Source organism: Coprococcus sp. RTP31081st1_H1_RTP31081_211007 (assembly GCF_040227275.1).
Classification (GTDB): domain Bacteria; phylum Bacillota; class Clostridia; order Lachnospirales; family Lachnospiraceae; genus Coprococcus; species Coprococcus aceti.
Genome location: NZ_JBEHVP010000006.1, coordinates 173015 through 230685, shown reverse-complemented (window position 1 = coordinate 230685; position 57671 = coordinate 173015). Strand labels below are relative to the sequence as shown.

Sequence of the window (57671 nt, the reverse complement as noted above, 5' to 3'; positions counted from 1 at the left end):
ATCAAAAGCCATCAGGTTTTGGTAAACATCATTCGGCGGTATTGGCGTTAAATCTTTCATTGGTGCAAATCGAATATCTTCTCCCATAGAAAAAGTAACAGCGGCTACATCATCAATGGCTTCAAATCTCTGGAATAATTGTTCCATTTTATTTCTATCGTGAAAATCGGATTCCGTTATCACGAATGAGTAAGTAGGTGACCAGCCATATACCTGTGCGTTTACGGAAATCAAATACTCCCGTCCAAGCGTACCAACTAATACCGATCCAAGCATTGCGATAATGCCTACAAGCATTGAAACACTTGTCAGAATACTTCTAAGTGGAGACAGACGAAGGTCTTTAAGTATCATTTTTAGCACAAGTTATCCTCCCTCCATCCATTTCAAAAATCGTATCACAGGTATCTGCAATATCAGGATCGTGCGTAACCAACAGCAGCATAATTCCATTTTCTTTTACGACGCTGTGCAACAGTTCCATAATCTGCGTTCCCGTCTTTTTATCCAACGCTCCCGTAGGCTCATCACATAAAATGGCTTCCGGAGATACTGCAAGCGCCCTTGCGATTGCAACTCTTTGTTGTTCACCGCCGGACAAATTGATTGGGTAATCATTTTCCTTGCTTTCTAAGCCGACACTTTTTAGCAAGCCTGTAATTATCTCGTGACGCTGTTTGGCGGTAAACGACTTTTTGGCATAGAGTAGGGGTAATTCGATATTTTCCCATACCCGCAAGTGCTTAATCAGAGAGTAGTTCTGAAATACAAATCCGATATTATTGGCTCGCAGTATAGACAGATCACGGTCTTTCAAAGCAGAAATAGATATACCATCATAAAGGTACTCGCCCTCATATTCCCGATTTAACAAGCCAATAATGGATATAAGGCTTGTTTTGCCTGAGCCGGACTTTCCGACAATGGCATAACTGCGCCCTCGTTGCAATTCCATATTAGCGTTGGTTACTGTTGTCAGCATATCGCCATTATTCAATTTGACGCTTGCTTTCAAATCCTTTATTTTGATTAAAGTCTTTTCGGAAATTCCTTTCATTTTATCAAATCCCCCTCGGATCAAGGTTTGGCGGAGTAGCAGAAACTACATCGCCCTCCTCTAAGCCGGACAGTATTTCTATATTGGCTCCGTCTGTCACACCCAATGTCACTTTTGTTTCCACTCTTTCTCCATTCGGAGTAATTACAGTAACCAATCCCGTCCCTTGTCTACCCGCTATTACCGACAGCGGCAATATAAGGACATCATTTCTCGTTGTCGCCGTTATGACTACCGTTGCACTTTGCCCCGATTTCACATCGACTGTTTGACTGATCAAGCATTGCAGAATGCCCTCTTGCGGCACGATTCCCGTAAACGCATTTTCATCTGCGGCAGGCGACACCACGGCAATCATATCGGTTGGTCCTACACCATCATATACTTGAAATTTTGCTTTCAACTCTGCATACTCCGGTAAGGTACTCAAAAAATTATCTGCCTCTACATTGAGGGCAAATCCTGTATAATGCACTATCGCTACGGGATAATTACTCGGTACGCTTTCATTGGATGGGGCAATAGAGGTAATTGTACCATCCACCGGAGATTTCAATTCTTTGCCGTTCACAGTTCCAATAATTTGCCCGGCAGTGATTTTTTCTTCTAATTCTACCGCTGTATTAAATATGCCATTTTCGGGTGAGAAAATAATAAACGGTACTGCCGGAACAATAGTCGTTTGCGTTGAAACGGTTGGAGTAATTGTCCCTCGTACAACTGATACCGTTTTTTCTGCGGATGTTGCGCTATCTGTAAGATTGTTTTCGTCTGTCTGCCCAATTGCAGAGCAGGCAGATAGCGTAAATACAAGAAACAAAATAGAACATAGCAGCATTTGTTTTCTTAGCAACTTCATCATTCCTCCTTATGCTGTATCACAAAAAATACGAGCCTCTATCTTGATACTTTTATTGTACCAAAACAGAAGCCCGTATTTTCTTGATTGCTCGTAAGATATTCCTCTTTTTTTCTATGCAAATTCTTACAATTTTCCTACGCCAACGGCAAAGTAATTGAAAACTTGTTTTGATCCTCTTGGCTCTCTGCAACGATTGTACCATTGTGTAGTTCAACAATCTGCTTTGCAATCGCCAAACCTAATCCAGCTCCTCCACTGCTTGTACTTCTCGCTGCGTCAAGCCGATAAAACTGCTCGAAAATCCTGTTTAACTTTTCTTCCGGCAGAGTATCGCCGTGGTTACAAAAAATAATGCTGACCGTATCTTCCTGACATTGTGCGCTGATCGTGATATCCGTATTTTCAAAACTGTAGATAACCGCATTTCTCAAAAGGTTATCAAAAACACGCTGAATTTTGTCTGCGTCACATCGAAGCATTATATCATCATCAACACAAAGATTACATTGCAAATTCTTTGATTTGAGCATAGGCTTAAATTCATATACAAGTTGCTCCAGCAGGCGAGTTAAATTGATTTTCGTGTATTGTAATGTAATATCGTATATATTGAATCGTGTTATCTCGAAAAACTCGTTAATCAGATCCTCTAACCGTTCTGCCTTACCAAGAGTGATTGAAAGGTACTTTTCTCGAAGTTCCTTTGAGATTTGCGACTCATCACGCAGTAAAGTAAGATACCCGATTACAGAAGAAAGCGGTGTTTTCAAATCGTGTGCAAGATACATAATCAGGTCATTTTTTCGCTGCTCATTTTCTTTTGCAAGCCTTGCATTACTTTCAGCCTCTTGTTTTAACTGATTGATGTTAGCGGCGATTTCACTCAACTCCGGGGACATTTCAATGTAACTGACATTCTGATCGAACATTTTTCCTGTCGCAGCCTGTACCTCGTACACATAGGCGACTACTTTTTTCAAAAGTAGGTATGTCATGTATATAATACAGCCACCCCACACGATTACAGCCACTATATAAAGATATACTGTTCTGTAATACAAGTAATAATACAAAACATACTTGCGGAGAATTTCCTCTGCCATAATTCCTAAAAGAAAAGTACCGCCAAAAATAAGCACAGAGCAAATCGCACATTGAATTACATACCCTTTGAACAAGGTAGAGAGCAGATAGTTTTTTTCTTTTTTATTCAATTTCATACCCTACCCCCCAAACAGTTTTAATGAACTTCGGATTTTTTGAAGGTTCATTCAATTTTTCCCGAAGCCGCCCAATGTGCGCCATTACCGTATTGTTACTGTTGCGAAGATACTTTTCTTTCCACACGGCTTCAAATAATTCCTCCGAGGCGACAACTTTACCCTGATGTTCGCACAGATACCACAGAATAGAAAACTCCAACGGAGTCAAGGCTATTTCTTTGCCATACAAGTAGCACTTGTGGCTGACTCTGTTTATCAGTAGACCTCTGATGTCATACTCGTCTTTTTCTTCGGATTGGCTCAAATTAGGACTGTTATAGCTCTGATAACGCCTTAATTGCGTCTTTACTCTTGCCACAACCTCTAAAGGATTAAACGGTTTCGTTATATAATCATCCGCACCAATCGTAAGCCCCATAATCTTGTCGCTATCCTCAATTTTGGCGGTAAGCATAATAATAGGGAAGTAAAACTTTTCCCGAATTTTTTGGCAAAGTCGAAAACCATCAATATCCGGCAGCATAATATCAAGTATCGCTAAATCAATCTGCGACTGTTTGATACATTTCATCGCCTCTAACCCATTATAACATTTATATACTGAATAACCATCGTTACTCAAATACACTTCAAGCAGATCAACGATTTCTTTTTCGTCATCCACAATTAAAATCTTCTTGTTCATTGATCCTACACCTCATTTTCGGGTACGGCTTCCATTATGTCGCCAAAATCACACTCTAAGTATTCGCATATATTCAACAGCACGGGAAGGGTAACATTTTCATTTTTTCCGAGTTTCGCAAATGTACTTTTGCTTGCCCCGACCGCTTCTCGTAATTGACTCTTTTTCATTCCCTTGTCAATCAGAAGTTTCCAAAGTTTGTTGTACCGTACTTTCATTTCCGCACCTCCACCCAAATATAGTTTGTATTATAGCACTTTGAGAGTGAAATCGCAATTATTAAGTCTGTATTTTGAGACTTTTAGTTTTCAAACCGGCACAATATCTTTCTGATATGTAATCCAACCGCCTGCAAAATGCAGGCGGCTTGTGTATTTTAATAGGCAGGTGCGCCGTAGCCAAGAATCTCGTAATAACCGATAGAATACTCATTGACTCGGCAACTGTCGCCGGAGTTGCCCTCGACCGTATAAACCTTGCCGTTTTCGACCTTTTGAACAATACCCGTATGGTCGGATAATCCATCCTGACCACTTTCGTCTGCCCAATCGAAGAAAATAATCATTCCGGGGGCAGGCTCGGCGCTGCCATCCAGCCATTGTCCACGATCCTTAAACCATTGTACTCCGTTGACACAGCCTGCATATTTTGGGATAACTCCAGCGTCGATATAGCCGCACTCGTTGGCACACCAAGATACAAAGCAAGCACACCATTCTACACGGGAGTTAAAACCGTACCACGACCAATACGGCTGACCGCCCACATTGCCAACCAGAGAGAGTGCAACGGTCACGATCTGTCCGTCGCCGCCTGTAATGCCGTAAAGCACCTGTGACCAAAGGTAATTGTTTTCATCTGCAAGCAGTTCAGCGAGGTAGCCTTTCTGTTCTTCGTTAAAACCATATTGCGCCGCCATTTCCTCGGCAGTCTTGTGGCTGACGGTAATATACAGATAGGTTTGTGTGACCGTGCTTTCAGTTTCCACGATATTACCGTGTCCGTCATCGGTTTCGGTAATAACTGTTTCGGTCTTGCTCTCTGTTCGGGAAGATATTTGATTCATCTCCCAAAAGATGTCTTTTAAGAGTTGCTTTTTGCCATCGTCCATTGTGGCAACCTCTTGGGGGTTATCTTGATCCGTATTCGTTTTTACAGAGTAAACGGCAAGCACCTCTTTCCAAACGGCTCTGCTGCCACTCATTTCAAGAACATCATAGGATACCGAGTTCTTTTCCTCTTGCAGCTTGGTATCGTATTCGGTATTGATTTCCTGCACAACGGTCTGCATACTCATTCCAGTGCCGGAATCTTCGTCTGAGAAGAAAATGCCAAATACTGAGCCGAGGATCATACCAATCAGGCAAATCACGATAATAACCAAAACCGCCACCCAGCCGCCTGCGGCGATAGCGGCAATCAAGGCTTTCGTTCCGGCAATAATCGCTTTAATGGCAAGTGCGGTCGCTTTGGCAATCGCCTTTACCGTAACCACGGCGGCTTTTGCCGCAGCCCTTGCCGCTTGTGCTGCTCTCTGTGCAGTTTTAACCGTAATGATTGAATCCACCTAAAAATCCTGGATTGCTATGCCCCCGCTTATGCCCCTTGTCATCATAATGGTTTAAACCGCCAAAGAATCCTGGTCGACTCTCACCTACTTTATGCCCGTTATTGTCATAATGATTCATACCACCAAAAAAGGAAGGCGAACTATGTCCGATTTTCTTTCCATTTGCATCATAGTCGTTCATACCACCAAAGAATCCTGGTCTGCTCTCGCCTACTTTTTTCCGTTTGCATCATAATGGTTTATGGATCCAAAGAATCCTGGTCTGCTATATCCTTTTTTACTCATAATGTCATCCTCCTGACTCTATTAGCCTCTTGTTTGATCTCAGAATAACACACTTTTCTCATTTGGAAGTCGCATAACAGGCGACATTCTTTTATCGCATTTACATTCATTATACCATTTATAATTCTTCCGACAATACGCAATAAAGCCGGAAGCCACGTTATCATCCATGACCTCCGACTCGTTCTGCTTATTCTACACTGTCCTTACACCCAAATCAACTCCTCTCTCCGTTTTATCTTTTCCCTGCTTTTCTTGAATAATCCTCTTATTGATCTCAAGCCGTTCATGAATGGATAATTTCTTATCTTTTCCATCTACCGCCTGCTTCTGCTGTGCCGGTTTTCTATCTGTTTTTCCTACATCCTTAACAACTTCATTCGCTTCGGTACTTGTTACCCTCTCATCTGCTCTTCCTTCATATCTTTCTGCTATCTGCTGTTCTCGTCTCTCCTTCACACCTTTTTCCTCCAGATTGCAAAAACTCTGCAGATACGGAAGCACATGATTCTGCATGTCTGTCAGATCTTCCATATACTTTTGGAACTCTTCACTTCCTTTGCCTTTCTGGTAATTGATCCAATACTCATCTGTAAGCTTCATTTCATTATCATACTTCAACTGACTCACAATACCGCCATGTCCATTTCCAATATCCATTGACTTCTTAAAATGATGCAGCATCTGTTCACCTTTTTCCGCATAATATACAGTCACATATATCTTTGCAATTTTTGTAGGTTCCTCTGTCTTCGGATCACGTTTTGCATACCATTCTTTATCCATTTCTGCTGTTTTTGCATCCAGCTCAGACAGCTTCTGACATCTTGGATTCATGAGATCACTTTCTTCACAATAGTTTACATACACCATTGGTTCCATATCCTTTGGAAGTTCAGGTTCATAGGCTTTCAGTCTTTCAATCAATACTCCTGCACGAACAGACAGATCGCATTCTTCGTCTACAATATCCTTCAGATATGAAATATAGGAATGAATATTTCCACTTCTCAAATCCAGCATTACTTCCTGCACCGTATTTTCTCCCCTCTCCACATTATCTCGATACTCATACGGATCAAAAGCTTCTGCAATCTCATCCAGTGCCTCTGCCAGCTGTTCTGTGGTCATTTTCTCAGGATACATTGCTTCTCGAACATCCCTCATCGGTACATACTTGTAGTCCGGCAATGCTTCATGAATTTTCTCGATCCCTTCCCGTACCAGTGCAAGTTCTCCATAAAATCGAACATCATCCATCAGATCTCCGAATACGGTATTCCCTTTAACGATCGCAAATTCGGCTTCATCATAGTAACTGTCTTCCGGATCACGATAAATAATTCCCATTGAGCATCCCAGATACGCAGTTTTAGGATTCTCCCTATATTTTTCATAGACCGCAGCAATCTGATTAACATCGGTACTTTTTTCATAAGCTCCCATATCATGGAACTCATCACATTCTGTGGCGAAATATTCCAGATGTCCTGCTTATCCATCTTGTAGGCTACTGCTTCCCCGACAACTTCCCCGGTTGCAATACCAATCACAGTTCCGACTCCCGGGGAAACCGCCGTACCAGCCGCTGTTGTGGCAGCTGTCGTTGCAGTTTTGGCAACAACCTTTGAATAATACTTAGTTCTGTTACCATTCTCATCTAACTGCATATCTGCTGTATAGATATCCTCGGCAGCATAAACTTCAAACTTCGCTCCAGCAAGTGTGCCCTCTCTATAGATAAATGTCTTCTCGTCTGAATCAGCAAAGAATCCACCTTCATACGCATCAAGCACCTCACCCTTTTTGATGATTGTAAGCTCACCGAACTCTGGCTGGTCTTCATAGTCAATAGTGATAATTGCCTCATATGTGTCCTGATCAACCTCATAGAAAGTATCTGAATCAACAGCTACTTCTACATAGTTCTCATTAAGAACATAGCCATATGGTGCAGCAATCTCTTCAATGCGATAATTACCAACATTTAACACATCTGGTAAAATCAAATCTCCATCCTCATCAGTGAAGAATGAAGTGTGTATAACCTTTGATGGATATGTTGTTGTCATAGACACATATTCCTTCTTATCAAGGTTATAAATCTTAAACTCTGTGTTAGGAATAAGAACTGTCTTTCCTGTATATGCATCCTTCTTAATGATACGAAGTTTTGCAGAAAACTCACGATCAAGGAAGATTCTCCAAACCTGAGGCTTTGTAGGATTATTCTCTCTTACAGTTACCTCAAATGGCTTGATTGTTTCCATGTTGTGTGGTGTTACAGTCTCAAGTACCACATAAGTTCCATATGGAATTGCAATAGAACATGCATATCCCTTATTGTCGGTAAAGATTGTAGTCTTACCATTTTCTCCGATTACAACTGGTGTTGCCTTATCAAAGTCATAGCTGCCATCTGCTCTTACAGGAAGTGATGACTTAAGATAAGCAGTAAATCCTGCTCCAGAAAGCAATTCTGCTTCTGTTTCCTTTCCATCATCAGATACCTTAATTAACTGGAATGGCTGCTTAAATACCTGCTCTGTTGATTTACCGCTTCTAAGAACCTGTGGAAGCATATCTCCCTCATAATCGCATACGATATCATGTTCCTTCTCATCAAGAAGATATCCCTCAGAAGCCTCGATTTCCTTTACATAGTACTTACCAAGATATAAGTCACTAATCTCACACTTACCATCCTTCTAAGAGCTATCCTTGCCATTGTTTCAAAGCCTTTCGCATTTGCCCTAACATCTAACACATAGTGGATATTGTTCTGCTGATACTTGCCAAAGTTTCTCATTACGATTGCACCACCACCTACAAAGTAGACAGGCATCATATCAAGGTTGTAACCACACTCTGTCTGATATCTATAAACTCTATCAACAAATTCGTGTATCTGCTGGTCCATAATCTCTTTGAACTCTTTAGGAAGATTTGTTTTACCAGTCATCATATATTCCTGAATGTCTGATTCATCAATCTTTCTGTTCTTAAGCTGAACTGCCACTCTATTGATTGCTCTCATGCATTTAATAAGTCCTTCATTCTGAGTATCACACTTACTGTTATCTGGTTTCATCAAATCTTTCATACATGGGAAACAGTAACCATTTCCTCTGTAGTAAGGACATCCCTTACACTTGTCTGGCAGATTATCTTTTTTGATTTCTTTGCCACTTTTCTTTTTCCTCCATAATCGATGATATGTCATGAATTGTTTTTTGCGACCCATCCTTGAAAGAAGCCAAAGAACTTCTTATGCCTTTAATATTTTCTAATTGTTTCGTTTTTTTCTTGACATCCGCCTGAATATTTTTTTCTTGCTCATCAAGCAAAAGTTCGATTACCTTTTTTGACTCATCAGATTCCAATATTTCAGCAATATCTTTTATAGAGATATCCAAATCTCTTAAAAAGCAAATCGTTTCCAATGTGGCAACATCCTCTTCGGAGAACAGTCTTCGTCCCCCTTCCGTCAAATCTGTTGGCACCAAAATACCTCTTTCATCATAGTATTGAATCGTTCTTACTGAAACGTTGCACTTCTTTGCAAGCTCTCCTGTTGTGTATAATGACATATCCTGCCTCCTTTCAAGGTCCATATTAGTACATAACGTAGCGTGACAAGCAATATATCACGCTACGTTATTTTTTGATTTTTTCAAATAATCAAATTTTTATATCAAACCAGACAGCGAGAGAAATTCAAATTTAATAATTAGTTTTTTTCGCAATCAAAACTCCAACAGGAGCTAAACCGCCATCCACCAAATTCACTTTGACGACTGTAAAGCCATAATTCGTAATAAACTCACAAAAATTTTCCTTGTTCCATTCTTTGTATGCTTTAAATCCTGTAATAGACATCAATCGCTTTCGTAAACCACTTGATTTTTTCTCTGCCCATAAGAAGGTTGGTGCGTACAAAATACCATCTTTTTTTAATACTCTACGAATTTCCTGCATTGCTTTTTCAGGCTCTGGCATAATGTGCAGTGCATTTGAAATTACTACACAATCAAAATTTTCATTCTCATATGAAAGTGCCGTTGCATCGGCTACGCAAAAACTAAGTTTTTCTGTTGTACCTCTCTTTTTCGCTTGCTTAATCATATTTTCCGAAAAATCGGTTGCCGTCCAGCTATTAGTACAATCGGACAATGGGAAAGATAGCTGCCCTGTTCCACAAGCTAATTCTAATACATTCATATCAGATTTGAGATAATCTCTAATATATCCGCAGATTGCATTATAAAACTTCTTATCTGACTCCATCAAAGGTGCATATATTTTTGCAAGTCGTTGCCAATAACCCTTGTTTGCCTTGTCTTTCATATCAAAATCTCCATTTTATTCAATAATACAACTTCAAATTTGCTTATTTTAACCAAATCGGACCGACAATAAATATTCCCCAAAAGAGAACTGTAATAATGACTAAGGCTTCAGATACAGACCAGTAAATGATTTTATATTTTTTTACCGTAAGAGGATATATAAAATATATCAGTACAACTAATAGCTGTAAAATGATAAATAGTATTGTTTCCTCAACCGTTGCAGATATGAAAAAGTCAGCAGCGCCCTTTGCTACACCCTTACCTATAAGCCAGATATTGACTGCCAAAAAAGAAACGATTGAAAGAATTAGCTTTACACCAAATCTATTCATGTTATTCCCCTCCAAATTCCGATTTGTAAAACTGTTGCATTGATTATATCAAAGAATCATGCTTGCAGCAATCCACTTAAAACGAGAGGCAGGTTTGTCCTCCTGCCCCTAAAAAAGGAAGGGAAGGTGAAAAATATATAGTCAACTGCTTTTTCCAGCAGCTATGAATCGTTACTTACCATAGAAGTCATGCCTCCTTCTTCCATGAGATTACAGCAAACGTAGTAGTAATGTCTATCAAAAGACTTTTACATATTAGATAAAAGCATGTAAAATTTCTTTTACATAGCTTAATTGCGGTCTATTTAGCTTGTTTCTTGACTACTCAGGAAAAATATTTCTACCCTCGCCCCACCTGTATTTTCAGAATTTGAAAGTTTAATACCTCCACCATATTTTTCAGCCACAGTTTTTGCCAAAAATAGTCCCATCCCATAATGGGCTTCGCCATTTCTACTTGTGTCATCCATAAAAAACTGCTCTGTGCCATGCAATAACGCTTCTTTTGTAAATCCTGATCCGCTATCCTCCACAATGAATGTCAGCCGGCCATCCTGCTCCTTTGCGTCAATATAAATGATTCCATTTTCTTTTGTATGCTCCACTGCATTCTGAATCATATTCATTACGGCCCGGAACATTGGATCATAAGCAATCGTTACCTTTTTATCACTTTGTCCCGCCTTCCAATCTATTTTCTGGTGATAGATTTCTACCAGTCCGAGTGCCTGTTCCTTTATATCTGCGAAAAAATCTTCTAACCTCACCGTTGTATAGGTAACATCACTGCAATTCCATGATTTTGTGACATCTATCAACTGTTTTACATAACTTTGTATCTGTGTTGTGCCGTTCAAAACATAAGTGATATTATTCTTCTGTTCTGTGGTCAGTTCAGTCTCTGAAAGTAGTTCTGCATTTCCCCGTACAATCGTAAGAGGTGTTTTAATATCATGCGCCAAAGCAGACATCTGTTGTTTCTTTTCCTGCTCTGTTTTCCACTGCTTTTCTAAAGATTCTCGCAATGCATCTCGCATATCATCGATTGCCGATAAACAGTCATCAAACTCTTTGATACCGGAACAGGATGTCTCATATTCCAGATTTTGATCCTTTATTTGTCTGATTGCGTCTAATACAGGCTGCATCTGCTTTTTGATTCTTTTTCCAAAACGTATGGACGGAATGATGATAATCGCTACCGCTCCAATCACTGACATAATACTCATCACATTCTGTGGTCCTATAAAATGCTCCCTCAAAAAAGCTGAATGATATTGAGGTGTCAAGCGATATTGCAATACAACATATTCATTTTCCCTTACAATTACTTTATAAAAATATTTCCCGGATGCGTTTCCGTACTTTGCAACATTCCATGCTATCTGTTCGTATTGTTCTGACAGATCTCCACCTATTTTCTCTCCATTCTCTGAAAAGATTACATAATCACAAAGTGCAGGAATCATCTCAGCAGTTACTTTATCCGCACGTAAAATCGTATCATATGCTTCATTAATCTTTTGCTCTGCATAATTCGCCGGATAGATACAGCCCACACTAATCAAAAGGTACAGCAGCAGCCAAGCAACAATCACCAAACCTACTAATGATCCAAGCATGACCAGTACATATCTCATAAAAATCCAGCTGAGTGCATTGCTTCTCTTTACTCTTCCCATTTATATCCAATCCCCCAGACTGTTTTTATCGGTGTATAATCATAATCCGCAAATTTTGCTCTTATATTTTTGATATGCGTGATAACGGTACTGTCATTACTCTCACTGTCAAAACCAAAGACCTCTTCTAAAATCTGTTCTTTCGAGAAAACCTGCCCCCTGTTTTTAGCCAGGAATTCACAAATTTCGTACTCCGCTTTCGTAAGAGGAAGTTCCTTATCATCAACCAATAGTTTCTTTTGAGATATTTGAATACAGACCCTCCCAAAAACCATCCGGACAGAATGTTCCCTGTGCTCTCTTCTAAGATGTGCATGAATCCTTGCCCGAAGTTCCATCACTCCAAATGGCTTTGAAATATAATCATCTGCTCCCAACGAAAGTCCGTTCACCAGACTTTTTTCCTCCGTTTTTGCGGTAAGAAACAAAATCGGACAATCCACAAGTGCCCTGATTCTTTTGCATAATTCGAAGCCATCAATTCCAGGCATCATAATGTCCAGTAAAATCAGGTCATAACGATGTAATTCTTCCATATTAATTTTTAGTGGATTACTTACTTTGGTAACCAGATGTCCATCCTTATTCAAAATGCTTTCTATCATTTCCAAAATTGCCGGTTCATCATCAACTGCCAGTATTTTTGCCATAGTTTCCCTCGATTCTATTCCGATATTCTGTTTCCTTCCCAGTGGTTTACCCACCAAAAATAGTATACCATACTAATCCCTGTAAATATTAAGCAACCTGGTATGAATGACAACCATTCACCTACACTAGTTTCTCCCAATACAGATTGCAGATAAGTATATGGTACTCTACCCGTCCAGCAGACAAATACATATTTCCACACATAATCTCCAAGTCCGGTAAGCATCAATGCACTAATTAGTCCTGATATAATCCCTGCTCCAATGGATACCCCTTTTCCAAACTGAAAAGCCAGAATCAGCTGCCACAGATAAAGTGGAACACTGCTTCCCCACAGCAGCAATGCTGCAAATATACATCCTTTCATGATTTCGATATCGCTTGATGCGATTTTTCCAAATCCAATTCCGAATATGATTGCTGTCAATAGGATAGAGCACAGACACAAAACCAGTAGCATCAACAGTTTCGATAAAAATGCTGCAGGTTTATCCGGTAAAGACAACAGATTTTGAAAATCACCTGCATTTTGTTCCTGTTCCATCACACTTGCTGTAAAAATTCCAATAAGTACCGGAAGTCCTGCTCCTATTGCCTGATAAAATGCAATCACTTTCATATTTTCATTCCATGGTGAAAAAAAGTAATATATTAAAAATATAACGCTGGTTATAATCGGAATCAGTAAGTGTGCCAGAATCACAGATGTTCCTTTCATCTTTCGCAAGTCTGCATTAAGAGATCTTCCAATCATCTTATTTCACCTCTCTTCTCTCAAACCATTTCAAAAACAGAACCGTTACAAAAACAAACCAGATGATTGAGAGACACATTCCCGGAACAATGACTCCCGTATCCAAAAGAGGATTCCCTGCTTCTGCGGCAAGTCCATTTGGTAAAACATGAAGCAACGGGCACATCATTCGCATAGGGATTGCAGAAACAAGTACATACCAGATTCTGGTTTGTGATATTACCACACCGCTGACGGTAATAAATAGGCAGACGAACAGGTTTACAATCATTCCAAATCGTTCACTTAAAAATAAAGCTACCGGAATCTCCCATAACTCAGAAACCGTCAGAAACAATACTGCAATCAACGCTCCTCCAACTGGAACATGTGTCGTTAGAAGAAAGCCTCCAAGCGTTGCTCCTGCAAACACAATCACATTAGAAAACAAAATCATGTACCCAATATAAATAATTTTCCCCAGCAACAATTTTCTTCTGTCTGTGGGAATAGTCATTAAATGATAGTATTTTATCTTTTTCTCCTGCGCCACAGAAAGATAACAAAATAGAGCAATCATCCCCGGCAGCAAAAGTGTATACCACCAGTTCCAAACACTTTCTGCATAAGCATTTGTCATCCCAAAAGTAAATATAAATGCCATGACAAATGTAAGAAGAGGAAATCCCCAGATAAACTTTTTTCGCATGGTTCTTTTGGCTTTTTGATGTTCTGCTTTTATAATATTAACCATGGATTTCACCTGCTTTCTGGTTTTTTCTTACCACATTCATAAACAAGTCTTCAAGATTATCTCCCTGCTTTAATGCTCCTTCGTATCCTAAGATTCCACCTGAAATAATCCCGACTTTATCTGCAAGTAACTGTACCTCTGAGAGAATATGACTGGAGAGAATTACAGTGATTCCCTGTTCCGGAAAAGACCGGATCAGCTCTCGTAATTCCTCGATGCCTATTGGATCTAATCCATTCGTAGGTTCATCCAATATCAAAAGTTCCGGTTCTCCAAGCAATGCCATTGCAATGCCTAGTCTTTGCTTCATCCCCAAAGAAAACTGTCCTGCTTTCTTCTTTCCGGTGTTTGTAAGTGATACAATCTGCAAGACCTCATCAATTCTGTTTTCATCTGTACCAAGCAATAATTGTCTTACCTTCAAATTCTCTCTGGCGGAAAGATTTTCATAAATAGGCGGATTTTCAATTAACGCTCCTATTTTTGATAAATCTTTCCTATCCAAAAGTTTTCCATCAAAGTAAATCTTTCCTGCAGTTGGTTTCATCATACCGGTCAGCATTTTCAATGTGGTAGATTTACCAGCGCCATTCGGTCCAAGCAGTCCATAAATCTGTCCCTTTTCGATATTAAGTGAAACATTATTTACCGCTTTCTGTTTTCTAAAATATTTACATAGATTTTGTGTCTGTAACATCATTTCCATCTTTACTATCCTTCCTTCTATATTTCATTTCTTACTGAAATATAACCTAACAGAAAAAAATAAAGATTTGATGAAGATTTATTCCCGTATGGAATAAACCATCAATTGAATATCATTATCAGAACTCGGCTTTCCACTGAAATCAGCAAAGCTGTTACAAATACGAAGTCCTAATTTACAGAATATACTTTTTTATTTGAACCGAAAGTAATGTCATCAGGTGTAAGCGGTAAGTTCTTCTCCGACCACTCCGAAACAAGCTCCGGGTGTACTTCTGCTAAACTGTTGTTCATAGCCAAACCTCAACCTCCTTGTGCTTAGAGTATATGAAGTTTTGGCTTTATCTTGTAGTTTGCGAATATCCGTATAAATAGAAAAAACCCTTTGAGAAAAGGATTTCTCCTCTCTCAAGGGGCAAGTTGGCAAACTGAAAGTTTCCGTTGCTTATCTTGATTTTTATATAAAGCCTCTTTTTTTTGCTTCTTCAATCAATATAGGTTGAATTAAAGGATATGTCCAATTATCAACTAACTTATCTGAAATCAATATTTTCTCAATCTCACAATGTAATTCCACGAATGAGCTAATGTCTGCAATAAATAACATTCCAAAAGTTTCATCATCAATATTTTCATTTACTCGTGTCTTTCCTTTAACAGAATACACACATATTGGTTCAATTTTAAAATCAATTGCCCCTGTTTCTTCTTGTAATTCTCTTTTGGCTGTTTCAAAAATACTTTCTCCAGGTTCTCTGTGACCGCCTGGCACTTCATAAGTCTCTCTTTCTTTGTGTTTACAGAATACCCACTTGTTGTCTGTTTTTGATATTATTACTGCAAACTTCAAAAGTTCATCTGCGACATTGTCATAAAATTTAACTTCTACCATTCTACCAATACCTCATCAAATTCCGATTTTACTTTCTTCTTAGTGGAACAAGTTATTATCCACAATATATTTTAAATTACATCTATTTAACATCCATGATTTATTCCTTGCCCCATTTTGATATTGAATAACCTGTTCTTTACATTCGTCAGATAAACCCTCATATATTTGTTGTGCTTTATCTTTAATTATTTCCTGACCTAAATTATCTGCCACAAAGTCAAGATACACATTATATTTTTCAAACCCTTCAAAGAAAAGATATCGTATAGCTGCATTATAATCTTCATCAAATCTTTTTACCAAATCCATTGCAGTATCTCGAAATCTTTTTTCTAATATATTCTTCGTTTCAAGCAATTTACTTTCCGTTGATATATCATACCAATACCCATCTTTGGGATTATAACTCATAGATGCTATTACATTGTCAACTGGTAATTTTCCGTATTTTTTATAAATAATCCTCAAATCGGCATTTACTTCAATACTCTGCCCAGATGCATTCCATTTTGACGAGAAAAAGTTTATTTCAAACACAATGTCTTTTACTGTTTTCTTCAAAATACCACTTTTTAAATACTTAAAGCCAGTTACTGTTGACAACTCACATATTAATCTTGTTTTCGTTTCTTCAACACTTAAAATATTTTCCATTTTTTCTCCTAATAACCCATGTGAAACTTCAAAGTTTATTCTCTGTCATTCAACAGTTTATTTACTCTTTCAACTGGAAATCTGTCTTCAATATCAATTATCTTTATTATCAACTATTATAATTCCTACTATCACAAAAATAACACTTATAACAGATAATAGTAACCCTCCGTTACATTTTGCCCGGTAAAATTATTTGGACGAACTTAGGTATTTACTAATTTTTATATTTTACCGTCCAATTACCTTCAACACTTTCTGAGGTTGCATATTGACCGTAATCTAACACTGCTAAATCCCTCATCGATTCATCTATGCTTAAAATTTCACCTAAGGAAACCACTCTCGCATCTTCTTCCTTATGGTTTTCGCCGCATAAAAACTGCCAATACCCGTCCTCATCGTGAGAAACGTATAATATAGGCTTATACCCCTCCAACACATGGTAGCAGGTAATGCAGGCAGTGTCAGGACTATCTTCAAACGGAAATTTTCTATTATCCGCTTTCTTTTCAACTCTTTTAAATTTATCAAGTAATCCCATAATTTAATCCTCTCTACAACTTCAAAGCTTATGATCTGTTCGTCATATAACCAACAACAGAATCTACTCCCATAGTGCATTAATTTTATCTGGAAGTAATTCTATCTCCGTTCCAAGCAAAGCAACATCATCTTCATCTATTGGCACTGGTACATTAAAGTAGTTTCCCTTATTATCAATTCCATAAAGTTCACCACCACCATTTGAGCCAATAATAATGTGACCCGGCAAAATTTCTTCAATTTCATAATCATCATTTATTTCTTGCAATTCTTCCAACGGATATAATATAAGCCAGGTTTCACCAATATCGCCTTCACCACCATTATGTTTTTTCATCAATTCTATGTAATCGTTTGGCAATACCACGTCATTTATTTTCTCTATAATTTCTCCAAAATAAGGCGAATTAAATTCAAACATTCCCCATTTTTCCATATTATTCACCTCGTCGCTAAATTCCGATTTGTAAAACTGTTGCATTGATTATATCAAAGAATCATGCTTGCAGCAATCTCCTTAAAACGAGAGGCAGGTGTGCCTCCTGCCCCTCAAAAGGAAAGGAAGGCGAAAAATATATAGTCAACTGCTGTTTCCAGCAGCTATGAATCGTTACTTACCATAGAAGTCATGGTTTACTTCTGCTTTATAGTAATTACTACATGTTACAGGAGCATTATACAGTGTCGTGAGCATATAGCTTCGTATGTTGCGTACCTTTGTAGTATTGTTGCGAAGGCATTCCAGCACATACTCCATCGTATGAAAATCTATCTTCTCCAATCTGCTCCGAACAACATCATATGGGAAATCATATTTATTGATACGGATTAATGTCTGTTTAACCGCTATGGTCTCAACCATCAGCTCCACCAATTCGTTTATGTCCATCTTCTCTGTAGGATGGTCTGCTTTTTCATTTCTGCAATCTGGTTTGTGATTTTCTCGCTCATTCTATGTACCTCCTGAAAAGTATTCGCTTTCGTTGTGTACATATATCACTCTAAAGCACATAAATTGGAATACCACTACTGGAAAGATACACACCTTTTATTGTGTATCTTTCCAGTGGTTTTCTACTCTTCTCCATCCGTGCAGACAGCCTTTCCCATCGCAAGTTCCGCCACAATCTTGGCATATCGTTCCTGCTCACTTCCTTCGGAACCCGCCATTGCTTTCATATAAAATTCCAAAGCCTCCTCCCGGCTGTCCCATACTTCCTCATCGTTATAGCAGATGACTTTCACGGTATTCAGTTTTCTGCAGGAGTCCTCTCCATAGACAACCCCAAGGCAGCATCCGTTGTCCCAATGCACATGGATTGTACCTGTGTCATCCACCTCTGTAACAGTTCCCTTCGTGCCACTTGGAATATCTCAGTATGGGTCGTTCATGGAAATAAGTTCCACTCTTGAACCCGCCGGGTACTGTTCCTTTACCTTATTTACAACATCTCTTGGTGGGAAAAACATTACTGCTCGCCCCCTTTCTTCGCTCCTGCCTTGAATGCAGCCGAGCCATCCAGTTTTGAAAGAAGGATTTTTCTGTCTGCCTTGAATTCATCACCGATGAACCCAAGCCTTAAAAGGAAACATCTGAATGCGTATTTCTCATTCTTATTTTCCTTTGGCTTTGCGGTCACTCTCTTCTGCTTTTTACTCATCTCGCAAATGGCTGATATGAATTTAGTGTAGGCAAGTGCCTCTTCCGGCTTTACCGCTTCAAACCAAGGGAAGTTTACAACCTCGTCTTTTTCTTCAATGTGAACATTCTCGATTCCCAAGGCTTTCTTTATCAGTTCGCCTTTTGCTTCAAGCAGGCTTATTAAGTTTCCCATGTCCACTTTTTCAAGTGGTATGGAAACCGTAAGTCCAAGGCTCTCGCCCGTTTCTGCCCCTTTATTCGGCTCACTGTCGGGTTCTTCTGCCCCCTTTTCATTGTTGTTCCATTCTGCCGGGCTGACCCCTGTTGCCAAAACACAGGCATCAACAATCGGTGCAATCTCATCAAGGTCATCAAAATCTCCGAATTCCAATTCGCCATTCTTTCCTACCGTAAAGTTCCCAATTTCGTAGGCGCAAGAAGGAACTCCGAGGTATTTTGCCTTACCCCCGATTTCCTTCTCGATTGCCTGAACCATAGCTTTTCGTTTGTCCTTTGTTACATAAAAATGTAGTACCATGTTTTGTACCTCCTTATGATTTTTTTGGTATGTACATATATCACTCTGAAGGCACATAATAGCAAGCTATTTATTTCACATACCTCTTTAAAACATTGTCAAAACACACTTTATTGTAAATATGTAATAATTGTAATATAATAACTGTAAAAAATAAGATCAGGAGGTAATGCATATGCCATCACTTAATAAATTTGAAAAATCAATCGAAAAGATTAGTGAAATATTTAATGAAAAAATTGCCAACAACCCTTACTCAAAAGAATTAAGAATAATATTTAATGTAGGTTTACAGAGTGAGGATTTAGCTTTGTTTCCCAATATTCGTTCTGCATCATCTTGTTCTGATTACATAGAAAAATGGATTAAATGCTATGTAGATGCTACCCAAAACCCACCTAGCAAAAGAAAGGCATCTCCTAAAGGAAGTTGCAATGATCCTGCTTTAGAAAATATCGTATACTATGCTACTGGAGAAGAAAAAAAACAAATAAAACGTATGCTAGTATATCACAATCTTTTTATGAGTGCAGAAAATATTCAGGGTAACTTATTAGAAGAATACATTAACAATAATATACAGAAGTATGGTTGGGTATGGTGTAACGGAACCGTTCTTCAAGCAATTGATTTTTGCTCAGTTGATGGAAGCGTACTTTTACAGATTAAAAATAAAAACAACACCGAAAACAGTTCATCTAGCAAAGTACGTAAGGGAACTACTATAGAAAAGTGGTATCGTCTTGGTTCTCGGAAAAGCAATGGCAAAATATTACCAGCATACAAATGGGATATACTTAATGATATAATTAATTCACATGTTATTACAGATATTAAACCAAATTGTAAAATGACTGAAGACGATTATCAAAATTTTCTAAAACAAATTATCAGGGCTAATTCTGATATCATTTCTGAAGAATAAAACATTTTGTGGCAACCAATCACTATGACGGTTGCCACAACATTGTATTAAATACTATTTTTTTCTACTTTTTTCCATTTCTTTTTTCATGAATTGCATCCATGAAATCTCATCGGTGTTCTTATATCTTGAATACGAGAAACCTGTATTTTCGTACTTTATTCCGTTCATATCATCAATAATAGTTTTTGCAATTGCCTCACCTAATTTTACTGGAACAGCATTACCAATTTGCTTATACTGATCCAAAATACCACCACAAACTTTCCAACTTTCTGGGAACTCTTGAATACTCTTGTATTCTTCAACACTTAATGGTCTGTCCTCTGTTGGATGAGCCAAGTCAGTAGCTGGCATTGTTGGATTAGTAACCAATGTTGGTGATGGTCTGCTATATGATAATCTTCTTAAAAATCCTGTCTTTCCACCACCCAAATAAAATGATTTTCCCAAAGCTTCCTTCTGTAAGTCTAACGGAAGATCTTTCCAATATTGTCCTTCTTTTAATATTCGATAGTATTTTAATCTTTTCTCTGGAAACTCAATAAAATGATGTTCTACATTCATTGGAAGATTATCATCAAACGCATCTCTCAATGTACGCCATGCTTTCAATCCATCAGTTCCTTCTTCATTATGTGTAGGTTGAAGGTAACTGACTTTACCTCCACCTAGTTTTCCAATAATAACTACACGCTCTCTAATTTGTGGAGCCCCAAAATACGCAGCATTATATAAATTAAATGAAACCGTGTAGCCAATTTCTTTCAATTTATCAAGAATAATCATCATTGCGCCCCCTTTAATAGGTTCTTCAATGTCTTTATACTTAAAAGGAGTTGACAATAGGCCTCTAACATTTTCAATAACAACATATGTTGGTTTTATTTCCGAAATAATACTTAAATACTTTAGAAAAACATTTCCTCGTTCATCATCAAATGCCTTTCGATTCCCAGCTGTACTAAATGCCTGACATGGTGGTCCACCAAAAATCACATCAACCTTTCTTCCTTCTGGTATCTTAGCCATTTTCAGAATCTCTTCTGCTGTAAAATCTGTAATATCTCCTATCAGTCCAATTTCAGGTTTATTTTTGGCAATAGTCATTCTGCAAGCCTTATTAAACTCACAAGCTAACAAAGCATCTATCCCACCATTTTTCATTCCAATATCTAATCCCATCGCTCCTGAGAAAAAACTCAATGCGACTATTTCCGGAATATCGTCACTCAACCGCTCATGATCATCCGGTTCAATTACCACGTCATTTTTTTCTATGTATTCATTTAAGTCTTCGATGGATGTCAACCATTGGTTTCCAACTCTTTCAGCATTAAGCATACCATTTTTTATAAGTAGTCTCACAGATTGAACAGTCACTTTTAATTTTTTTGCAACCTCACCTGCAGTAAGCAAATTATTAGTATCAATCATTGGTTTGTGCTATTTTCCTTTTCGAAAATTTTTATAGACCCATTATACTATTTTTCATATCTGTTTTCAAGTTACATATTTGTTTACTTTAGTGAGTGCATATCATATCACTTGTAATATTTTTAAAAGAATGTTTAATCAAATCACCTTCTGGTTTCAAATTATTTTCAAGATATTCAAGTAACAGGGAATCTTCAATATAATAATACATCTGTGGAACAACAAACCCTGGAAGATCATTTCTAAGTTGTTCCAGCGGAATCATATTTGTATTTTGAAAATTTGTAATTTCCATCGCCACCGTATGCATTTTCAAATAATTATCTATCCGTTCAACAGCCGCTTTATCATACGAATATTTTTCCTTCCAAGACTCTATCATGACCTTGTTACTTAATGTCATAATACCGACAATTGCCTTAACAGGTGCACTCACATATAAATAAGCTTTAACCGTTTCATTAGGGAAAACACGTCTATGTTCATATATTTTTTCTCCTGACAATACCCTCTTATAGACATCTGCCTTGAAACTTAATAACATTGTTCTCATCGCATCTTTTCTCTTTCTTCGATTTCACTTCAAAACCATTATGATATCTATTCCGTAGCTACAACCCTACGATTTATCCATAATGTATCTTCAAGCCTACACTCCAATGGAAACATTTACTGTACAGATATGTTCCCGAGTTAAGCATTCTATATAAGACATAAACGAATAACCCAAGTATCAAAAGTACTTGAAAGCCTTATTTTAAGCCATTCTTCCATAGTTTCTATTTCACCCTTGACATCAATACTACACTCTCCACATGCGTACAAATTCAAATTATATCCCCACAAAACTATGGATATCTGGACAATATTTTTACAGTACTAATACCGTTCGTGCAGCCTTTTCCCACAAAATCATGGATGGTACTAATTTTGCACCATACTAATTGTGCAACAGCCTATGGCACAATTACTTTTTTCCATTACTTTAGTATCATTATCTTCTTCCATCTTTTCCGCTTCTAACGATTGATACTCCTGTTTCAATCCTCGTAATAATTCTTCCTCACTCGACAAGTACAGCTTATAATTTGACACAAAAATCTGCGTCTTATCAAGAGGCTAGTGCTACCGCTTATTGAGAATAATTTCTTGCTTATTAACAAATAACCGAGCATTTATATTCCAACTGTCTTGATAACCTCCAACAATAATTAATATAGGTTCTGGACATTTTAGTTTTTGGTCTTGAGATAAAACTATCATTTGATTTTTATCAATATTACTTGGTGCCGACGATGCATTTGGATGATAGTGCCACTCTCCTAAATAATACTGGCCTTGGTTCCATGCCAAGTCTAAAATTCTTTTCAATCCATCTATACCCCTATAAAAAGTACACTTTGAATGTCTAGAATTTTTGGGTGGTGGTGTTATTTGCAAAATGTTGGCTATTGCTTGGTTGGAAGAATAATTTCCAATTAAAATGCCCCCTGTTTCATAAGGATTAGAAATAGCACAATAATAAAGCATTTGTTCATAAGCCTTTGTGTCGAACTTTACAGTATATGATTGATTCTTATCTTGAAAAAGCAAATTATCCATTCTCTCTTTTCTCCACCACCTCATAGCTTTCAAATATCCCATCGCTCTCTTTTTGCTCGTAAATGAGTGAAAGCGTCTTTTGAGATTTTGATATAATGTAATTTTCAATTACCTTCACGGAAGTTGCAGCAGCAATCCAAATATCATCACTTCTTCCAGGAAAAGTCGGATGCCAGCAACCAATTCCATTCCTTGGCAAGTCGTAATCATCATATAAGACTTTTTCTGCCTGTAGGTACGGGGAAATCAAATCATAAAAAGCATTAAAATTAAAAGTGTTACCATTCATCAGTGTAACATATAATCGTTTTGCACCCAATCCAACAGAGACTGAAGCTATAATATGGGTTCTCTTAAAATTAGTTCTTTGAAGAATATCAAGTACATTATTTTCCCCAGTACAATCAACAATAACATCATATCTATCCAAATCAATATTTGTTTTAAAAGAGTCATCATTTGAAAGAGTATCATTTATAACTTTAACATTTGCGTGTGGATTTAGGGAGTTAAGATAATTACATACCGATAATTCTTTAAATTCACCAATATTATTTAGATTTAAGATATGGCGGGATAAGTTCCCGACTTCAAATATATCTGAATCTGCAATAGTAATATTATATACTCCTGCTCTTACAAATATTTCTGCGATTGATGCTCCAATGCAGCCTGCTCCAATGAGCAATATTCTTTTTCTTAGTAACAGGTCGCTCATTTTACCTCGTTGAGATATTTCGTGTTGGTTCCAATTTTCTGAAACAATCCAATCCAATTTTGCATTTTTAGTGAATACCTCACATCTATCACGCATCCACCATCCCTGTTGATTATTTCTGAATCCTTTTGCTGTCCTTTTGCCATATGATACAGTCGGTAAATACAGAGCTTTCCAAGAAATTATCTCGGGGTCTCCACCAAAAATTCGGGGAACAGGGAAACCAATTAAAAGCAAATGCCGTTTTCCGTCCCGAATTTTTGAGACAATATTTTGAAGGATACACATTATATTAATATGTTGTTTTTCACAGGCAACTAACAATTCGCCAAATGTTTCTGGTGCTTGCCACTCATTAACAACTGGGATCTGATTCATAAGTATCCACGGGGCAATAATGGGAGGTGATATAATTGTTTTTGAAAGATATTTTCCCCATTCTGTATAATGCTGGATGTTGTTACTTAGCGATTTAAACACCTTAACATAGTATACAAATGGTTTACTTTTATACACATCTAATTCTGCTATTCCATACCGACATTCGACACTCTCCCATTGCATGAAGGTAACCACATCTTCCGAGAAAGCAAACTGCATTTCTAAAATATTGCTCATAGAAAATTCGGGCAGCTCAAATGGCTCGCTTTCTGTAACTAATTTTCCTTTTGCCGCTAGCTCTAGCCAACAAATTGCTCGTTTTGCATGATACAACAAGCGTTCATCTACACTATATGGTTCCGATTGATAATTAGGTATTGTATTCACCTCAAGGCATAATGCTCCTTTTCTCCACAATCCGTTTCTTTCAATTTTGGAGTTGTTAGCTTGATGATACAATGTAACCGTTATACTGTTTTCGACGTCTGGATATACTTTAATTTTTCCCTTTGGGTATTCGGATCCAACAACGAAAAACCATTGAGATTTCTGAGGGAAATATGGTGTTTCACATTCAATCACAATACTTAAGTGTAAATACCAAACATTTAATTCATTATCAAATTGCCACTCATCCATTATCTCAACTTGAGATAATGAATCTAAAGCCCTTCGAGCCTGATTTAATTTATCAAGAATTTGTTTTGACTCCATCTATGCAAATCTTCCTTCTGGAATGGCTGCCGATTTTTCAGTACGGGTTGTAAATCCCGTTGAAGAATTAGATTTTGATGGCTTTGGAGCTGGTGGAAATTCATTACCAAATAGCTCTCTCCATTTGCAAACACTATCATATAATTCTTCACAATCAAAAGCTTCACGAGCTATTTTAGCAGCATCACAAACCGTATCGTAGAAATCAGAATATTCTTCATCTGTAATTCGTGCAAAAACATCATGTTCAGGAACGCCTCTATCAGCTAAAAAAGGTTTATTAGTGTATTGGGAAACGATATTTTCAAGAGTTAATACAACACCTTCGGCAACACTTTTAATATCATCTGGACAACAATCACCAATAAAATGTTCCAACGGATAACTCTTGGGATGTTTCATATCTGGATATTGTGTTTTGCGCCACCACTTCAATGCCTTAACAACATTTATATAGTGGGTATTGCAATTCTTGTTTTTTTCAACCGTCCATCGAATTTGCTCAAGTGGATGTGTTTTATCCCATTTTTCCGCTTCACGGTCAGGAATTAGCAACGGTTCGGATTTCCATTGAGGTTCGTTATCTGATTTATAAAATATGTTATATGCACTTTTAAGTAAGTCATTATTGAACGATTTTGTAAGTAACTTTTGTTGGAAATCTTCAATTGTATATTCCGAAATAATCGCCTCATCTTGAAGTACTCCTGTTTCGCTTTCACTAGGTGCAGAAGTAGGTACGATATCCAAATCAACATAACTTAAACTTATACCAATTGACCTGCCTTGAATTCTATATTTGTCTTTATAATGTTTTTCTAAAAATGGAACAAATAAATCCAAAGCCTCCTCTGGTGTAAACTCTTCAGAGTCTAATTTCGTTACAACAATTACATCGACATCTGATTTATTGCCGTTTTGGGGTTTTACTGCTGTGGAACGTCGGTAACTTCCCTGTAAGAAAGTACTAATAATAATCTTTGATAATGTTTCATCTTCCTCTAATCTCCTTCTTAATGTCGTATGCCCTGTTTTCAAATCCTTCACTTGATTGTCAGACAAACGAATATTAGATAGAAAATCTTTAAAATATGACGGTACAGTAGACATAAATAATCCTCCATTAATTAGTAAAACTTATTGATTGTGAATATGTACAAGAATTCCTTTGCTCAAAATCATATTCATATAGAATACATTTGCCAAATCCAACTGAATTTTGACCTAAGAAAAACATAAATGCATTTGGAGCAGCAGCAAAAATATGTAGTGTTGCACGCCGTTCCACAGTGCTTCTTCTGCCAATAGCGTTATAAACTGAATTAGCTAAAGCAGTTGCATGTGTTCCATCTTCTATCGAAAAATTTGTAGCACCAACATCGCTTGGCATACAATTAATGATACATCCAATTGATAGATTGTTTTCTTTTATGAATTTTACCACGTCATTGTAAATGTTACGAGTGACATTTAATACTAATGCAGAATCATATTGATTCTCATTAAACTTTTCGTGGGAAATATCCCAATTAGTATAGTTCCTTTTAGATGACAGTTTCACATCCCATAATACAGTGCCATTGGTCGACGATTTTTGTATCGGAAATACGTTGATACCTGATTTACTATCAAGAATTCTTCCTGCTGCAAAGGCTATAGACGCATGTGTATCTAAAAATATTTGATATGCATACTTGTTGCTTGTATTTGTGAGCAAAAATTCCTCCAAATTTCTATAAATATCTTTGTTCCAATCGTATTCACCCTTTATATTGCGACCATCAAACTTATTAATGAATGATAAACAACTCTCTGTGTCTTTTTCCAAGTTTTCTGCTCCACGGGTAAAGCTTTTCACACCAATAGATATTCTTTTAGGGGAATACTTATCGGCAACAAGAAAAATGCGTTTTTCCATTTCTTCATCAAAGTCTTTTCTATCAATACCTTTACCATGTGTTGAAGAAATCATCTGATCATTTACAGTCGCTGAAGCAATAAACCTAATTTGGTCAAACGTCATCATTTGATTGCTATCTGAAATATACTGATGCAACGAATCTCTTACAATTTTTTCTAAAACTTCTATTTCAAACGGCAAAATAAAAAACCGTATTCTCTTATTATCAAGCAAATCTGTATCAAACCCATTTAGCGACGATTTTGCTTCTTTATCAAGCACTTTCCCATAATACTTTTCGATTGACTTTATAAATGTGTTGGCGGACTTATCACATTGCCCGATTAAAAATAATTCATATTCAGGACTTTCTATATCCTTTATAAGGTCATCTAGCCATATTTTGATGTCTGATTTGGTAAAAGTATTTATCGTTGATTTTACTTGTATGCATTTAACAATTTGATTTTGCTGCTCTAATGCTATATCAACCTTATCATTTGATGTTGGAAATTCGACATATATCTTATCCCAGTTACCTTTATCAGTTAAGGCCTCTAATACTGAAGCAAACCCCTGGTATAAAAATCCCCGTGATGCTTCTTTTCCACCCATAATCCTCACCCTTTCCATCATTTATTTGCTTTACTAATCCATGTGATATTCTATAAACAGGCTACCTATTAAATAACCCCAAAATATTTCAAAGCATCTTTGATTGCTTCTACCTTTTCCGCTGTCGGATGTTTCCTCGGCTGTTTCAATTCTTCTACCGCATTAGGAGCATCGTACATTGGCAAGCCTAAATCTCTCTTTACCTCTGCGATATATGCGGTATGTACCTTGAAGCCGTATTTAGCTTCTATGTACTCCTTTATCATTTTGTAGGTCACTCGTTCTTTGGGCTTATATTCTTCGGCTCTTTTAGCGATATTATCAAGCGGAACTTTTCCCTCACCCTCGCCAAACTCAACTTTTACGTTGATATGTCCGTCTGGCTTTTTGTGGGAAAGCAGTACCACCGTCTCCACATGCCCGCTATGGCAAAACTGATCCACGACCGCCACCTTCTTCGCCACATACCCCTTCTCCTGAAGTATTTTCACATCCCTAGCCAGGGTTGCCGGGTCGCAGCTCACGTAGACGATACGTTCCGGCGCCATATGGACCAGAGTATCCAGAAGAACCTGATCACAGCCCTTTCGTGGTGGGTCTACGACCACGACGTCCGCGTGGGAGCCGTCGCCACCTTTCTTATATATATCTGTAACGACTTCCTCTGCCTTGCCGACAAAGAACTCTGCATTTGTGATCCCGTTGATCTCGGCGTTGTGTCTTGCATCATCTATAGCCTGTGGAACGATCTCCACTCCGTATACCTTCTTTGCCTTCTGTGCGAGGAACAAGGATATGGTTCCTATTCCGCAGTACATATCCCACACAGTCTCGTCGCCTGACAGATCCGCATACTCCAAAGCCTTGTTGTACAGGACATTTGTCTGGACAGGATTTACCTGATAGAAAGACAATGGGGATATCTGATATTTGATGTCGCCGATATAGTCCGTGATGTATGACTGTCCCCAGAGGGTTATGCACTTATCACCGAGTATCCGGTTCGTATTCTCCATGTTGACGTTCAGGCAAATGGATGTCATGCCGTCTATCTTAACCAGTTCATCTATCAAAGCCTCGCTGTGCGGAAGCTTGTTGCCATTTGTCACAAGACACACCATGATCTCTTTGGTGGTAAATCCGACTCTGATAAGGATATGTCTGACCAGACCTCTTCCGGTCTCCTCATCGTAGGTTGATATGTGATTGTCCTCAATGAAGCTTCTGACGATAGCAACTATCTTGTCATTTATAGACGCACCGATAGCGCAGCTCTCTGTGTCTATGATATCGTGGCTTCTTCCAGCGTAGAATCCGATGACAACATCGCCGTTCTTGTCCCTTCCGACAGGGAACTGTGCTTTATTCCTGTAGTGGAATGGCTTGTCCATGCCGTAGGCTGGCTTTTCCATGATGGCTTCCACGTTCTCCATCTTGCCGATCCTCTGCAGACAGTTTTTCACCTTGTTCCACTTGTATTCGAGCTGCTGCTCATAGGAAACCTGCTGCATGGTGCATCCGCCGCACCTCTTCGCTTTGTCGCACACCGGCTCCACACGGTATGGAGATGGTGTGATGAGCTTCATCAGTCTTCCATAGGCTATGTTCTTCTTCACCTTGACGATCTTCACCTCCGCCAGATCGCCCACCACGGCATCCTTGACAAATACAGTCATGCCCTGAACATGTCCAATGCCCTCTCCATCATTGCCCATGTCCTCGATGAGTACCTGGTAGTTCTCATTTTTGACAAGTGTGACCTTATCAACATTCGCCATATTCCGGATCGATGTTTTTACGCACGAGCCAACATTCGATTCATCTGTTCCGGATGTTCTAACAACTGAACTTGCACTATTCACTGCCTCCGCAGTTTTTTTTCTCTGCTCACCATTTACTCGCCTATTGTTCTTAGGTCTCCTATTGTTCCTAATATCTGACATATACTATCTCTCTTCCTATTGCCGTTATTAATTATCCGACGTCTTTCGGATGTTGGACTGGAGAGCTCTGTTGAAGCCCAGCCAGCCATTGTTGTCCTTTGCCGCATCCAGCTCCTGGATAAATGTCTGGATCTTGGCGTCTGTGTTGTCCGCCATGGACAGTGCCAGTGCCTCGATGAGTGCAGGCTTCTTTGGTGAGCCGTACTCAAGCTCTCCGTGGTGAGCCAGTATGCAGTGCTCCAGCTCATTTGCCGCCTTTGCAGGGAAATTGTCTATGGTATTGATCTTGTCGCGGATCATCATCGTTCCCATGACTATGTGTCCCAGAAGCTGACCTGCGTCTGTGTAGTCGTTCTCAGGGAACTTGGAGATCTCGTAGACCTTGCCAATGTCGTGGAGAAGTGCCGCTGTGATCAGCAGATCCCTGTTGAGCACCGGATAATATGTGGTGTAGTAGTCACACATCTTGGCAACTGCCAGTGAGTGCTCAAGTAAGCCTCCTATGTATCCGTGATGTATTGACTTGGCCGCTGAATGGTTCTTGAACTCCTTGACAAATGCAGGATCTTCGGCGAAGAATTTCTTCAGAAGCACTTTGTAGTAATCCTTGTCGAGTGACTCTACGAGTGCCATCAGGTCCTTGTACATCTGCTCTATATCTTTCTTGGTGCATGGCATATAATCAGCCTCAACGTACTCTCCCTCGTCTGCAATCCTGATCTTCTTGATGTTGAGCTGAAGCTCATTGTTGAACGATGTCACCTGACCATCAATCTTGATGAAATTCTTTGCCTCAAAGTGCCCTATAGCATTGGTCAGCTCCCAGACTTTTCCGGCTATGCTTCCAGTCTTATCCACAAGCTCCAGGTTGTAATATGTCTTTCCTGATTTTGTAGTTCCTGTCTGCTTGTTCTTGCAGAGATAGACATTCGATATCATGTCGCCTTCGTTGAAATCTGTTATAAATACCATTTTTCTTTTCCTCTTTCTATGTTTAATTATTATTGTATGCTTTAATTTTAATCATATATAAGAATACAATAGGCGGTTGTGAAAATCCAGTATTTACTGAACATTTCCACAACCGCCTATATTACTATATTCCCCCACATCACATCTTATCATACTCATGAAGCTTATCTGAAGCAGCCTTCCCATTCTTCCGTGATTCTTCCCTGTCAAGCTTTCTCACTCCAAACAGCCCCTTGATGACAAATGCTATTCCCACGCAAAGTGTTCCAAGGATCAGTGTGAGCTCAAGTCCTGACATATATCTCAGTGAAACATTCAATGATATTATGATGCATACAAAGAATGCTATACAAAGTCCTGTGAACACAAGTCCTGTTCCCATGTTCGGCTTAACCAAAAGTGCGATAAATGCGATGAGCAGCAGGACAATAAAGATTCCTCCAATATTCACACCACCACCTATACGAAACAGTGAACTTAAAAGTCCCCAGTCGGACACGACGACATTCTTAAGAAACATCACACCGCCTGCTATCATCAATACTATCCCCAACAAAAACTGCAATAACTCTTTCATCCGCTTTTTCTCCTCTTCCTTTTGTAATACGTAACTCTCTTTGTCTTAAGTCATATATCGCTTTATTTTTCCCAGATCAAACTGTATTTTATAATATCAGCTTTGTGTTTCTCCCGCAACCACAGCCGCTGAATTAATCAGGGAAAATGTGCCTATTTCTACACCTGCAATATGTTGACGCTCTATAATTATAAGGGGTATAATCAATTATGTATGTGTAGAATTAGAGACTTTATGTATATTTAATTATGCTTTTCATGCACTTATCATGTTTAGTACCTATCCGATTCAAAATCTACATATTATATACATAAAATATAGAACACGACATTAAAAACAAATAAGGAACACAGAAAATGAATCTAAGAACATTAAGAGTTATAGAATACAACAAAATAGTTGAGATGCTGACAACATTTGCCTCATCACCCATGGCGAAGAGGAAGTGTCAGCGCATAAAGCCCCGCAAGGATCTCGCAATGATCGAGGCTCTTCAGCAGGAGACAAGGGATGCCTTAAGGCGTCTGAACACCCAGGGCAATCTGTCATTTGCAGGACTTAAAGATATCGGGGCATCTCTAAAGAGACTTGAGGTTGAGGGAATCCTCACAACCGCAGAACTGCTTGATGTGGCAAGCATGCTGGACCTCGCACTCACCGCCAAGAGATATGGTGAGAACGAGGGCACAAGCATGACAGATACGAGAAGACGCAGCAAGGAGCAGATCGAGGAGGAGAAGGCCTCCAACAAGATGCTAGGATTGAGCATGAACCCGGATGGCACCACATGTCCGGACAGCCTGCGCACGAGATTCCTGGAGCTCATGCCTCTGGAGCATCTGTCCAGAGAGATCCACAGATGCATAATTTCCGAGAACGAATTTGCCGATGACGCTTCATCAGGTCTCAAGGCAGTGAGAAGGAACAAGCGCCTGACAAATGAAAAGCTGCACAACCAGCTTGCAAAACTTGTCAGCGATACCAGCAAGCAGACCATGTTCCAGGATAACCTGGTAACCATGAGAAATGGCAGATACTGTATACCGGTCAAAGCCGAGTACAAGAACCATTTTCCCGGTATGATACACGACCAGTCGTCAACCGGTGCCACAGTGTTCATCGAACCTATGGCCATCGTGAACCTGAACAACGAGCTGAAGGAGCTGGACAATCAGGAGCTTGCCGAGATCGAGAAGATACTTGAATCACTCTCCGCCCAGACAGCGGCTGAGATAGAATATATCAAATACGACTTCGACACTCTGGCAGAACTGGACTTTATATTCGCAAGGGCATCATTTGCAAGAAGCTACAAGGGAACCGAACCGATATTCAACACCGATGGGATTGTCGATATAAAGCAGGGAAGACATCCGCTGCTGGAGAAGCACACCGTCGTACCTGTGGACATCAAACTGGGTGAGGACTACAACCTCCTCATCGTGACCGGTCCTAACACCGGTGGTAAGACGGTATCACTTAAGACTCTGGGACTCTTCTCACTCATGGGACAGTCCGGACTTCATATTCCGGCACTTGACGGTTCAAGACTGAATGTATTTGACGACGTATTTGCCGATATCGGAGATGAGCAGAGTATAGAACAGAATCTGTCCACCTTCTCATCCCACATGAGCAACATCGTGTACATACTGGATCACGTAACTCCAGGCAGTCTGGTCCTCTTCGACGAGCTGGGCGGCGGTACGGACCCTATAGAGGGTGCAGCACTTGCCATCGCCATCCTGTCACATCTGAACAACATGGGTGTCAGATGTATGGCGACCACACACTACAGTGAGCTCAAGACATTTGCCATGAGCACACCGGGTGTCGAGAATGCAAGCTGCGAATTTGACGTGGCAACACTCCAGCCGACATATAAACTGATGATCGGTATTCCTGGAAAGTCAAATGCTTTCGCCATAGCGAAGAAGCTTGGAATCGACGATAGCATCATCGAGAGCGCCAAGGCCAATATCGACAGCGATACAGTTGACTTTGAGACCCTGATTGCGGATCTTGAGAGAAGCAAGAGGGAGATTGAACAGGACAAAGCCGACATTGCAAGACTCAAGGAGGATGCAAAGCAACTTCAGGAGCGTGCACAGATGAAAGACTCTGAGCTCTCAGACAAAAAATCCGAGATTCTGGCAAAGGCGCGCCAGGAGGCATCCGAGATCATAGAGGAGGCGAAGGCTGAGGCCGATGCCGCTATAAGAAAATACAACAAATGGACCACTAACCCGTCAAAGGCCGATGCCAAGGCGATGGAGGCCGAGAGACAGAAACTCCGCGCGAAGATCAACGACCTCGGCAGGATGAACGAGGAGAAGCGCAAGACTGTAAAGTCAGACCACAAGGCATCCGACTTCAAGGTTGGCGATACCGTACATGTTATCAGCATGGATTCCGAGGGAACCATCATGGCACTGGCTGACTCCAAGGGTAAGCTGAAGGTCCAGATGGGTATAATCAGCGCGGCTCTTCCACCTACTGATCTTCTGCTGGTTGAGCATGAGAAGAAGAAACCGCAGAAGGCCACAGTCACAGGTGGCAAGAGCATGAACAGGATGATGAATATCAAGCCTGAGATAAATGTACTCGGTATGACGGTCGATGAGGCCACATCACTTGTGGATAGATTCCTTGATGATGCCCTTATGGCGCATCTGCACAGAGTCACCATCATCCACGGAAAGGGCACCGGTGCTCTTCGAAAGGGAATACATCAGTTCCTGAAATCACAGCCACATGTCAAATCCTTCAGACTTGGCGAATTCGGAGAGGGCGATGCAGGAGTTACCATAGTGGAACTCTAAAATAATGCTTCAGCAATGAAGTCTGTGTACGCCTTCGGATTTATTACAAACTATATTATTATAAATTTACTGGGAGGGTTATATATATGAGCAAAAATAATATTCTCATCGTTGACGACGACGAGAACATCGCAGAGCTTATATCACTCTACCTCAACAAAGAGTGTTATGAGACCGAGATAGCCGCAAGCGGAACGGAAGCTCTACAGTTATTTGAAGAATATTCGCCTGATCTGGTTCTCCTGGATGTCATGCTTCCGGGAATGGACGGCTACCAGGTGTGTACAGAGATAAGAAAGACATCGAACACGCCTATCATCATGCTCTCTGCCAAGGGTGAGGTATTTGACAAGGTGCTGGGGCTTAAGATCGGTGCAGATGATTATATCGTCAAGCCATTTGACTCAAATGAGCTTGTGGCAAGGGTCGGCGCCCTTCTCAGAAGGTCAGCCATGACTGAGAGTGCACAGAAGCAGCCACAGAGCGCAGCTTACGATGTCACAAGTGCGGACCATGTAGGTACATTTGTGGAGTATGACGGGCTGGTCGTAAATATCTCCAACTACACTGTAACCTTTGAGGGACACAATCTCGAGATGCCGCCAAAGGAGCTGGAGATCCTCTACTTCCTCGCCAGCAGGCCTAATCAGGTATTCACCAGGGAGCAGCTTCTGGACAAGCTGTGGGGATACGAGTATGTGGGCGACACGAGGACCGTGGATGTACATATCAAGAGACTTCGTGAGAAGCTGAACAACAATCATAACTGGAGCATTGCCACTGTATGGGGCATAGGCTACAAGTTTGAATGGAGATCATAATGAAGAAAACAGCATTTGACAAAATCGTGGTCGGATTCGTAGTGCTGGTTGTGATCATATTTGCACTGCTCATGGTGTACAGTATATCAACAGCACAGAATTCTGTTCTCTCAGAGCGCAAATCCACCATGAAGAACGAGATCACAATGCTTGCCGACGGCGCCATGACTGATTACAGCAACGGAGCCATTGACAGCAAGGAATTATACAAGGAGCTTCAACATGCGGCGGATACCCTGGACATGGGAATCTGGCTCACCGATGAACGCAGCAACATTATTTTCAGGTCGGGAAGCTCTTCAGGAAGCAGTGAATCCGGTGGGTCTTCCAAGGATTCAGATTCACACAGCAGCACAAATGACAACCTCAAGAATTATGTGGAACCGGATGAATTGTTTGCATCATTCTGCTTCGAGGATACATTTGGCGGCTATTTCTCGGAGGACACTCTGGTGATCGGCCAGCCTCTCTACTCGTGGAACAATTACATGGGAACTATCATCCTGACATCACCTATGACATTCAAGCAGGATATAAAGAGCAGGATGCTTTCAACGACATTTGTGCCATTCCTGATCCTCATGCTGATCGCCATGATCGCGCTTATGCTCATGTCAAACAGCCTGCTCAAGCCTATACGTGAGATCATCAAGACGTCCAAGTCATACGCCCAGGGTAACTTCAATGCCAGGGTAAATGTGACCGCTAAGAACGAATTCGGCGAACTTGCGAGATACATGGAGGAGATGGCAGATGAGCTGAGCCGTTCAAATGAGTACAGGAAGTCATTTATATCAAATATATCCCATGACTTCAGATCGCCACTCACATCCATCAAGGGTTACATAGAGGCCATGCTGGACGGCACTATTCCACTGGAAAAGCATGAGAAGTACCTCGGCATAGTGTTAAATGAGGCACAGAGACTGACCAAGCTGACACAGGGACTTCTGGAGCTGAACAACTTTGACTCATTTGACCTGCAGCTTGACAAGTCCAACTTCGATATCAGGGATATCATCACGCCAACCATCAATACATTTGAAAAGAGATGTAATGACAGAGGAATATTCCTGGACAGCGTCTTTCTCACGGACAACACCGTGGTATATGCCGACAGGACCAAGATACAGCAGGTTATATACAACCTGGTTGACAACGCCATAAAGTTCACTCCTGAGGGCAGGCAGATCAGGGTTCAGGTGACTGAGAAGGACAACAAGATATATACAAGCGTCAAGGATGAGGGTGTGGGAATTCCAAAGGATGCCCAGAAGAAGGTATTTGAGAGATTCTACAAGACGGATCCGAGCCGTGGCAAGGACAAGACCGGAACCGGACTGGGACTGGCCATAACCAAGGAGATCATCAAGGCTCACGGCGAGCAGATCACCCTCACATCCGAGGAGGGCGAGGGAAGCGAATTTATCTTCTCTCTTCCTAAGGAGAAGGATATGCAGGTGCCTATCAAGCCTGTGCATGTCGAGCACACTGAACACCACTCCGATACAGACATATCATCGTCCGGCGTGAAGAGCAATGGCAAATTCAGGATCAAGGACTCATAAGATATCGCAGAATATTAAAGCCGGGGTATTACCCCAGAGAATGTCTCTGTTGTAATACCCCGGCTCTATTTATTTCACTTTACATTTCCTACCATCTATCCACACATTTTTCACCTGTGAAACATCTATCGGCTTAGTGAAGTTCAACTCCATTCTCTGTATGCTGTCGCCATCACCGGTCTTGCCGATTCCATATACTACATCTTTCAATTCTTTATTGTCTGTCATCTCAAGTATTATATTCTCCAGCGAGTCATCATCGACCGCCGCATTTTCAGCAATGTCAATGGTTATGCCCTTTGTATTTATTGTACATTTTTCAATGCCATCTATGCCGGATACATCCACACTATGTCCCTGCATATCATCCTGAACCTTAAACTGTAAGGTCCAAGGGCCATCCACCTCGTCTGCTACATAGGCGACCGCGCCATCACTTGATTTATTTTTGTTGAACAGGGTAATGCTGTTACATCTCATGGTGATTACATCCCCCACCTTGTATGCATTTTTCTTTTTTAACTTGTATACAATATCAGACATTGTCTGCTTGTTCGTGAGCGAGATTCCATCGCCAGGAGCCGTGCTGCCCGCATATTCACTGACGATGTTCGCACCGCCTTCTATTATCTGCATCTGAGTATCAAAGCTCTCATATTTTTCTGTGTCAAAGTCATCGTATGTAATCACCATCGCAATGTTGACCTGATCGCCATCCACTGCTACCTTCTTCAGATCAAAGCTTACTTTTGCATCGGACTCGGTTATCACCTTTACACTGCCCTTATACTCGTTATTTATGTAGCTCTCGTCCACATATTTTGATGGAATAACACTTCCTGTCTCCCTGCTCAGGCTGTCAAAAAACCATGCCAGCGAGCCGTTCTCTGCCGCATATGTCAGTCCGCCTCCCGACAGGATCAGAACAGCCGCCACTGCCGCTGCCGCCGTCTTCCATCCATGATTTCTTCCGGTTTTCCTCGCCTTCACCTTGTGCCTGAGCCTCTTCACACAGGCATCCTTCTCTTCATCCGACATATCCATGGTCTCAATGTCCACATTTACATCGTTCATAACATCATATACATTTCTGTCTTTTCCGTTTTTCATGATCATTCACCGCCTTTATACTTGTTTCAATCGACTTCTTGCTCTGGACATTCTGCTGTAGATAGATGATGAAGATACCCCATAATCTTCCGCTATCTCATCTACACACTGGTCATCCCAGTAGTACCTCAGAATGATGTCCCTGTCTTCATCCGACAGACCACTCAGCAGCTTTTCCATGCTGTCCGATATCTCCTCATTGAGTATCTCCAGCAGGTTGTCATTTGCAAGCTTGTTCTCATAGTCTGCTATGTCTTCCTCCGAACATCTTCTGCTGTATCTTCTCAGATAATCTATGGATCTGAATCTTGCAATTGCCGTTATCCAGCTTCTGAACGAGCCTTTGCTCTCGTCAAATCTGTCTATATTGTTCCATACATCCAGAAACACATCGTCCATGCACTCTTCAATTTCCTCCGGCATGCCCGAAAGATTCTTGTACACAGCAGCTTTCACCTGCCCTCCATATTCCTGAACCACAAACTCCAGAGCTTTCTCATTATGCCGTTTCAGCTTCGATATATAATTGTTCCTAGTTACCATATCATTCACCTCCCCGTGTGTTTCTAATATATATTCCGATCAAAATCTGTGTTTTCTTGCGGTAAAAGCGATTTTTTTTATAAAAAAGCTGCCAGTTTTTTGAATTATACTGACAGCCATCTCTTTAATTATTATATTTGTTATTCATTTCCTTTACAGCCTCACCGATCTGGGCTCTGAGCTCTGTGGGATAAATGACCTCCACCGAGGTTCCATACTGCATCGCCCAGTGCGCCATCGCCTGACGGCTGCACACAAGCCGCACGTAAGTTACATCATCCTCAGTCTCCCTGAAGCCTTCGTACTGTCTGGCTATATTTTCATCGACCACATCAAAGTTTCTTCCAAACCAATCCACCACATCCGATATGGCAGCCTTTCTGACACGCATCACTATGGTCACCGGCTCATCGGCAAACATATAGATATGCTCAGCCATATGCTTTGGAAGGTTGAGTCCATGCTCCATTCCCTTTACCTCTGTGCGGTTCTTCACAGGCCTGTCAACTATCTGGACCTGTGTCATCTTATCCACTCTGTAATTCGACAGATTGTCATATTTGTCGTAATTGCAGATGAGGTAATACTTTCCGTCATTCGCCACCATCTGATACGGATTGACTACGTACGGCTCCTCCCGCCTCGGATGAAGCTTCTTGTCCTCACCATAATTATTGTACACAAATGATATCTGCTTCTTCTCAGATATGGCATCATCTATCATTCCCACGTTGAACAGTGTCTGCTTGTTGCTGGTGTGCTCGAGACCCGGAAGACTGCTCACATGCGTCATCTTGTTTGTAAAATATATATTTGACAGACCTGCTATCTTGTCTATGAGCTGGCTTGCCTGACCAGCCGGTATGGTCTTGGAGAACAGGATACTGTCTATCATCATTCGAAGCTCTGCATCGTCAAACTCGTGATTATAATACCAGTTTGATGTAAGTGTCTCCTTTGTGCCGTCCTTCTTCTCTCTCTCCGTCTCGGTATACTCAATGTCATAACCATAATCCACCAGACAGTTGAGATTTGCCTTTACGGATTTTCTGTCCACAGTTATATCATAATCCTCTTTGAGCTTCGCAATGATATCCTTCTGATCCATGGTGTGGTCACAGTCCGTATATTTCTTCAGTATGTCCAGAATGCATATGTTCAGCATCTTTTTTCCACTTGTAGGATACGCCATGTATATTCCCCCTCTATCACTACATGTCCCAACTAAGACGATGTAGATTTCCTGCTTCCTCTAGACCTGGGAAATCATTCTGTCTGAGTGCTTCATACAGCACTATCGCCACAGAGTTGCCCAGATTCAGTGAACGAATGTCTGGGAACATCGGAATCCTGATAGATGTATCCTTATAATCAACCAAGATCTCCTCAGGTATACCCGCGCTCTCCTTGCCGAACATGATGTATGCGTCATCCTCAAACTTCACATCTGTATACTTCTTCCTGGCTTTGGTTGTCGCCATGTATATCTTTGCTCCGGGATTCTTTGCAAGGAAATCCTCGAAATTCACATACGTTGTCACATCCAGCTTGTCCCAGTAATCAAGCCCGGCACGCTTCAGCTGTTTCTCATTTATCTGGAAGCCCAGCGGCTCTATGAGATGCAGTCTTGCGCCTGCTGCCACACATGTTCTTCCTATGTTGCCTGTATTGGCCGGGATCTCCGGCTCATGTAATACTATATTTAGCATACTACTCCTCCTATAAAAACCTTGGCGGTGTAAGAAATCTCCTCTCGTCGTCGTGCACTACAACCCTATCGCTTTTTTCCGTAAGATGGCCTATGACTGAAGCCTCATATCCTGCCTCATAGAGCTTATCAGCCAGCAATTTTCCATCCGGAACTACGAAGAGTGCAGAACCACAACCATCTATCATATACGGATTATCCCCGGTGTGCTCACATATCTCTATTGTCTCCTGAAGTATCGGTATATTGTCATGACATACCTCAAGCCCGCACTTCAGCGCATCTCCCATCTCCCAGAGAGTTGCAAATACGCCGCCCCTCGATATGTCGTGTGAATATATACAGCCATGATCTAATGCTATATCAACCTGGCCGCCAAGCAGTATAAGCTGCTCGAGCTGCTCCACAGGTCTCAGATAGCTCTCCGAATATCTCTCAAAAAGTTCCTTCTGATTGTCATAGTAGAGCTGCAAAGTTCCCCCAACGCCAGTCTGTCCACACATAACTATATCCATGCCAGCCGGCCATTTCAGTCCTCGCGTACCAGCTACACCATGTCCTGTAGGCATCTGGTATCCGTGAACATCCTGATTCTGCAATTCCTGCATATCCTCACCCTGACCTGCATGCCTTCCCATCATAGTCACACTTATAACCGGCTCAGATACAGCATTATTCACCTCAGTATGTCCCGTCACTATGTCAACGCCGTACTCCGCACATATGCCCGCAAGCTTTCTGAGCAGTTTCTTCATGCGTCGTTCATCGTCATCAGGCATAACTATGGTATCTACTGCCGCCCATGGCATATATCCGCCAATCCTTATACTGTTGTAAAGTCTCGCTATATCAAGTCTGAGTCCCATATACCCGCTGTCACAGCACACACCAGCCGCAACATTCACGCTTTTAGCTGCGCCGGTGTCTCCGCTACCCCCATCACGCAACAAGAGCCGGGCATAGTCATCTCCTATTCCGGCTCTCGTCACATCGTCGTGGACAGTATGTGGCAGACTCTTAAGTATCGATCGCACCGTCTGGTGCTCTCCAAACTTTCCTCTCATATCTACTCTCCAATTCGACCTGTTTTCCTATTAGAATGCTGAAACTAAAAGTGTAACAACCATTGCGATACACAGAACCACAACAATTATTCTGGATACCAGTGTCTTACCTTTCTTGCTGCTAAGATCTATCATCTTTCCACACTCCTTATCAAAGTATCTTGCTCTACAAAATTAACTTAATAATAACAAAATATAAACCGTAGTTCAACAGCAATTATTTTTACAATCCCTGCCCCTTAAGGTAGTTGATAAACTGCTGTGCAGTACGTCCGCTTATGCCGCCATGTGCAAGCTCCCACTTGTTTGCCTCTGCGCAGAGCTCCTTCTCGTCCATGGTGATGTGCTCCTTCTCAGCAAGTCCCTTGACGATCTCAAAGTATTCCTTCTGTGAAGGTGCGCTGTAGCTGATCGTGACTCCGAATCTGTTGACCAGTGACAGCTTCTCCTGAATGGTATCACTTCTGTGAATACCATTGTTATTCTCCATATCATTCCTGTCGTTCCATGTCTCCTTGATGAGATGACGGCGGTTGGATGTGGCATATATGAGCACATTGTCAGGTCTAATCTCAAGTCCACCCTCGATGACAGCCTTGAGGTACTTGTACTCTATCTCAAATTCCTCAAATGAAAGATCATCCATGTATATGATAAATCTGTAATTTCTGTTCTTGATAAGCGATATGACCTGCGACAGATCCTGGAACTGATGCTTGTATATCTCTATCATACGAAGTCCTCTGTCATAGTACTCGTTGATGATCGCCTTGATCGTGGTTGACTTTCCTGTTCCACTGTCACCAAAGAGAAGTGCATTATTCGCCTTGCGGCCCTCCACAAATGCCTCAGTGTTGTCCACGATCTTCTTCTTCTGGATCTCATATCCGATGAGATCATCCAGCATGACATCCTCTGTGTTATTTATAGGTACAAACTCCAGATCTCCATGCTCACGGGTGATCCTGAACGCTTTGTTGAGACCGAACATACCAACACCATATGCCTTGTAGAATGATGTCACTATGTCAAATATCTGGTCCTCGTTCTCAGCCTCCTCTATCGCATTGCTGACAGCCTGAACCTTCTCGCTGACATTCTTATTGTACATTCTCTCCTTCTTGCCAATAGACTTGTAATTGTTGATAGTTGAGAAACAATCTATTCCAAGTGCGCTCTCTATCTCTGAGAAATCAAAGTCGAACAGCTTCTTGAATATCCTGAAATCATTCTTTGCAAAATAATTAACTGTTCCGTCATTTGCTCCCACCTTCTCACTGGTTATACTGAATGAGTTCTCATTGGTGATGAGTATAAATGCCAGATAGTTGTGCCACAGATTCTTATCGAATCCATAACTGGTAGCAAGATCCAGAAGTCTCTTGATCTGATCGTATATGCGGGCACACAGCTCCGCATTCTCACACCTCTTGAGATCAAAATCCTCAAATATTCCAGACAGCTTCATAAGTATGCTGTCCTCACCAAGATCTCTGTATAAAACCAATTTCGCTATGTCTCTGTACATGTGTATATCCTTCTTTCTGAACGACTATATGTATCACCACACAGATGATGCCATATATGAACCGTTACTTCTTTCTCTTCTTGTAGTTTTTATTTCTGTTACTGTTTCTGCCTGTATTGTTTCTTTCTATGTTATTTCTTTCTGAGCTATTTCTTCCCGTATTGTTTCTGCTTGTGTTGTTTTTCCCAGAATTGCCGCTTCCGGCTGTACTGCCCGGTGCATTTGACTCATTCGTCCCGGTCTGCCCGGCGTCCACATTGCTGACATCAGACGCACATTCCTCATCCAGCCTTCCATTCCATCGCCCCTCGGGGATGTTGCATGCCAGATTATATTTCCTCCACGATATGCCCTTGTCTCTGAGTCTCTTAACCACATATTCTTCAGACATCGCATACAGGACGGAGAAAAGCGGTACAAATATGAGCATACCCAGAATGCCCAACATATCACCTCCAAGCATGACCGCCACAAGTACCCATATAGATGGAAGTCCCACCGAACCACCAACAACATGAGGATATATGAAGTTACCCTCTATCTGCTGCAGCACGACAAATATGATCAGAAACACTATGGCACGCTTCGGATCCTCTACCAGGATCATAATCGTTCCGGCAAAACATCCGACAAATGCTCCAACAACCGGGATCAGTGCAAATACTGCTATGATGATGCTGACCGTAAGCGCATACGGAATACGGAATATGGTCATCGTAATGAAAAACATAAGTCCAAGTATGCACGCCTCAAGGCACTGACCTGAGATGAACTTGGAGAAGGTCTTATCCGCAAGAACACAAGTCTGAATGAATCGGTCCGCCTTTTCTTCCCTGAACACCGCATACAATACACCCTTTACCTGCTTCTCCAGAGTCTCCTTCTGAGCCAGTATGTAGCACGCAAAGAACAATCCCACCAGAACATCGACCACGGCGCCTACCACACTGCTGGCAATGGAGAACGTGGAAGACAATACACTGCTGCCGCCGTTCTTCACAATACCAACCACATTTGATATAAGTGCATCCCAATTAATATTGATACTCTTTATCTTATCCACTATCTCCGGCTGGTCCTTCATCAGCTTGATCGCCTTCCTCTGTATATCATCCATGGCCGATGGCAGCTTCTCTGCAAACATAGTTATAGTCTTGGACATCTCAGGTATGATCATAGTTATTGCAAACGTGAGAACAGCTATTATGCACAGGAACGACAGTATGAGGCACACTGGTCTCCTGAACCTGTACAGTCTGCTGTCTTTATTCTTAAACAATACCTTTTCAAGTCCCTTCATAGGTACATTCACCACAAATGCTATGGCAAATCCTATGACAAATGGCATGAGTATATTGATGAGCCAGCTGAACATACTGGACACCTTATCAAAATTAAACAGTACATATGCAAACAGCACCACACCGCACAATATAATCACGGTCCTCACTGTATCCCTCTTATTCCAGTTCATGAAGTCCTCCTAATAATCCACATTATTATTCTATGTAGTCATCAATTACATATCTATTCACCCAGATGTATATCTCCAAATGCCTCGGACAGGGAATATGTCAGATTCTTCTTGGGCTTGTACACATCAATGACCGGGGCCATGATCCTGAAAAAATTCTCCTCATCCTTTGAGAGCTTGAACACCTCAGCGGTATTCCTGGCATCCCACAGGGCATCATGCTCTGCCCCCTGAAAGTTTTCTCCCAGATAAAACACAGCGTCCGACAGTGATATCCTTCTTGACGTTCCTATGAGCTTGGCATATTCCTTCTGGAAATCCTTCCACCTTGATATGATACTTTCCAGCCCGGGGTGCGTGTATTCCTTCAGCCTGGCCTCCTTGCGGAGCTGTCTCAGGTCATTCTCACTCCATGCATATATCACATCGGCATCAGCACACCACTCTATAAAGCTCCCCATGGCAAAAGCATATGAAGGAGCATTCTCCACCATATCATCTGTTATTCCTGTGAGCTTTATTATACGCGAAGCCATGGTTCCATATGCCGGCTTCACATAACTCTTAAACGAATCTATCTCATTATAATCGTCATCCAGTTTAACTGCACCGATCTCTATGATCTCGCTCTTACATATTTTCTTTTCCTTCTTATACTCTGAATCTATCATATTCATTTCAAAGTCCACAAATACGTATATCATACACTGTATTTCCCCTTACATTGCCGATTTAATCATTGTAACACTGTGACCGGAAAACTGTAAACAAGCATATTAGGTATTTGTCAGCATTTCCGCAAATATTTGAGTATATTTTTGTCCTTTTATGAGTTAAAATTTCTGTGACGACATAATCTGCACTTATACGGCAGCATACGACACGAAAGGAATATACATATGAAAAATATAATCTTTGATATTGGCATGGTCCTCGTAGACTTCCACTGGAAAAGCACCATGGAGAAGCTTGGCATACCAGCGGACGTGATAGATACTCTTGATCACAACATGATAAACCACCCTATGTGGAATCATTTTGACCTGGACGATATGCCTGAGCCAGAGCTCATCAAACGTTTCAAGGAACTCAGCCCGGAATGCAGCAGCTACATAGACCTGTTCATGAACAATCTCGATGAAGTGGTGGACATGTTCCCGGGAGCCGACATGTGGCTCAAGGATCTCAAGTCCAGAGGTTACAACATCTACCTCCTGTCCAACTACCCAAGAAGACTGTTTGCACTCCACACGCCTAGATTCCACTTCCTGCCTTACACGGACGGAAGAGTGGTCTCCTATGAATACCACGTGACCAAGCCAGACGCCGCCATCTATGAGCATCTCTGCAACAAATATAACCTTGTCCCTGAGGAATCCATTTTTCTTGATGACAGGCAGGCGAATCTCGATGCCGCCGCAAAGCTTGGTTTCCACACTCTTCTGGTCACAGATCCTATAGGAGTGAGGGGCGCACTTGACGACATACTCGCACACGAATAAGGAGATGCCAGATGAAAACAGATACAACTCAAAGCAGACACAGTGGTCTGCTGTGGCGTTCCATATTCTTTCCGCTGGCCTTTATTTATATGGAGCTCCTGTTTCACATTGCAATTTATGGATCTGCAGGCAGCAGCATACTACATCCCCTGACATTTGCGCTGGCATGCGGACTTACCCTGTCAGCACTGACCTCCTTCTGGCACAGATATGCAAATGCAGCCATAGCCTACCTGCTGTGGAGTATATTTACGATCTACTATATTGCACAATTTGTATACTATAAGATATTCAGAACATTTTTGAGTCTGGTGTCCATCGGCGGTGCCCAGGATGCTATGAACTTCAGGACTGTGCTTTTTTCAGCATTGCGATCCAACTGGTATATCATAGTGCTGTTCCTGCTGCCACTTATATGTCTTATCATCATGAACAGGTTCTGGTTTTCATTTGGCAGATGCCGCATCGGGCAGAAGCCTGGTGTGCTCAGGGCAGTGCTGGTGCAGCTGGGTATCTCCGCAGCTGCATGGGTACTTGCCATCTGTATTCTGGCAGTGCACGGGACTGCGGCCTACACTCCATATGCGCTGTTCCACGGACGCTATGTACTTGAACTGTCCATGAACAAGCTTGGAGTCATGGTCACCACGGGAAGAGACTGTGTGACCATGGTGACTCAGAGCAGCCAGAGCAAGACATTTGAGCTTGCAGATATTGGAGATAATCAGTCAGATGCACAGACTGCCGCATCAGATATCAATGCCGCATCTGCGGACGAGACAGATTTTTCATCAGCTTCTCAGACCAGCGGCTCAGATCAGGCGGCAGGATCAACCCAGGCCGACGAGCCTGTATATGTTCCGCAGGTCGATGAAAGCATAGATTTCCAAAGTCTGTACAATCAGACAGATGACGAGGAGCTTAAAAGCCTGACGGCATATTTCTCGGGTGTACAGCCAACTTACACGGACGAATACACCGGCATGTTCGAGGGGTACAATGTGGTATTTGTCACCGCTGAAAGTCTCAGTACATATGGAATATCCAGGGAGGCCACACCGACACTGTACAAGATTTATCACGAAGGCTTTGAATTTACTAACTTCTACAACCCACTGTGGTATCACAGCACCATAGACGGCGAATATACCAACTGCCTCAGCCAGTATCCGGCATCCTCCAAATGGAGCTTTGAGGCATCCGCGGACACCTACCAGCCATACGCCCTCGGCAATATGTTGAACGCACAGGGCTACAAGAGCTACGGCTACCACGACTTTGATGCCACATACTACGACAGAACAAGAACCCATCCGAATATGGGCTACACCACCTTCAAGGCCATCGGCGCAGGATTGGATATTCCTGACCACGTTATGTATTCCGATCTCGAATGTATGGAGGCTGTGTATGGGGATTTCATTCAGGATGACAAATTTAACATGTATTTTATGAGTTTCTCCGGCCATCTGCCTTACAATTACGACAATCAGTATATATGCATGATTAACAGGGAGGGAGCCGAGAATGTCCTCTCCGGAAAAGGGTACTCAGATGAGGCCATAGCCTATGTTGCAGCCCAGATGGAGCTTGACAAGGCTCTGGAATTCCTGATGGATAAGCTGGAAGAGACTGGCAAGCTGGACAACACTCTGTTCATCGTGGCACCTGACCACTATCCTTACGGACTCAGCGACGGCACCTACAACGAGCTTGCGGGCAAGGACATAGAGAATGATGACTTTGAGCTTCACCACAACCAGTTTGGTATATGGAGCTCATCCATGGAGAAGCCTGTAGTTGTCGACAAGCTCTGCTCCAGTGTGGACATACTTCCAACTGTGTTAAACCTTCTCGGAGCCGACTTTGACTCAAGACTCTTGGCAGGACACAACATTTTGTCCGATTCCGATGAGCTTGTGATCTTCGCGGATCAAAGCTTTATGACCGACAAGGTCAGGTACGATGCCAGCACGGGGGAGACCTCTTACTTCGTCCCTGAGTCACAGATTCCTGATGGATACGTGGATCAGATGATCGAGGAGGTTGAAAACCGTCTGTACATATCGGACGAGATGATAAACACGGACTATTTTTCATTTGTATATAGCAGATAAAAGGCCGAGACAATCCCCGCCAGCACATCGGCGGCGGCCTGGACAAAAGCCACTCCATCTATGCCATACATGCGCGGCAGTATGAATACCAATGGTATAAAACATACTCCCTGACGCAGGGCGGATATGAGGGTGGCTTTTCCATATGCTCCAAGAGCCTGATAGTACATTCCAGTCACCAGACACACCGCAGCAAATGGCATGGACACGGCATGCGCCCGGAGCGACAGCGCCGCAAGCTGCAGAGACTGCTTGCCACCGTCCCTCAGGAATACCCCGGCCAGCCCGGATGCCCACACCCAGGTCGCAGCACCCATAGCGCACATGAATATCACCGCAGTTATCATGGTAAATCTCAGCGACCTTTTCACTCTGGATTCAAGTCCTGCACCATAGGCAAACCCGCACACCGGGGCAAATCCCTGCCCATAGCCCACCAGCACCGCAAATATGACTGCAAATATCTTATTTGCAACTGTGACGCCCGCCATGGCTCCATCTCCGTACTGCCTACAGCTTCTGCTTATCATGACCGCCGCAAAGCACATGAGCCCCTGTCTCAGGAAGGATGGCAGCCCTGTTCTCACTATACGCACCCCATATCTGAAGCTCCACACATCAGACACATGAAGCCTTACCACGCTGCACCTTGACCTGACACATATATACATTATGGCAAGGCTTATCCCCTGTCCGGCAAGGGTCGCTATGCCTGCACCGGCTATTCCAAGTCCAAGCACTCTCACCAATATATAGTCAAATAACGCATTTGACAGTCCGCCTGCCAGAATACCCAACAGGGCTAGATACGGCTGCCCCTCAGCCCGCAGGGCATTGTTCAGGACATAAGCACCACACATAACTGGAGCCGCCAGCATGATATATATTCCATACTGCTCCGCAGGAGCAAGACTTGTGTCCGTGGCCCCGAGAAGTCTTACCACATCCTCCCTGAACACGGCAAATATAACCGCCATGACCGCGCCCGACAGTATTCCTCCCGCCAGTGCCGTGGCAAGCGTCTGCTCCGCCTCACGCTTCTTCTGCTTACCGAGGAGTCTCGCTATCTCACTTCCAGCTCCCATGCCCCAGGTGTAACCCACAGCCTGTATCAATGCCATAACAGAGAACATGATCCCAACTGCGGCCACACTGCTTTCTCCAAGATCTGAGACAAAATAAGTGTCCACAATATTGTAGGAGGTTGCAATCAGCATGGTGAATATTGTAGATACCGAAAGTGACAGTATGAGCGAAGGCACAGGAGTCTCAGCCATTTTGCTGTGATTCTCCTGTGCCTTCTTCTGTGTATCCACACTCTCAGGAATGTCCATTCCCGAAAGTATCAATCTGTCATATATTCCATTATCGGGTCTGCTGTGTAACCGCCGTCTGTTGCTGCGCCTGTCCATGTGTGTAGTCCCTGCTTTCTTCCTTACTCTCACGCAGGAATTTCTTAACCTGCTGCAATTTCTCCTTTGCATCGTACACACCCAGCTCATACATGGCCTCGATCATCTCCGGTTTCTTCTCAAGCCTTGATATCTCTATAGTCTCACTCGGTCTGATTATCAACGTATCACCCTCCTTTTCAAGCTCCTCCAGCTTGTCCAGGGTCTTGTTGTAATACATGTGTCTCATGTGACATCTTTTAACGAACTCAGGGTACTCCCTGTACCTTCCGGCCTCCAGCCTGAGCATCTTGTCCGGGCCCTTGCGGTATCCCTCCGGTCTTGTCAGAACTACTATATTTCTCCTGTAGCCCATCCTTCTGAATGCAAATATCGGTATGCTGTCGGATACACCTCCATCCAGCAGCTTCATTCCATCAACCTCTACAATATTGGACACCAGTGGGAGGGATGCCGAAGCCCTCACCTTATTCACATCCTCAGGCTTTCTCATATCTGTACACTCCAGATACTCCGCCTCTCCTGTATCCAGATTAGAACATCCCACATAGAGCTTCGTAGGATTTGCAAGGAATGCATCGTAGTCAAGTGGATCCAGTTTCTCCGGGATATCGTGGTAGCAGAACTGCTCACCACATATATCTCCTGTAGTTAAAAGGGAGTACAGGCTCATGTAGTGCTTGTTGTTCCTGTACTTCATATTGTAACGCATGTTGCGTCCCCTCTGTCTCGCCACATAGGAGAGTCCATGTATGGCTCCCGCCGACACCCCTATGACACCGTCGACCTCTATATCATTGTCCATGAACACATCCAGGACTCCGGCGGTATATATGCCTCTCTGGCCGCCGCCCTCAAGTACCAAACCTGTCTTTGCCATATCGATCACCTTTCATCCAAATATTTATATGTCCGTCTTTGTCTGAAAAATCCTCAGACTCCTGTCAAGAATCCCATTCATATGAGCTATAGCAGTTCCATAATTCGTCATCGGGATACTCTGCTGCTCCGCCCTTCCCTGACGACTCTTCATCTCGCGTTCATTCAGCATACAGCCTCCGCAGTGTATCACCAGATCATATCCAGCCAGCTCCTCCGGGAACTCTGTTCCGCTGACAAATGTAAATTCAGGCTCAAGTCCCGTGTATCTGCGTATCCATCCCGGCAGCTTCACAGTTCCTATATCATCACACTGTCTGTGATGGGTGCAGCCCTCAGCTATGAGTATCCTTGGAGGTCTGCTGTCCGCATCTGTACGCTGGCCTTCATCCCTCAGCCTGTCCAGGACATATGCGCCATTTACCGCCGCATCAAGCTGCCCTTTAAATCTTGCCATCAGTATTGAGAATGACGTCAGATATATGTCATACGGCACGATCTTCATAACCTTTGCAAATGCCTGGGAGTCAGTGACCACCAGAGATACCTTCCCCTCCAGCCGTCTCAGAGTATCCTCAAGCTCCGTGTCCCTGCACACCACAGCCGTAGCTCCGGTCTCAAGAACATCCCTTATGACCTGCTGCTGCGGAAGTATCAGCCTGCCCTTCGGAGCTGCAGAATCTATCGGTATGACCAGCACCACCATATCACCCGGCTGTATCAGATCTCCGACCAGTCTCCTGGTCATGGTGTCTGTCACCGTGAGCTTTCCTATCAATTCCTTCAGCTCCTCTATTCCCTGTCTGTGCTCTGCGCTGACCCATATGGAATTCTCCGCTGAATTCTGAACCTGTGTATCATCCTTAACTAGATCACTCTTATTGTACGCAATTATATAATTTATATTCTTCTCTTTGAAAAGCTCCGTGAGCTCCCTGTCCGACGCCGAAAGGCCAACCGAACCATCAACCACCAGCACAGCGACATCTATCTTCGCAAGCACCTGTCTGGTCTTCGACACCCTGAGTTCACCCAGCTCGCCGGTATCATCTATTCCCGGTGTATCTATGATGACCACCGGTCCAAGCGGAAGCAGCTCCATGGACTTGTACACCGGATCCGTGGTGGTTCCCGCCACATCCGACACAACAGCAAGGCTCTGCCCCGTCACTGCATTTACCAGACTGGACTTGCCTGCGTTCCTGCATCCAAAGAAACCTATATGCACTCTGTTTGCCGACGGTGTATCGTTTAAACTCATTTTGCTCCTCCACAATGTGTTAGAATCTAAAATCTCTGTCTCCGTGCTTTATCCTGTCAAGTCTCTCGACCACTATCTGTCTGACTTTCTCATTCGGAATATTCTTCAGCTCATCCTGTATGAGTCTCCTGCCTATCTCCGCGGTCTCCGGCGAAGCATAATCCACCAGATATTCCTCCAGCGTCATGAGTGCGTTCGGATGACAGCAGTTCTGTATCTGTCCGCTCTTGCACAGGCTCATGAACCTGTCGCCGGTTCTGCCCTCTCTGTAACATGCCGTACAGAACGATGGTATATAGCCCTTGGTCATCAGCCAGTTCACAACCTGATCCAGAGTTCTCGTGTCGCTGACATCGAACTGCTCCGACTTCTCATCCTCTGGCTCCGGCTCATAGTAGCCACCCACACTGGTCTTTGAACCACCGCTTATCTGCGACACTCCAAGCCTTATGATCTCATCCCTGACCGTTGGATTCTCCCTTGTGGAGATTATCATTCCTGTATAAGGAACGGCGATTCTGATACATGCTGCGATCTTGCAGAATACATCGTCGCTTATTCCGTTGTCAAATGCCTCAGGATCTATGTCGTCAGCCTTCTTGACTCTTGGCACACTGATGGTGTGCGGACCAACTCCATGAACAGCCTCAAGGTGCTCCGCATGCATCAGCAGCCCCGCAAATTCGTACCTATACTTATCCAGACCAAAGAGCACCCCCAGACCCACATCGTCTATACCACCTTCCATAGCACGGTCCATAGCCTCTGTGTGATATGCATAGTCATGCTTCGGTCCATATGGATGAAGCTTCTCATACGCTTCCTTATCGTAGGTCTCCTGGAAGAGGATGTACGTTCCAATTCCTGCCTCGTGCAGCTTCCTGTAGTTCTCCACTGTGGTCGCCGCTATATTTACATTTACACGCCTTATTGCACCGTTCTTGTGCTTGATGCTGTATATCGTGTCTATACACTCCAGGATGTACTCGATAGGATTCATCTGAGGATCCTCACCGGCCTCAATGGCCAGTCTCTTGTGACCCATATCCTGCAGTGCTATGACCTCCCGTCTCACCTCTTCCTGGGTGAGCTTCTTTCTGGCTATATGCTTATTCTTGATGTGATACGGACAATACACACACCCATTTACACAGTAGTTGGACAGATACAACGGCGCGAACATAACTATTCTGTTGCCGTAGAAGTCCTTCTTGATCTGCTCCGCCAGATCATATATCTCATTTATCTTGTCCGGCATCTCACACGCAAGAAGCACGGATGCCTCCCTGTGGGTAAGCCCCTTCCTGAGCTTTGCCTTCTCTATGATACTGTCGATAAGCTCCTCATTGTCCTTGTTCTGATCCGCATAGTCCAGCGTCTCACGGATCTCGCCATCATCTATGAAGTCCTCTGCCTTCATGGATCTCACATCATACATTTTTTGTCAGCCTTCTTTCTTGTATACTGTATGCCCTTCCAATCTTATACACACAATATTATTCAGTGATCTCCGCCTCTGTTGTCTCCTCACTGTCAGCATCCCCGGAATCGACCGGCGTACTCATGCTGTCTATTTCATCCGGCATACGGACATAGTCCACATACCAGCCATCGTCGCACTTCAACATACATTCCTGAACGTGTACCGTGACCTCGCCCCCATCCTTGCCTGTCACTATCCAGTCGGCTTCCACACTTCTGTACTGGGACACGCCCTTAACTCCGTTGTCCGCAAATTGCTGCTGCACATCCTCTATATTGCTCACCGCCTGTATATCGGTGACCTTGCACTCGATCGTATCTATATCCCCGACCTGCTCATCTGTATACGCTCTGAACTTGTTTATATATATGTCCTGTATGTCACTCACCGACAAAACCTTTGACGAATCCTCAAACTTCTTCACGTATCCCGGGGCTATCATGTCAGCCATCTCTCCGCCATCGCCAAATGCGTATATGCGGGCGGTCTCCTTTGCCAGCTTGTCCGCCTGATATGAAAATCTGTAATAGATCACATAAAATACCGCAAATACTACCACGATCGCCACTGCCAGAACTATTATAAGCTTCTTGAGGAATCCGCTTTTTTCATTACTGTTTCTCTCTTTACTCTGTCCCATATCTCTACTTCCCAATCCTTGTTTTTGTGGTTAAATACCCTTTTATATTGTATTCACCTGATTTGATATAGTCAACACCTAGCTTTCGTAACCCCCGAACGGGCAGATCATCAACATGACCTGCCCGTTCAGAATAATTATCCATATATCGTTACCAACAATTCATTGTCTCCATCGTATCAAGCTTCCTCTGGATCTTGTCAACGACCATATCCCTGATCTCTGTGGTCGTCTTATCCGCTATAACCTCATATGGGATCGGCTCCAGAAATGCAAGCTGTGTCGTCACACGCCTCAGTGACCATCCCTCAAATGGCTTGAAGGAATCATACAGCACGACTGGAACGATAGGACACTTCGCCTTCTTGGCGATCTTGAAGCTTCCCGGCATGAACTCCTTGAGCTCATTGTGACTGTGATCGTATCCTCCCTCCGGGAATAAAATATATCTCCTTCCCGCCTTGATTTCCGTGGATACATCGTTTATAACCTGTACCTGCTGCTTTATGTCTTCCTTGTCAAGTCTCTGTGCCTTCACAAGATCCGTAAGCTGATCTGCTATGAACAGCTTCGACCTCTTTGCATCCATGACATACGTAATCGGTTTGTCATGGGAAACTATAACTCCCAGTACATCATACTTACCCTGATGATTGGCATACATGATATATCCGCCCTCCTTAGGAAGGTTCTCCATACCCGTGGCAACCGTCTTGATAAAAGCACGACGTCTCACATGATTGCACATAACCTGTGCCATCTGATAACATATATCCTCACCATATTTTTCCGGGTGTCTAGCATAATACGACATCTTTGGCACATAGTACATGATCAGAAACAAGCACGAAACTATTACCCAAATAAATCTTAACATAAATACCTCTAACCAAATACCTTTAACTCAAAAATGTGTGCATATACATGCACACGTCCTCTTTTTCATAAACTTTTATATACATAGTTCACTGTATATACAGTTCACCATATACTATCTAGTAATTTTCTCAGTAAAGGCAAAAGTTGTCAAGTAACATTTTATCTATTGTGTCTGCACATAAAAAGGCAACGCCACATCGGTTTCATCGTCCCGCTGCTGGCACTGCCTTTTATAATAGACTCGAAGTCCCGCGCTGACGCGCTCTATCTTCGGCTTACGCCGAACGACTTCTCGTTAAAACCGCTTGAAACCCCCAAATGCCTGCAAGCAGGCGCTTGGGGTTTCTGCGCTGGGTTTTATATCTTTTCTGTTACTTTGAGTCTTGTGAGTGCACGGGCAAGGGATGCCTCGCTCTGCTTGTATTCCTTCAGACTCTCTTTCTGTCTGAGTCTCTCTTCCGCTCTGATCTTTGCCTCCTTGGCTCTGACCCTGTCGATATCCTCCGGCTTCTCTGCGGAATCCACGATAAGGACAACTCGGTTATTTACTATCTGAACAAATCCTTCGCCCACAACACCGATGACCTGTTCACCTTTACTCGTGGTGATCCTGATCTCTCCTATGCTGGTAGCTATGACCATATTCTCATGATGTGCAAGAACCGCTTTCTCTCCATCTTCAAGTGGAAGAACTATTTTCTCTGCCCGGCCGTCGAAGAATATCTTATTACTGGAAATAACTCTCAGATAAAATGTATTCATCTATGCACTTCCTTTACTGGCCCTTCTCGGCCTTTTCCTTTACTTCCTCTATAGTACCTACATTGAAGAATGCCCACTCAGGATACTCGTCCATCTCACCGTCAACGATCATCTTGAAGCCCTTGATCGTATCCTTGAGACTTACATACTTTCCAGGAATACCTGTGAAGTTCTCAGCAACATGGAATGGCTGTGACAGGAATCTCTGAACCTTTCTGGCTCTGGTAACTGTAAGCTTATCCTCATCTGACAGCTCCTCCATACCGAGGATTGCGATGATATCCTGCAGCTCCTTGTACTTCTGAAGTATCTCCTGTACACGTCTTGCAACATTGTAATGCTCCTCGCCGACTATATCAGCCTCAAGAATTCGTGAGCTTGACTCCAGCGGATCTACTGCCGGATAGATACCCTGCTCAACGATCTTTCTTGAAAGAACTGTATTTGCATCCAGATGCGCAAATGTTGTGGCTGGGGCAGGATCTGTAAGGTCATCGGCTGGCACATATACGGCCTGGACTGACGTGACTGATCCTTCCTTGGTAGAAGCGATTCGCTCCTGAAGCTCACCCATCTCATTTGCAAGTGTTGGCTGATAACCAACGGCTGATGGCATACGTCCAAGAAGTGATGAAACCTCTGAACCTGCCTGTGTAAATCTGAATATATTGTCGATGAACAGAAGCACATCCTGATGATTTACATCACGGAAATACTCTGCCATTGTAAGTCCTGTCTCTGCAACTCTCATTCTGGCTCCAGGTGGCTCATTCATCTGTCCGAACACCAGGGCGGTCTTGTCGATAACGCCTGACTCGCTCATCTCTGTCCACAGATCATTTCCCTCTCTTGAACGCTCTCCAACACCGGTGAATATTGAGTATCCACCATGTACGGATGCGATATTCTGGATAAGCTCCTGGATAAGGACTGTCTTACCAACTCCGGCACCGCCGAACAGACCGATCTTACCACCCTTTGAGTAAGGTGCAAGAAGATCTATGACCTTGATACCTGTCTCAAGTATCTCAATGACAGGACTCTGATTCTCAAATGTTGGCGGCTCTCTGTGAATTACCCAGTGCTCTGTGTCTGAGAGATCCTCCTTGCCATCTATTGTCTCACCAAGCACGTTGAACAGACGTCCAAGTGTCTGATTTCCTACTGGAACTTTGATTCCTGATCCGGTCGCAACGACTTCCATATCTCTTGAAAGTCCCTCGCTGGCGGACAGCATGATACATCTTACTGTATTATTTCCTACGTGCTGTGCTACTTCCATAACACATTTTTTTCCATGATTATCTACTTCAAGAGCATCCTTGATGTATGGCAGATCGTTATCTGGAAATTCTACGTCTACGACAGGTCCCATGACCTGTACTATCTTACCATTTTTCAAAACATCAGACCTCCTTTACAATTATTTATTGAGCTTATTAGCTCCTGTCTCTCTGAGCTCTGGCGCCGCCCGCGATCTCTGTGATCTCCTGCGTTATGGCTGCCTGCCTTGCTCTGTTGTATTTGATATTGAGATCATCCAGCATCTCCTTGGCACTCTTTGTGGCTGAGTCCATCGCCATCATTCGGCTGTTCTGCTCACTGCAGAAGGACTCTACCAGAGCGCCGTATATATATCCCATGACACAGTTTGGCACGATTCGGTCAAGCACTGCCTTCGGTGAAGGCTCCATGGTAATCTCCTCGTGGAACACATCCGCAGGAACGCCTGCGAAGTCAGTCCTCTTCATAGGGAGGAGCTGTATCATCTGCGGTTCAACGACCACACTGCTCTTCATGTTGGTATATATGATGTATACCTCATCTATATCGCCATTCTCATAGTTCTCAAGCATCTTGTCCGCTATGACTCTGGCTCTGTGAAGACTAGGATTCTGCGCTGTATACTGGAAATGTATATCTATAGGCACTCCCTTCTTTGCGAAGTAGTGTCTTCCCACCTGGCCGACTACATACAGCTCACTGTTTGGGTGGGCTGCAAGCTCCTGCTCAGCGATCTTGATTACATTGTGGTTGTAGGCACCAGCCATACCTTTGTCGGCGGTAATGACCAGATAACCTCGCCTTCTGTCCTCTTCCTTGATTCCCTCTCTGCTGTCGAAGTACAGATGCTCCATCTCAGGAACATGTCTGAGCATTCTGGCAAGGGCAACCTGGAGTGTGTAGAAGTAAGGCTCCGTGTTCTCAAGATCTGTCCTCGCCTTTTTAAGCTTGGAAGATGAGATCATATACATTGCATTGGTGATCTTCTGAGTATCCTTGATACTCTTTATTCTATTCTGGATTTCTTTGGTATTTGCCAATCAAATCACCTCTCAACGAATCTTCTTATTTCTCATGAGATCTATCTCTCGATAAACTCCTTAGCGGCTGCGACTATCTTGTCCTTCAGCTCATCGGTAAGCACCTGCTTCTCCTCGATCTCATCCACGATATCCTTATGGGCACTGTGGAAGTATTCAAGCATCTCAAGTTTCTTCTTCTTGACCTCTGAAACCTCAACTGGAAGGAATACCTTATTGGTAGCTGCTACCAGAATGATAACCTCCTCGGCCATTGACAGCGGATTACACAGAGGCTGCTTTAAAAGCTCCATAAGTCCCTTGCCGTACTGAAGCTGTTCCTTGGTGTTCTCATCAAGATCTGAACTGAACTGTGTGAACACCTCCATCTCTCTGTACTGTGCCAGATCGATACGGATACTTCCTGCGGCCTTCTTCATCGCCTTTGTCTGCGCTGCACCACCAACTCGTGATACCGACAGACCGACGTTGACAGCAGGTCTCATACCTGAGAAGAACAGATCGCTCTCGAGGAATATCTGTCCATCTGTGATAGATATAACATTTGTAGGTATATAAGCAGATACATCGCCTGCCTGTGTCTCGATAATAGGAAGGGCTGTGATGGAGCCTCCGCCCAGCTCATCCTTAAGCTTACTTGATCTCTCAAGAAGTCTTGAATGGAGATAGAATACATCTCCAGGATATGCCTCACGTCCTGGTGAACGTCCGAGAAGCAGTGACAATGTTCTGTAAGCAACAGCGTGCTTTGACAGATCATCGTACACGATCAGCACATCCTTGCCCTTATGCATGAAATACTCAGCGATCGCTGTACCTGAATA

At 42.4% G+C, this 57671-nt stretch carries 56 protein-coding genes and 4 pseudogenes (2 of these 60 running past the window's edge); 6 read left to right on the top strand and 54 right to left on the bottom strand.

Going from position 1 to position 57671, the window contains the following annotated elements; translation table 11 throughout:
- The 27 genes and pseudogenes from ABUA31_RS11225 to ABUA31_RS11095 form a co-directional block, all read right to left on the bottom strand.
- A protein-coding gene (locus tag ABUA31_RS11225) for an ABC transporter permease (protein ID WP_117456454.1) crosses the window boundary here: on the bottom strand, positions 1-354 show its 5' end (the start). The gene continues 831 nt to the left of window position 1, outside the view; the window shows 354 of its 1185 coding nt (coding positions 1-354); its start codon is at positions 352-354; its stop codon lies beyond the left edge, outside the window.
- Positions 344-1057, bottom strand: coding sequence for an ABC transporter ATP-binding protein (locus ABUA31_RS11220; protein ID WP_004853372.1), 714 nt, complete (start codon positions 1055-1057; stop codon positions 344-346). The genes ABUA31_RS11225 and ABUA31_RS11220 overlap by 11 nt, the downstream gene beginning before the upstream one ends.
- Positions 1058-1061: 4 nt before the next feature.
- Positions 1062-1916 (bottom strand): hypothetical protein, encoded by an 855-nt coding sequence (locus ABUA31_RS11215; RefSeq protein ID WP_226841040.1) that lies wholly within the window; start codon positions 1914-1916, stop codon positions 1062-1064.
- Positions 1917-2053: 137 nt separating this feature from the next.
- Positions 2054-3139 (bottom strand): sensor histidine kinase, encoded by a 1086-nt coding sequence (locus ABUA31_RS11210; RefSeq protein ID WP_008703821.1) that lies wholly within the window; start codon positions 3137-3139, stop codon positions 2054-2056.
- Complete coding sequence (gene vanR / locus ABUA31_RS11205) at positions 3126-3827, bottom strand: VanR-ABDEGLN family response regulator transcription factor (RefSeq protein WP_004853366.1); 702 nt, start codon at positions 3825-3827, stop codon at positions 3126-3128. The genes ABUA31_RS11210 and vanR overlap by 14 nt, the downstream gene beginning before the upstream one ends.
- A gap of 5 nt (positions 3828-3832) precedes the next feature.
- Positions 3833-4045 carry a helix-turn-helix domain-containing protein gene (locus ABUA31_RS11200; protein WP_008703822.1) on the bottom strand — a complete coding sequence of 71 codons (213 nt, stop codon included), beginning with the start codon at positions 4043-4045 and terminating at the stop codon, positions 3833-3835.
- A 158-nt stretch (positions 4046-4203) separates the two neighbouring features.
- Entirely contained in the window at positions 4204-5394 is a 1191-nt protein-coding gene (locus ABUA31_RS11195; RefSeq protein ID WP_008703824.1) for a CHAP domain-containing protein, read from the bottom strand.
- Entirely contained in the window at positions 5372-5578 is a 207-nt protein-coding gene (locus ABUA31_RS11190) for a hypothetical protein (protein ID WP_012744284.1), read from the bottom strand. Before ABUA31_RS11190 ends, ABUA31_RS11195 begins: the two co-directional genes overlap by 23 nt.
- A gap of 299 nt (positions 5579-5877) precedes the next feature.
- Positions 5878-7170: pseudogene (locus ABUA31_RS14405) on the bottom strand (LPD25 domain-containing protein); the annotation flags it as partial.
- 404 nt (positions 7171-7574) lie between these two features.
- Positions 7575-8372: pseudogene (locus ABUA31_RS14400) on the bottom strand (MSCRAMM family protein); the annotation flags it as partial.
- Entirely contained in the window at positions 8339-8785 is a 447-nt protein-coding gene (locus tag ABUA31_RS11175; RefSeq protein WP_349818557.1) for a hypothetical protein, read from the bottom strand. The gene ABUA31_RS11175 and the pseudogene ABUA31_RS14400, both read right to left, overlap by 34 nt.
- 61 nt (positions 8786-8846) lie before the next feature.
- Positions 8847-9272, bottom strand: a complete 426-nt coding sequence (locus ABUA31_RS11170; protein WP_173796746.1) for a MerR family transcriptional regulator — start codon at positions 9270-9272, stop codon at positions 8847-8849.
- 133 nt (positions 9273-9405) lie between these two features.
- Positions 9406-10029, bottom strand: coding sequence for a class I SAM-dependent methyltransferase (locus tag ABUA31_RS11165; RefSeq protein ID WP_117551380.1), 624 nt, complete (start codon positions 10027-10029; stop codon positions 9406-9408).
- Between the two features lie 43 nt (positions 10030-10072).
- On the bottom strand, positions 10073-10366 hold the full coding sequence (locus ABUA31_RS11160; RefSeq protein ID WP_004853536.1) for a hypothetical protein: 294 nt from the start codon (positions 10364-10366) through the stop codon (positions 10073-10075).
- A gap of 305 nt (positions 10367-10671) precedes the next feature.
- Positions 10672-12048 carry a sensor histidine kinase gene (locus ABUA31_RS11155; protein WP_349818558.1) on the bottom strand — a complete coding sequence of 459 codons (1377 nt, stop codon included), beginning with the start codon at positions 12046-12048 and terminating at the stop codon, positions 10672-10674.
- Positions 12036-12698, bottom strand: a complete 663-nt coding sequence (locus tag ABUA31_RS11150) for a response regulator transcription factor (protein ID WP_161171318.1) — start codon at positions 12696-12698, stop codon at positions 12036-12038. Before ABUA31_RS11150 ends, ABUA31_RS11155 begins: the two co-directional genes overlap by 13 nt.
- 14 nt (positions 12699-12712) lie before the next feature.
- Positions 12713-13453: a lantibiotic immunity ABC transporter MutG family permease subunit gene (locus ABUA31_RS11145; protein ID WP_238050930.1), complete on the bottom strand. Its 741-nt coding sequence runs from the start codon at positions 13451-13453 to the stop codon at positions 12713-12715.
- A gap of 1 nt (position 13454) precedes the next feature.
- The gene (locus tag ABUA31_RS11140) at positions 13455-14186 is read right to left on the bottom strand and encodes a lantibiotic immunity ABC transporter MutE/EpiE family permease subunit (RefSeq protein WP_154314241.1); all 732 of its coding nucleotides are present in this window, start codon (positions 14184-14186) and stop codon (positions 13455-13457) included.
- Complete coding sequence (locus tag ABUA31_RS11135) at positions 14179-14892, bottom strand: lantibiotic protection ABC transporter ATP-binding protein (RefSeq protein WP_005609481.1); 714 nt, start codon at positions 14890-14892, stop codon at positions 14179-14181. The genes ABUA31_RS11140 and ABUA31_RS11135 overlap by 8 nt, the downstream gene beginning before the upstream one ends.
- A 170-nt stretch (positions 14893-15062) precedes the next feature.
- Complete coding sequence (locus tag ABUA31_RS11130; protein WP_243002964.1) at positions 15063-15185, bottom strand: zinc-ribbon domain-containing protein; 123 nt, start codon at positions 15183-15185, stop codon at positions 15063-15065.
- Positions 15186-15348: 163 nt separating this feature from the next.
- On the bottom strand, positions 15349-15783 hold the full coding sequence (locus ABUA31_RS11125; RefSeq protein ID WP_008402203.1) for an NUDIX hydrolase: 435 nt from the start codon (positions 15781-15783) through the stop codon (positions 15349-15351).
- Between the two features lie 39 nt (positions 15784-15822).
- Positions 15823-16440, bottom strand: coding sequence for a hypothetical protein (locus ABUA31_RS11120; protein WP_117822033.1), 618 nt, complete (start codon positions 16438-16440; stop codon positions 15823-15825).
- Between the two features lie 217 nt (positions 16441-16657).
- Positions 16658-16984: a hypothetical protein gene (locus ABUA31_RS11115; protein ID WP_117807256.1), complete on the bottom strand. Its 327-nt coding sequence runs from the start codon at positions 16982-16984 to the stop codon at positions 16658-16660.
- A gap of 63 nt (positions 16985-17047) precedes the next feature.
- Positions 17048-17422: an SMI1/KNR4 family protein gene (locus tag ABUA31_RS11110; RefSeq protein WP_015534763.1), complete on the bottom strand. Its 375-nt coding sequence runs from the start codon at positions 17420-17422 to the stop codon at positions 17048-17050.
- 174 nt (positions 17423-17596) lie between these two features.
- A pseudogene (locus tag ABUA31_RS11105) lies at positions 17597-17887 on the bottom strand (DUF6017 domain-containing protein); the annotation flags it as partial.
- A gap of 173 nt (positions 17888-18060) precedes the next feature.
- Positions 18061-18456 (bottom strand): annotated as a pseudogene (locus tag ABUA31_RS14395) (DUF4314 domain-containing protein).
- Positions 18456-19166 (bottom strand): hypothetical protein, encoded by a 711-nt coding sequence (locus ABUA31_RS11095; RefSeq protein ID WP_055272226.1) that lies wholly within the window; start codon positions 19164-19166, stop codon positions 18456-18458. Before ABUA31_RS11095 ends, ABUA31_RS14395 begins: the two are co-directional and overlap by 1 nt.
- 175 nt (positions 19167-19341) lie before the next feature.
- On the opposite strand from ABUA31_RS11095, the gene ABUA31_RS11090 reads away from it, so the two are divergent.
- Positions 19342-20091 carry a SinI family restriction endonuclease gene (locus ABUA31_RS11090; RefSeq protein ID WP_349818559.1) on the top strand — a complete coding sequence of 250 codons (750 nt, stop codon included), beginning with the start codon at positions 19342-19344 and terminating at the stop codon, positions 20089-20091.
- Between the two features lie 54 nt (positions 20092-20145).
- Here ABUA31_RS11090 and ABUA31_RS11085 read toward each other — a convergent pair whose 3' ends face one another.
- The 9 genes from ABUA31_RS11085 to ABUA31_RS11045 form a co-directional block, all read right to left on the bottom strand.
- Positions 20146-21528 carry a DNA cytosine methyltransferase gene (locus ABUA31_RS11085; RefSeq protein WP_055272223.1) on the bottom strand — a complete coding sequence of 461 codons (1383 nt, stop codon included), beginning with the start codon at positions 21526-21528 and terminating at the stop codon, positions 20146-20148.
- A gap of 88 nt (positions 21529-21616) precedes the next feature.
- Positions 21617-22081, bottom strand: a complete 465-nt coding sequence (locus tag ABUA31_RS11080) for a hypothetical protein (protein WP_173795852.1) — start codon at positions 22079-22081, stop codon at positions 21617-21619.
- Between the two features lie 572 nt (positions 22082-22653).
- Positions 22654-23130 (bottom strand): M67 family metallopeptidase, encoded by a 477-nt coding sequence (locus ABUA31_RS11075; RefSeq protein WP_202192180.1) that lies wholly within the window; start codon positions 23128-23130, stop codon positions 22654-22656.
- Entirely contained in the window at positions 23123-24943 is a 1821-nt protein-coding gene (locus ABUA31_RS11070; protein ID WP_120123480.1) for a ThiF family adenylyltransferase, read from the bottom strand. The genes ABUA31_RS11075 and ABUA31_RS11070 overlap by 8 nt, the downstream gene beginning before the upstream one ends.
- Complete coding sequence (locus ABUA31_RS11065; RefSeq protein ID WP_120123478.1) at positions 24944-26053, bottom strand: SMODS domain-containing nucleotidyltransferase; 1110 nt, start codon at positions 26051-26053, stop codon at positions 24944-24946. It lies immediately after the preceding gene.
- Positions 26054-26066: 13 nt separating this feature from the next.
- Positions 26067-27458 carry an SAVED domain-containing protein gene (locus tag ABUA31_RS11060; protein ID WP_120123542.1) on the bottom strand — a complete coding sequence of 464 codons (1392 nt, stop codon included), beginning with the start codon at positions 27456-27458 and terminating at the stop codon, positions 26067-26069.
- Positions 27459-27526: 68 nt separating this feature from the next.
- On the bottom strand, positions 27527-29401 hold the full coding sequence (rlmD, locus tag ABUA31_RS11055) for a 23S rRNA (uracil(1939)-C(5))-methyltransferase RlmD (RefSeq protein WP_349818560.1): 1875 nt from the start codon (positions 29399-29401) through the stop codon (positions 27527-27529).
- A gap of 27 nt (positions 29402-29428) precedes the next feature.
- Positions 29429-30373, bottom strand: coding sequence for a 3'-5' exoribonuclease YhaM family protein (locus tag ABUA31_RS11050; RefSeq protein WP_349818561.1), 945 nt, complete (start codon positions 30371-30373; stop codon positions 29429-29431).
- 139 nt (positions 30374-30512) lie between these two features.
- Positions 30513-30950: a hypothetical protein gene (locus ABUA31_RS11045; protein ID WP_349818562.1), complete on the bottom strand. Its 438-nt coding sequence runs from the start codon at positions 30948-30950 to the stop codon at positions 30513-30515.
- Between the two features lie 356 nt (positions 30951-31306).
- On the opposite strand from ABUA31_RS11045, the gene ABUA31_RS11040 reads away from it, so the two are divergent.
- From ABUA31_RS11040 to ABUA31_RS11030, 3 genes are all read left to right on the top strand, one after another.
- Positions 31307-33772, top strand: coding sequence for an endonuclease MutS2 (locus ABUA31_RS11040; protein ID WP_349818563.1), 2466 nt, complete (start codon positions 31307-31309; stop codon positions 33770-33772).
- An 86-nt stretch (positions 33773-33858) separates the two neighbouring features.
- Positions 33859-34593, top strand: coding sequence for a response regulator (locus tag ABUA31_RS11035; RefSeq protein WP_015534659.1), 735 nt, complete (start codon positions 33859-33861; stop codon positions 34591-34593).
- On the top strand, positions 34593-36161 hold the full coding sequence (locus tag ABUA31_RS11030) for a sensor histidine kinase (protein ID WP_349818564.1): 1569 nt from the start codon (positions 34593-34595) through the stop codon (positions 36159-36161). Before ABUA31_RS11035 ends, ABUA31_RS11030 begins: the two co-directional genes overlap by 1 nt.
- 69 nt (positions 36162-36230) lie before the next feature.
- On the opposite strand, the gene ABUA31_RS11025 is transcribed toward ABUA31_RS11030, so the two are convergent.
- From ABUA31_RS11025 to ABUA31_RS10990, 8 genes are all read right to left on the bottom strand, one after another.
- Positions 36231-37271 (bottom strand): hypothetical protein, encoded by a 1041-nt coding sequence (locus ABUA31_RS11025; RefSeq protein ID WP_349818565.1) that lies wholly within the window; start codon positions 37269-37271, stop codon positions 36231-36233.
- 15 nt (positions 37272-37286) lie between these two features.
- Positions 37287-37814 (bottom strand): sigma-70 family RNA polymerase sigma factor, encoded by a 528-nt coding sequence (locus tag ABUA31_RS11020; RefSeq protein WP_015534656.1) that lies wholly within the window; start codon positions 37812-37814, stop codon positions 37287-37289.
- A gap of 124 nt (positions 37815-37938) precedes the next feature.
- Positions 37939-39006 carry a WYL domain-containing protein gene (locus ABUA31_RS11015; protein ID WP_022216958.1) on the bottom strand — a complete coding sequence of 356 codons (1068 nt, stop codon included), beginning with the start codon at positions 39004-39006 and terminating at the stop codon, positions 37939-37941.
- 19 nt (positions 39007-39025) lie between these two features.
- Positions 39026-39523, bottom strand: a complete 498-nt coding sequence (gene trmL, locus ABUA31_RS11010) for a tRNA (uridine(34)/cytosine(34)/5-carboxymethylaminomethyluridine(34)-2'-O)-methyltransferase TrmL (RefSeq protein ID WP_022216959.1) — start codon at positions 39521-39523, stop codon at positions 39026-39028.
- 10 nt (positions 39524-39533) lie between these two features.
- Positions 39534-40586 (bottom strand): AIR synthase family protein, encoded by a 1053-nt coding sequence (locus ABUA31_RS11005; RefSeq protein ID WP_349818566.1) that lies wholly within the window; start codon positions 40584-40586, stop codon positions 39534-39536.
- Between the two features lie 223 nt (positions 40587-40809).
- A complete protein-coding gene (locus ABUA31_RS11000) occupies positions 40810-42114 on the bottom strand; it encodes an ATP-binding protein (RefSeq protein ID WP_015534651.1) in 1305 nt (434 codons plus the stop codon).
- Positions 42115-42178: 64 nt separating this feature from the next.
- The gene (locus ABUA31_RS10995) at positions 42179-43588 is read right to left on the bottom strand and encodes an AI-2E family transporter (RefSeq protein ID WP_022216961.1); all 1410 of its coding nucleotides are present in this window, start codon (positions 43586-43588) and stop codon (positions 42179-42181) included.
- 53 nt (positions 43589-43641) lie between these two features.
- Positions 43642-44292, bottom strand: a complete 651-nt coding sequence (locus ABUA31_RS10990; RefSeq protein WP_349818567.1) for a 3'-5' exonuclease — start codon at positions 44290-44292, stop codon at positions 43642-43644.
- Positions 44293-44487: 195 nt separating this feature from the next.
- Between ABUA31_RS10990 and ABUA31_RS10985 the strand changes: the two genes are divergently transcribed.
- Both ABUA31_RS10985 and ABUA31_RS10980 read left to right on the top strand, forming a co-directional pair.
- Complete coding sequence (locus ABUA31_RS10985) at positions 44488-45090, top strand: HAD family hydrolase (protein WP_173794958.1); 603 nt, start codon at positions 44488-44490, stop codon at positions 45088-45090.
- 11 nt (positions 45091-45101) lie between these two features.
- On the top strand, positions 45102-47207 hold the full coding sequence (locus tag ABUA31_RS10980; protein WP_349818568.1) for an LTA synthase family protein: 2106 nt from the start codon (positions 45102-45104) through the stop codon (positions 47205-47207).
- Here ABUA31_RS10980 and ABUA31_RS10975 read toward each other — a convergent pair.
- From ABUA31_RS10975 to atpA, 10 genes are all read right to left on the bottom strand, one after another.
- The gene (locus ABUA31_RS10975; protein WP_349818569.1) at positions 47180-48619 is read right to left on the bottom strand and encodes an MATE family efflux transporter; all 1440 of its coding nucleotides are present in this window, start codon (positions 48617-48619) and stop codon (positions 47180-47182) included. The two genes, ABUA31_RS10980 and ABUA31_RS10975, sit on opposite strands and share 28 nt — an antisense overlap.
- The gene (locus tag ABUA31_RS10970; RefSeq protein WP_022216965.1) at positions 48573-49499 is read right to left on the bottom strand and encodes a patatin-like phospholipase family protein; all 927 of its coding nucleotides are present in this window, start codon (positions 49497-49499) and stop codon (positions 48573-48575) included. Before ABUA31_RS10970 ends, ABUA31_RS10975 begins: the two co-directional genes overlap by 47 nt.
- Before the next feature lie 24 nt (positions 49500-49523).
- Positions 49524-50759, bottom strand: coding sequence for a [FeFe] hydrogenase H-cluster maturation GTPase HydF (hydF, locus tag ABUA31_RS10965; RefSeq protein WP_349818570.1), 1236 nt, complete (start codon positions 50757-50759; stop codon positions 49524-49526).
- A gap of 19 nt (positions 50760-50778) precedes the next feature.
- Positions 50779-52197, bottom strand: a complete 1419-nt coding sequence (gene hydG / locus ABUA31_RS10960; protein WP_173795845.1) for a [FeFe] hydrogenase H-cluster radical SAM maturase HydG — start codon at positions 52195-52197, stop codon at positions 50779-50781.
- Positions 52198-52255: 58 nt separating this feature from the next.
- Positions 52256-52882, bottom strand: coding sequence for a hypothetical protein (locus tag ABUA31_RS10955; protein ID WP_015534642.1), 627 nt, complete (start codon positions 52880-52882; stop codon positions 52256-52258).
- Positions 52883-53033: 151 nt separating this feature from the next.
- A complete protein-coding gene (locus ABUA31_RS10950; protein WP_022216968.1) occupies positions 53034-53759 on the bottom strand; it encodes a lysophospholipid acyltransferase family protein in 726 nt (241 codons plus the stop codon).
- A 359-nt stretch (positions 53760-54118) separates the two neighbouring features.
- The gene (gene atpC / locus ABUA31_RS10945; protein WP_055224042.1) at positions 54119-54523 is read right to left on the bottom strand and encodes an ATP synthase F1 subunit epsilon; all 405 of its coding nucleotides are present in this window, start codon (positions 54521-54523) and stop codon (positions 54119-54121) included.
- A gap of 13 nt (positions 54524-54536) precedes the next feature.
- Positions 54537-55925, bottom strand: coding sequence for a F0F1 ATP synthase subunit beta (atpD, locus tag ABUA31_RS10940; RefSeq protein ID WP_022216970.1), 1389 nt, complete (start codon positions 55923-55925; stop codon positions 54537-54539).
- A gap of 37 nt (positions 55926-55962) precedes the next feature.
- On the bottom strand, positions 55963-56847 hold the full coding sequence (gene atpG, locus ABUA31_RS10935; protein ID WP_022216971.1) for an ATP synthase F1 subunit gamma: 885 nt from the start codon (positions 56845-56847) through the stop codon (positions 55963-55965).
- Between the two features lie 41 nt (positions 56848-56888).
- On the bottom strand, positions 56889-57671 hold the 3' portion of the coding sequence (gene atpA / locus ABUA31_RS10930) for a F0F1 ATP synthase subunit alpha (protein WP_022216972.1). Its footprint extends 720 nt past the window's final position; the window shows 783 of its 1503 coding nt (coding positions 721-1503); the start codon falls outside the window, past its right edge; the stop codon is at positions 56889-56891.

What these genes read in the sequence shown, in the direction of transcription:
- ABUA31_RS11175 (WP_349818557.1), bottom strand. Translation starts at nt 8,785, where the DNA reads ATGAAAGATTTGATGAAACCAGATAACAGTAAGTGTGATACTCAGAAT.
- hydG (WP_173795845.1), bottom strand. Translation starts at nt 52,197, where the DNA reads ATGTATGATGTGAGATCCATGAAGGCAGAGGACTTCATAGATGATGGC.
- ABUA31_RS11215 (WP_226841040.1), bottom strand. Translation starts at nt 1,916, where the DNA reads ATGAAGTTGCTAAGAAAACAAATGCTGCTATGTTCTATTTTGTTTCTT.
- ABUA31_RS11080 (WP_173795852.1), bottom strand. Translation starts at nt 22,081, where the DNA reads ATGAGAACAATGTTATTAAGTTTCAAGGCAGATGTCTATAAGAGGGTA.
- ABUA31_RS11135 (WP_005609481.1), bottom strand. Translation starts at nt 14,892, where the DNA reads ATGGAAATGATGTTACAGACACAAAATCTATGTAAATATTTTAGAAAA.
- hydF (WP_349818570.1), bottom strand. Translation starts at nt 50,759, where the DNA reads ATGAGTTTAAACGATACACCGTCGGCAAACAGAGTGCATATAGGTTTC.
- ABUA31_RS11090 (WP_349818559.1), top strand. Translation starts at nt 19,342, where the DNA reads ATGCCATCACTTAATAAATTTGAAAAATCAATCGAAAAGATTAGTGAA.
- ABUA31_RS11050 (WP_349818561.1), bottom strand. Translation starts at nt 30,373, where the DNA reads ATGGTATTTATAACAGATTTCAACGAAGGCGACATGATATCGAATGTC.
- ABUA31_RS11035 (WP_015534659.1), top strand. Translation starts at nt 33,859, where the DNA reads ATGAGCAAAAATAATATTCTCATCGTTGACGACGACGAGAACATCGCA.
- ABUA31_RS11130 (WP_243002964.1), bottom strand. Translation starts at nt 15,185, where the DNA reads ATGAACAACAGTTTAGCAGAAGTACACCCGGAGCTTGTTTCGGAGTGG.
- ABUA31_RS11190 (WP_012744284.1), bottom strand. Translation starts at nt 5,578, where the DNA reads ATGAACGACTATGATGCAAATGGAAAGAAAATCGGACATAGTTCGCCT.
- ABUA31_RS11165 (WP_117551380.1), bottom strand. Translation starts at nt 10,029, where the DNA reads ATGAAAGACAAGGCAAACAAGGGTTATTGGCAACGACTTGCAAAAATA.
- ABUA31_RS11025 (WP_349818565.1), bottom strand. Translation starts at nt 37,271, where the DNA reads ATGAAAAACGGAAAAGACAGAAATGTATATGATGTTATGAACGATGTA.
- ABUA31_RS10990 (WP_349818567.1), bottom strand. Translation starts at nt 44,292, where the DNA reads ATGATATACGTATTTGTGGACTTTGAAATGAATATGATAGATTCAGAG.
- ABUA31_RS11125 (WP_008402203.1), bottom strand. Translation starts at nt 15,783, where the DNA reads ATGGTAGAAGTTAAATTTTATGACAATGTCGCAGATGAACTTTTGAAG.
- atpC (WP_055224042.1), bottom strand. Translation starts at nt 54,523, where the DNA reads ATGAATACATTTTATCTGAGAGTTATTTCCAGTAATAAGATATTCTTC.
- ABUA31_RS11145 (WP_238050930.1), bottom strand. Translation starts at nt 13,453, where the DNA reads ATGATTGGAAGATCTCTTAATGCAGACTTGCGAAAGATGAAAGGAACA.
- ABUA31_RS10980 (WP_349818568.1), top strand. Translation starts at nt 45,102, where the DNA reads ATGAAAACAGATACAACTCAAAGCAGACACAGTGGTCTGCTGTGGCGT.
- ABUA31_RS11110 (WP_015534763.1), bottom strand. Translation starts at nt 17,422, where the DNA reads ATGGAAAAATGGGGAATGTTTGAATTTAATTCGCCTTATTTTGGAGAA.
- ABUA31_RS10950 (WP_022216968.1), bottom strand. Translation starts at nt 53,759, where the DNA reads ATGTTAAGATTTATTTGGGTAATAGTTTCGTGCTTGTTTCTGATCATG.
- ABUA31_RS11030 (WP_349818564.1), top strand. Translation starts at nt 34,593, where the DNA reads ATGAAGAAAACAGCATTTGACAAAATCGTGGTCGGATTCGTAGTGCTG.
- ABUA31_RS11220 (WP_004853372.1), bottom strand. Translation starts at nt 1,057, where the DNA reads ATGAAAGGAATTTCCGAAAAGACTTTAATCAAAATAAAGGATTTGAAA.
- ABUA31_RS11020 (WP_015534656.1), bottom strand. Translation starts at nt 37,814, where the DNA reads ATGGTAACTAGGAACAATTATATATCGAAGCTGAAACGGCATAATGAG.
- ABUA31_RS11160 (WP_004853536.1), bottom strand. Translation starts at nt 10,366, where the DNA reads ATGAATAGATTTGGTGTAAAGCTAATTCTTTCAATCGTTTCTTTTTTG.
- ABUA31_RS11150 (WP_161171318.1), bottom strand. Translation starts at nt 12,698, where the DNA reads ATGGCAAAAATACTGGCAGTTGATGATGAACCGGCAATTTTGGAAATG.
- ABUA31_RS11075 (WP_202192180.1), bottom strand. Translation starts at nt 23,130, where the DNA reads ATGGATAATTTGCTTTTTCAAGATAAGAATCAATCATATACTGTAAAG.
- rlmD (WP_349818560.1), bottom strand. Translation starts at nt 29,401, where the DNA reads ATGTCAGATATTAGGAACAATAGGAGACCTAAGAACAATAGGCGAGTA.
- ABUA31_RS10955 (WP_015534642.1), bottom strand. Translation starts at nt 52,882, where the DNA reads ATGGGACAGAGTAAAGAGAGAAACAGTAATGAAAAAAGCGGATTCCTC.
- ABUA31_RS11120 (WP_117822033.1), bottom strand. Translation starts at nt 16,440, where the DNA reads ATGGAAAATATTTTAAGTGTTGAAGAAACGAAAACAAGATTAATATGT.
- ABUA31_RS11060 (WP_120123542.1), bottom strand. Translation starts at nt 27,458, where the DNA reads ATGGGTGGAAAAGAAGCATCACGGGGATTTTTATACCAGGGGTTTGCT.
- ABUA31_RS11095 (WP_055272226.1), bottom strand. Translation starts at nt 19,166, where the DNA reads ATGGTACTACATTTTTATGTAACAAAGGACAAACGAAAAGCTATGGTT.
- ABUA31_RS11155 (WP_349818558.1), bottom strand. Translation starts at nt 12,048, where the DNA reads ATGGGAAGAGTAAAGAGAAGCAATGCACTCAGCTGGATTTTTATGAGA.
- trmL (WP_022216959.1), bottom strand. Translation starts at nt 39,523, where the DNA reads ATGCTAAATATAGTATTACATGAGCCGGAGATCCCGGCCAATACAGGC.
- vanR (WP_004853366.1), bottom strand. Translation starts at nt 3,827, where the DNA reads ATGAACAAGAAGATTTTAATTGTGGATGACGAAAAAGAAATCGTTGAT.
- ABUA31_RS11015 (WP_022216958.1), bottom strand. Translation starts at nt 39,006, where the DNA reads ATGGCGTATCCTACAAGTGGAAAAAAGATGCTGAACATATGCATTCTG.
- ABUA31_RS10975 (WP_349818569.1), bottom strand. Translation starts at nt 48,619, where the DNA reads ATGGACAGGCGCAGCAACAGACGGCGGTTACACAGCAGACCCGATAAT.
- ABUA31_RS10970 (WP_022216965.1), bottom strand. Translation starts at nt 49,499, where the DNA reads ATGGCAAAGACAGGTTTGGTACTTGAGGGCGGCGGCCAGAGAGGCATA.
- ABUA31_RS10985 (WP_173794958.1), top strand. Translation starts at nt 44,488, where the DNA reads ATGAAAAATATAATCTTTGATATTGGCATGGTCCTCGTAGACTTCCAC.
- ABUA31_RS11065 (WP_120123478.1), bottom strand. Translation starts at nt 26,053, where the DNA reads ATGTCTACTGTACCGTCATATTTTAAAGATTTTCTATCTAATATTCGT.
- ABUA31_RS11040 (WP_349818563.1), top strand. Translation starts at nt 31,307, where the DNA reads ATGAATCTAAGAACATTAAGAGTTATAGAATACAACAAAATAGTTGAG.
- ABUA31_RS10995 (WP_022216961.1), bottom strand. Translation starts at nt 43,588, where the DNA reads ATGAACTGGAATAAGAGGGATACAGTGAGGACCGTGATTATATTGTGC.
- ABUA31_RS11085 (WP_055272223.1), bottom strand. Translation starts at nt 21,528, where the DNA reads ATGATTGATACTAATAATTTGCTTACTGCAGGTGAGGTTGCAAAAAAA.
- ABUA31_RS11170 (WP_173796746.1), bottom strand. Translation starts at nt 9,272, where the DNA reads ATGTCATTATACACAACAGGAGAGCTTGCAAAGAAGTGCAACGTTTCA.
- ABUA31_RS11115 (WP_117807256.1), bottom strand. Translation starts at nt 16,984, where the DNA reads ATGGGATTACTTGATAAATTTAAAAGAGTTGAAAAGAAAGCGGATAAT.
- ABUA31_RS11200 (WP_008703822.1), bottom strand. Translation starts at nt 4,045, where the DNA reads ATGAAAGTACGGTACAACAAACTTTGGAAACTTCTGATTGACAAGGGA.
- ABUA31_RS11140 (WP_154314241.1), bottom strand. Translation starts at nt 14,186, where the DNA reads ATGGTTAATATTATAAAAGCAGAACATCAAAAAGCCAAAAGAACCATG.
- ABUA31_RS11005 (WP_349818566.1), bottom strand. Translation starts at nt 40,586, where the DNA reads ATGAGAGGAAAGTTTGGAGAGCACCAGACGGTGCGATCGATACTTAAG.
- ABUA31_RS11045 (WP_349818562.1), bottom strand. Translation starts at nt 30,950, where the DNA reads ATGAAAGAGTTATTGCAGTTTTTGTTGGGGATAGTATTGATGATAGCA.
- ABUA31_RS11000 (WP_015534651.1), bottom strand. Translation starts at nt 42,114, where the DNA reads ATGTACAGAGACATAGCGAAATTGGTTTTATACAGAGATCTTGGTGAG.
- ABUA31_RS11210 (WP_008703821.1), bottom strand. Translation starts at nt 3,139, where the DNA reads ATGAAATTGAATAAAAAAGAAAAAAACTATCTGCTCTCTACCTTGTTC.
- ABUA31_RS11070 (WP_120123480.1), bottom strand. Translation starts at nt 24,943, where the DNA reads ATGGAGTCAAAACAAATTCTTGATAAATTAAATCAGGCTCGAAGGGCT.